The following is a 56,345-nucleotide window of genomic DNA, read 5'->3' on the forward strand; positions in this document are numbered from 1 at the left end:
GCCGGAAGGCGGGGCGGCGGGGCGGCGGCGGTCGCCCGGGGCGAGGTCGAGGAGGGCGGCGAGCGTCTCCGCGCCCGAGACGCCGTCGATGGCCGCGTGGTGCACCTTCGTGTACACCGCGACCAGCCCACCCGCCAGCCCGTGGATGAGATGCATCTCCCACAGCGGGTGCGCCCGGTCGAGCCGCCGGGCGTGGATGCGCGCCACCTCGTCGGCGAGCTGCCGCTGGTCGCCCGGATCCGGCAGCGCGGTCTCGAACAGGTGGTTGCCGAGGTCGAACCCGGGATCCGCCGCCCAGTACGGATGGTCGAGGCCGAACGGCACCGGCGCGATCCGGAGGCTGAGGGCGGGGGACAGGTGGACGCGTTCGAGGAGCAGCTCGGCCAGGGCGTCGCGGTTGACCGCGCCGTCCGCCGGATCGAGGATGGCCAGCCCCGCCACGTGCGCGGCGGTGGTCGCGGACTCGACATTGAGGAACTGGGCGTCGAGTGCGGTCAACTGGCGCATCTTGGCTCCTTATGGTCTCGTGTGGTAAGCGTCACACGGACCGATTTCGGATGGGTTTCCGCGCGAGTCTTTCAGATGAATTCACCGTACCCAGGCAGACCATTCGGGAATGCGCAGCTCAGCATGGATCGGTGACATTTTCCTATCCGCTGACAACATGAATCGGGTGTTGCACGACGGCGTCGAAGTGATAGCCGAAGGGGTGACGCGGAGTGACCAGCGGCTGTGTCGCGCCGGTCTCGTCGGTGGCGCGCGCCATGAGGACGTGCCGCCCGGGGGTACGGGGCGCCCACTGGACGTGCCACGGCAGCCAGGCGCTGACCAGGCGGCGGCCGTGATGCTGGGCCGGACTCCAGCTGGCGCCCCCGTCGAGGCTCACCTCCACGCGGGTGATCCGGCCGCGCCCCGACCATGACCGGCCGTGCAGGGTGTGGGGGACGCCGAGGGGGAGCACGGCGTCCCAGGGGAGTTCGAAAGCGCTCTTGACCGGCTGCGTGGTGATATCGCGGTAGAACAGGGTGTTCCAGGGGGTGAGGATCTCCTCGGTGGCGACCTCCAGATCGCCGAGCCATTTGATGGACGCAATTCCCGCCCATCCCGGGACCACCAGCCGCGCCGGAAATCCGTGATCGGGCGGAAGCGGTTCGCCGTTCATTTCGTAGGCGACTATCACGTCGTCCATGGCCTTGCCGGCGGGCAGCGGCCTGCGTACCCGGCCGTGGTCCTCGAACGGCGCGTCCAGCCCCCGCGCCACCACGTCCACGGCCTCGGGCCGCAGGCCGGCCTCCCGCAGGAGGTACGACAGGGGCACGCCGCGCCAGCGCGCCACCCCGATCGCGCCGAGCCCCCACTGCGCCCCGGGGGCCGGCTCGCGCTGCTGGGTGTCATAGAGGCTGCGGCCGTTCCCGGCGCACTCGATCGCGGTGTCGATGGTCCGCGAGGGCATGGCGAGCAGTTGCGGATAGGTGTACGAGCCGGGACATCGCACGCCGGGGCCGTGCAGGCGCAGCCGCCACGTGGAGGCGTCGATCAGCGGGGTGACGGTGTGGTTGCGCACGAAGAACCGGTCGGTCGGCGTGTGGTAGCCCGCACCGGCCATGGCTTCCCAGCGCATCTCCGCGTTGCCGTCGTGCAGCCGGAACAGGTGGTCCGGCAAGGGCTTGACGATCGTTGTCACGGCCTGCTTCACGGGGCCACCACCTCCGTTAATCTTTATTTCCTACTGGAAAACCATGTAATCATATCGACCGGTTCCGATCCACTGGCCGCCCCGTAACGGCTCGGCCGTGGCGAGGGCCGTCAGCAGGCCCTCGTCGGCGGGTCCTCCGTCAGGGATATACCCGTCATGGCGAGGGACAGCAGGCGCCGCGCCAGCTCCGGCCGCCCCGGCGACTGCTCGCCCGCCCACGCCATGCCGGCCGCGATCGCCAGCAGCTCCTCCGTGGTGACGTCGTGCCGTACGCCGCCCCGCGCCTGGGCGCGTTCCAGCAGCTGGGAGCCGGCCGCGCGCATCGCCGCGCACGAGGCGTGCAGCTCCGACTCCTCGTCGCGCAACGCCGCCATGACCGACTCCGGCAGGCCCCGGTACGTCGCCGATCCGGCCGCCACCTCAGCGAGCCAGGTGGCCAGGGCCTCGCGCGGCGACGGCTCGGCGAGCAGGTCGGCGGCCCGCCGGGCCAGACCGTCGAAGCGGTCGCGCATGAGCGCCTGGAGCAGCGCCTCGCGCGTCGGGAAGTGCCGGTAGAGGGTGCCGATCCCCACGCCGGCGCGCCGGGCGATGTCGCGCAGCGACGCCTCCGTGCCGTGCTCGGCGAAGGCCGCGCGGGCGGCGGTCAGGAGCTGGTCGTGGTTGTGGCGGGCGTCCGCGCGAAGCGCCTCGGGCACGGCGGGGGTCTCCTTCGGTGTTGACAGCCGGAGCAGTGCTCCGTATGTTCCGGAGCATCGCTCCGCATAATCTACCAAGGAGACACCATGACCGGACGGACCGTGCTCGTCACCGGCGCGACGGGCCAGCAGGGCGGCGCCACCGCACGTGCCCTGCTGGCGAAGGGCTGGCACGTCAGAGCGCTGGTACGCGACCCGGGCGCCCCGGCGGCCCGGCTGCTGGCGAAGGCCGGCGCCGAGCTCGTGCCCGGCGACATGGGCGACCGCGGGTCGCTGGCGGAGGCGGTCCGCGGCGCCTACGGGGTGTTCAGCGTGCAACCGGCCGCCGGCCCGCCGCACGGCGTCGCCGAGGAGGTACGGCTCGGCGTCAACGTGGCCGACGCCGCGCACGAGGCCGGTGTGCGGCACCTCGTCTACACCTCCGTCGGCAGCGCCGACCGGGACACCGGCATCGCCACCTGGAACACCAAGTGGGAGATCGAGCGGCACATCAGGGCACTCGGCCTGCCGGCCACGATCCTGCGCCCCGTCATGTTCATGGAGAACCACACCCGGCCGGGCTTCGGCGTGACCGGTGAGACCGCGCTCATGCGGATCATCCCGCCCAAGGCGAGGGTCCAGCTCATCGCCGTCGCCGACATCGGCGCGTTCGCCGCGCTGGCCTTCACCGACCCGGACCGCTACCTGGGTGAGGCGCTGGAGCTGGCCGGCGACGAGCTGACCCGCGACGACCTGGCGGCCGCCATCACCCGCGCCACCGGCCATCCCGTCAACACCGACCCCATCCCCGAGGAACGGCGCGCGGCACTCGGGCTCGGGGCGTCCCACCTGGAGACGGAGTCGTTCGGGGGCTGGGCCGCGGACATCCCGGCGCTGCGGGCCCTGCACCCGGGGCTGATGAGCTTCGAGACGTGGCTGGACCGCGAGGGCAAGGCGCTGTTCGCCGCCCTGCTCGCCGGCTCCTGACCCTCGTACGGCCCGGACCGGGCTTCCCGCCGGGAGCAGGCGGGACGGCGGCGGCCGAGGGCGGCGACGGGTGCCGGGCCGTGCCCCCTCGATGGGCTACGACGGGTGGCCGAGGGCGCGGCGGGCGGCGCGGGTCAGGGCGGGCACGGTCGGGCCGGTGAGGACGGCGGCGATGTGGGCGTCCGGACGGATGAGCCACGCCTCGCCCGGCCTCGCCCCCAGCGCCTCACGCACGTCGCCGCCCGGGTCGATCTCGTCCAGGGCCAGCACCGTGACCGGCGCCCGGACCGCGCGGGCCACCGCCGTGCCGAGCGCCTCGCGGTCGAGCCCCTCGGCGAGCAGCACGAGCAACCCGTCACGGCACACCTGCCGCAACCTGGTCACCTCCGGCCGTCCCTGGACGGACACGGGCGCGTCGGGCACGATCACGCCGGGGACCGGCGAGGGGGACTCGCCCCTCGCCGGCCGTCCGGTGAACGTCCGCCCGGGAGCGGGCGTCGTCAGCGGCGAGTCGAGATACCAGAACGGCTCCGCGAACCGTCCCGAGTCCACCGCCGAGACCCTCTCCTGGGAGCGGGCCGAGGCGGCACGGTCGAGGATCTCGCGGCGGCGTGCCCACCCGGCCTCGGTGCGCGGCGCCAGGAAGCGCATCGTCGCCGCCGTCACCTCCAGGTTCTCCAGCGCCGCCGCTCGCCGCTCCGTCTCGTACGTCCCCAGCAGCTCCTCCGGCGCCCACCCGTACCGTACGAAGGCGATCTTCCACGCGGCGTTCTCCGCGTCCGGCACCCCGGAGTTCAGCCCGCGGGCGCCGAACGGCGCCACCAGGTGAGCGCAGTCGCCCGCCAGCAGCACCCGCCCCGCCCGCATCCGGTCCGTCACCCGCGAGTGGAACCGGTACACGGTCCGCCACACCAGCTCGTACGGCCGCTCGCCCACGACCTGCCTGATCCGCCGGTCCAGCCCGCCCGACGCCTCCTCGGCCGCGAGGTCGAATTCCGGCGGCACCTGCCAGTCGATGCGGTACGTCGATCCCGGACACGGATGGACGAGGACCTGGCGGCCGGGGTTCCAGGCGGGGTCGAAGTGGAAGCGGCGCTCCCGCTCCCAGCCGGGCAGCTCGGCGCGGACGTCGCAGATGAGGAACCGCTCGTCGAACGTCTCCCCGTCGAACGACACCCCCAGCGCGGCCCGTACGAGCCCGCCGTGGGCTCCGGCGCAGGCGACCGCGTGCGAGCCCCGCACCTCGGCGCCGTTCGCGCACCGCACGGTCACCCCGTCCGCATCGGGCGGGAAGGCGACCACCTCGTGCCCCCACCGCACGTCGATCAGCGGCGTGGCGGCGATCCGCTCGTCCAGCAGCTCCTCGGTGCGGGCCTGGGAGATGTTCACGAACGGCGGCAGCGGCGAGCGGCCCGGGTCGAAGCTCCAGGCGAACAGCTCCCGGCCCTGGTAGTAGGTGCGCGCGGTGGTCCAGGTCAGCCCCTCGGCGGTGATGGCGCCGCAGCCGGCCGCCTCCCACACGTCGAGCACGTCCCGCTGCTGGCAGATCGACCTCGACCCGGCGGGGTCGCGGCCGGGACGCCGGTCCAGGACGACGACGGGCAGCCCCCAGCGGGCCAGCAGCAGCGCCGCCGTCTGCCCCACCGGCCCCGCCCCGATCACGACCACGGGAAGCGGCCCGGCCGGCGGCGGGGGGCCGGGGAACGGGTCCGGCGGCATCGTCGCTCAGCCCTGGAGGAGGGCCCAGACCTCGCGGTCGCGGGCCGCCGTCCAGACGCGTGGGCGTTCGACGCCGGACAGCTCGTCCCACAGCCGCGACACGTCGAACGGCAGGCAGTGCTCGAAGATCGGCCACCCGCCGAACCGGGGCGCGAGCCGCTCGCGCACCGCCTCGAACGCCTGCCTGAGCGTCCCGCCCGCGTCGCGCACGGCGCCCACCTCGCGGATCATGACTTCCAGGAACATCCGGGTCTGCGCGATGGCCGCGTCCACCGCCTCCCGGCCCCAGGCGACCGCGCCGCGCCCGCCGACCAGTGTCTCGGCGCCCAGCCCGGCGATCCGGTCGAGCGTGCCGGTGGCCCAGTCGCGGTGGAAGGCGTCGCCGGTGTAGAGGGCGGCCTGGGCCTCCACCAGGTCGCCGGCGAACAGGATGCGCCGCCGGGGCAGCCAGGCCACCAGATCGCCCTCGGTGTGGCCGCGCCCGCAGTGCCACAGCACCAGGTCGCCCCGCCCGCCGCCGAGGTCGATCGTGAGCCGGTCGGAGAACGTCAGCGTCGGCCACGTCAGCCCGGGGATGCTGTCAGGCTCCTTGAACAGGCGCGGCATCCGCCCGAGCTCCGACTCCCAGTCCTCCTTGCCGCGCTCGGCGACCAGCTCCCGCGTCTTGTCGTGCGCCACGACGACGTCGGCGCCGAACGCGCTCGCGCCCAGCACCCGCACGGCGTGGTAGTGCGACAGCACGAGGTAGCGCACCGGCTTGTCGGTGTGCTCGCGCAGCCGGGTCAGCCACTCACGCGCCGCCACGGGCGTCGCCAGCGCCTCGAAGCAGACGAGGAAGTCCTCGCCCTCGATCGCGCCGGCGTTGGGGTCGCCCTCGGCGGTGAACGCGTACACGCCGTCCGCCAGCACGTCCAGGGTCTGCCGCTGGTCGGCCAGGTCGGCCGACGAGGCGAACGCCTTCGCCGTCATGAGCCCCCCACACGCCGCGAGGACAGGGTCCTTCCCACCTTACGCCGGGAGCCCCGGGAAACCCGGTAAGGCGTCAGGGCCGCAGGAAGGCCCGGAGCCGCTCCAGTGGCCAGGTGTTGATGACGTCGTCGGTGGTGAGCCAGGCCCGCTGCGCGATGCCGACGCCGAACCGCTGGTGGGCCAGGTGCGGGATGGCGTGGGAGTCGCTGTCGATGGAGAACTTCACCCCGTGGTGCTTGGCCAGCCGTACCAGGTCGGACGGGAGGTCGGAGCGGTCGGGGTAGGAGTCGATCTCCATGGCCGTGCCCGTGCGGGCGGCGGCGCGGAAGATCGCGTCCCAGTCGGCGTCGACCGGGTCACGCTTGCCGATCTTGCGGGTGGTGGGGTGGCCGATGATGTCGACGTACGGGTTCTCGCAGGCGGCGATGAAGCGGCGGGTCATCTCGTCGCGCGGCATGCCGAAATGGGAGTGCACGGAGGCCACGCACACGTCGAACTCCCGCAGCACCTCGGCGGGCCAGTCGACCGAGCCGTCGGGCGCGATGTTGAGCTCGCTGCCGTGCAGCAGCCGCATGCCCGGGTGCCGCTCCTGCAGCTTGGCCAGCCGCTCGCGCTGCTCCAGCGCCTTGTCGAGCGTCATGCGCTGCATGGCCAGGTCGGGCGCGTGGTCGGTGACCGCGTAGTAGGAGTAGCCGCGCGCCTCGGCGGCGGCCACCATGTCCTCCAGCGGGGCGATGCCGTCGGTCAGGTCGGTGTGGGTGTGCAGGTCGCCGCGCAGGTCGGCCAGCCGCACCAGCTCGGGCAGCTCGCCGCGCAGCGCCGCCCGCACCTCGCCGCCGTCCTCACGCATGGGCGGCGGGACGTACTGCATGCCGAGCGCGGCGTAGATGTCCTCCTCCGACTCGGCGGCGATCACCCGCTCGCCCTCGAACAGGCCGTACTCCGACAGCTTCCAGCCCTTCTTGACCGCCATCTCGCGGATCGCGACGTTGTGCTCCTTGGAGCCGGTGAAGTACTGCAGGGCGGCGCCCCACGAGGCCGCGGGCACCACCCGCAGGTCGACCTGCACGCCGGAGGTGGTGCGGATCGACGTCTTCTTGTCGCCGGCCGCGATCACCTCCGCGACGTACGGCTGCGCCCGGAACTCCTCCATGATCGATTCGGGTGCCACGGCGAGGATGTCGATGTCGCCGATCGTGTCCTTCATGCGGCGCAGCGATCCGGCGTAGGCGACGCGCTCGGCGGTCAGGGACGCCATCACCTGCTCGGCCAGCGACATGGCGACGCCGATGTGGACCCGGCGGCCCGCCTGCTCGATCTGCTCGACGCCCTTGGCGAGGTTGGCCAGCGTCTTGGCGCCGAGGCCCTTGACGCCGTCGAGCCGGCCCGCCGCGATCGCCTCGCCCAGCGCGGCGGGGGAGTCGATGCCGAAGTCCTCGAACAGCATGATCGCGGTCTTCGGCCCGAGCGACGGCACCCGCGTCAGCCGCCGGACCCCTTCGGGCACCCGCCCGCGCAGGTCGTCGAGCTGCCGGAAGCTCCCGCGCAGCAGGAACTCCTCCATCTTCTTCGCGATCGCCTCGCCGACGCCGGGGACGCCGCGCACGTCGGTCGCCGAGATGTCCTCGGGGAAGCCGGCGATGGCCTTGGCGGCCTTCTGGTAGCTGCGCACCCGGAAGGCGTCACCGCCGGTCAGCGCGAACAGCTCGGCGTACTCCTGCAGCGCCGCCGCCGCTTCCTCGTTAGCACGTGCCATGGCCAAAGCTTAGAAGCCGCCACCGACACTTCCGGCCCCGCCCGGCCGCTCCCGGCCGCCGCCGGGAGCGGGTGACGACCGTCAGAAGCGGACCACGCGCGGCCGGTACGGCTCGGTGAGGAAGGCGAGCTCCTCCTCCGTCAGCCGGACGTCCACCGCGGCGACCGCGTCGTCCACGTGCCGCTCCTTGGTGGCGCCCACGATCGGGGCCGTCACCGCCGGCTGCTGGAGCACCCAGGCGAGCGCGACCTGCGCGGGAGGCAGGTCCCGCTCCTTGGCGATCCGCGCCACCCGGTCGATGACGATCTGGTCGTCGTCCGGCTCGTACAGGGAGCCGATGCGCGGGTCGGAGCCCGCCCGCGCGGTCGCGGCGTCCTGGCCGGCGCGGGCGAGCACGCCGCGCGCCAGCGGGCTCCACGGGATGACGCCCACACCCTGGTCGGCGCAGAGCGGCAGCATCTCGCGCTCCTCCTCGCGGTAGAGGAGGTTGTAGTGCGGCTGCATCGACACGAACCGGGTCCACCCGTTGACCTCGGCGACGTGCTGCGCCTTGGCGAACTGCCACGCCCACATCGTGGAGGCGCCGATGTAGCGGGCCTTGCCGGCCTTGACCACGTCGTGCAGCGCCTCCATCGTCTCCTCGATGGGCGTCTCGTCGTCCCAGCGGTGGATCTGGTAGAGGTCCACGTGATCGGTGCCGAGCCGCCGCAGGGAGTCGTCGATCGAGGCGTGGATGTGCTTGCGCGACAGGCCGCGGTCGTTGTGCCCCTCGCCCATGGGGAAGTAGACCTTGGTCGCCAGCACGTAGTCCTCCCGCCGGGGGAAGATCTTGCGCAGCAGGTTGCCGGTGACGACCTCGCTCTCGCCGGCGCTGTAGACGTCCGCCGTGTCGAAGAACGTCACACCGGCGTCGGCCGCGCGCCGCACCAGCGGCTCCGCCTGCTCCTCGGTGAGGGTCCACTCCATCTTGGCGGGGTCGCCGTAGCTCATCATGCCCAGGCAGATACGGGAGACTTTCAGGCCAGTGGTGCCGAGTCGCGTGTATTCCATGGGGTCAACCCTATGACTGGCATGTTTGCCCCGGCTTACGGACTGAAGGTGTCCGAACCAGGCCATCCGCTTTACAGGCGTCGGCCGATCGGGTCGATTAGAGGGAGGCGTGGACCGGGCGGCAGGCGGGGGGCGGGTGTACTGCACGGGGAACGGGTTCGCGGCCCGCTTGCGCTCGGTGGTCGTCACCCCCATGTCCCCGTTGTGGCTGGGCCGGGTCGCCGTGACGGCCGGACTGGCGGCTCTCACGGTCCCCGTCCAGGCCGCTCTGACGGTCCCCGTCGGGTCCGCTCCGGCGGTGCCCGTCGGGGCGGTGGTGCTGATGGCGCTGCTGGCCGTGCACGCGCGGTTCGTCCTGGGGGTGCTGGCGCGCCGGGAGGGCGGGTGGTGGCTGGTCGGCGCGCAGGCGTGGCTGACGTACCTGCCGATGCCGTGGTTCGGGGCGGCGTGGACGCCGGTGTGCGGGCTGCTGTCGGGCGCGCTGCTCGTGACCGCGTACCGCGTCCGGTCGGCGGTGCTGGTGGCCCTCGCCGCGGCCTGCGGCCCGGTGCTGCTGTGGGCGCCGCCGGGCGCGCTGGCCCACACGGGCTGGGCGGTGGGCGCGCCGGCGCTGGGCCTGGCGGAGTACGCCGTGGTGACGCTCGCGGGGCGGGCGCACTGGCTGGCGGCCGCCCGTAACGACGTCATCGGCCGGGCCGTCGCCCTGGAGCGCCGGCGCTTCACCCGCGACCTGCACGACCTGGTGGGGCACCGGCTGACCGCCCTGGTGCTGAAGGCGCAGCTCGTCGAGCGGCTGGTCCGCGAGGGCGACTCCAAGGCGGAGGTCGAGGTGGGGGAGACCCTGGTGCTGCTGCGCGCCCTCGCCTCCGACGTGCGCTCCGTCGCCCACGGCGGGGACCACGCGTCGCTGGAGAGCGAGGTGGCGTCGGCGCGCGCCCTGCTGGAGTCGGTGGGGGTGCGCTGCGACGTACGGGTGTCGTGCCGTGACCTGCCGGGGGAGGTGGCCGAGGCGCTGGTCCACGTCCTGCGTGAGGGCGTGACGAACATCCTGCGGCACGCCGCCGCGCGGAGGTGCGTGATCCGGCTGGACGAGCAGGACCGGCTGATAACCCTGTCGATCAGGAACGACGGCGCCCGCCCGGTGCGGCGTCACGGGAGCGGGCACCACCTCGGGCCGCACGGGGGCGGTCCTCACGGTGAAGGTCCTCACACCGGCGGGTCTCACAGCGGCGGTCCTCACACCGGCGGGTCTCACAGCGGCGGTCCTCACACCGGCGGGTCTCACAACGGTGGGTCTCACAACGGTGGGTCTCACAACGGTGGGTCTCACAGCGGCGGGCACGGGCTCGGGAACATGACGGAGCGGCTCGCGGGGCTCGGCGGCTGGCTGGAGACGGACGCTCGCGGGGGCGAATTCGCCTTCTCGGCCTTCATTCCCCGGGCCAATGGTGACCGTATAACCGGCCAATGATGAAAAACACACAAATGCAATTATATTTGTACCAATTTAGCGGTGCCCTGTGTTACTAGCCGCAAACCCACCCGGAACGTCAGTCTTACTCCAGACCGCACCGGGAGGGAGCGCCGGATGGACCAGTACGAGCTGTACTGCCTGGCGGACAGCCGCTTCTACGACACCCTCGGCCACACCGACGCCGAGGAGGCCGGCTTCTCCCTGCTGCGCAGGCCGCTCCCCGAGGGCTGGGTCCACACGGTCACCGGAACCTGGTGCTACTACGCCGCCACCGGTCAGCCCCCGCTGCCCCGGCAGGGCTGGAAGATCCACGTCTCCGCCCGCCTCGACGACGCCGAGCGCGCCATCGCCGCCGTATGGGATTACTGCGTTCCCCGCGGAATGGCGTTCAAATTCCTGCGCGGCCCGGCCGTGCACGTGATGGTCAATTCCAAGGCCGCCTCCCGCGCCTCCAGCGGGAAACTCGTGACCATCTACCCGCGCGACGAGGCGCAACTCGAACTCGCCCTCAAGGAGCTGCACGAACTGCTGCGCGGCGTCCAGGGCCCGTACGTCCTCAGCGACCTCAGGTACGGCGAGGGCCCGCTCTACGTGCGCCACGGCGGGTTCGCCGAGCGGCACTGCCTGTCCGGCGCCGGCGAGCGGGTGCCGGCGGTCGAGGACGGCGACGGCCGGCTCGTGCCGGACGTGCGCGGGGCCACGTTCACCGTGCCGCCGTGGGCGACCCTGCCCGCCTTCCTGGAGCCCCACCTGGCCGCCCGCAACGCGGTCACCACGACCGGCCTGCCGTACGAGATCGAGCAGGTCCTGCACTTCTCCAACGGCGGCGGCGTCTACCTGGCGCGCCACCGCCCCACCGGCGAGCGGCTGGTGCTGAAGGAGGCGCGCCCGCACGCCGGCCTCGACGCCGCCGGGCGCGACGCCGTCACCAGGCTCGCGCACGAGCGCGACATGCTCGAACGGCTGTCCGGCCTCGACGCGGCGCCCGCGCTGCGCGACCACTTCACGCTCGGCGAGCACCACTTCATCGCGATGGAGTTCGTCGACGGCACGCCGCTCCAGCGCCGCCTCGTCCACCGCTACCCGCTCACCCGCGCCACCTGCCGGGCCGAGGACCTCGCCGAGTACACCCGCTGGGCGCTCGCCACGCTGGACCGGGTCGAGGCCGCCATCGAGGCGCTGCACGCCCGCGGCGTCGTCTTCGGAGACCTGCACCCGGACAACGTGCTGCTCACGGAGGACGGGCGCGTGGTGCTGATCGACTACGAGGTCGCCACGCTCGCCGACGACGGCGCGCGGGCCGCGCTGGCCCACCCCGCGTTCGCCGCGCCGCCGGACCGGCAGGGCGTGGACGTCGACAGGTACGCGATGGCGTGCCTCAGGTTCGCCCTGTTCGCCCCGCAGTGCACCATCATGCTGCCGCTGCACCGGCCGAAGATCCTCCAGGTCGCGGAGATGGTCGCGGAGAGCTTCCCGGGAACGGCGGACATGGTCCGCGCCGCCGCGGCCACCATCCTCGGCGACACCCTGCCCGTCCCCCGCGACGCCGCGCCCGCCGGTCCGGGGCCGGACCGCACGCCCATGCCGGGACGCGCGCCCTGGCCCGAGCTGCGCGACGCGATGTGCCGGGCCATCACCGCCTCCGCCACCCCGGAGAGGGACGACCGGCTGTTCCCCGGCGACGTGGCCCAGTTCCGCCCCGGCGGCGGCCTCAACCTCGCCCACGGCGCCGCCGGCGTCCTGTACGCGCTCGCGGCGACCGGCGCCGGCCGGTACCCCGCCTACGAGGAGTGGCTGCGCGAGCGCGCGCTGCGGCCCGCCCAGGGGTCGGGGCTCGGCCTGTACGACGGCCTGCACGGCATCGCGTACGCCCTCGACCGGCTCGGCCGCCGCCAGGACGCCCTCGACCTGGCCGACGTCTGCTTACGCGAGAAGTGGGACGACCTCGAATCCGCCCTCTCCTCCGGCCTTTCCGGTATCGGGCTGAACCTCCTCCACCTCGGACGCCGCCATGACGAGCCCGAACTCACCCGGGCCGCCCTGCGCGCCGTCGACATCTGCGCCGACCGGCTCGGCGGCCCCGGCGACGTCCCCGAGACCAGCGGCGGCGACCACCCGAGAGCCGGCCTCATGCACGGCTCCAGCGGCCCCGCCCTGCTGTTCCTGCACGCCTACGAGCACACCGGCGACACGGCGCTGCTCGACCTGGCCGACACCGCGCTCCGGCAGGACCTCCGCCGCTGCGCCACCTCCCAGGACGGCTCGCTCCAGGTGAACCAGGGCTGGCGGCTCCTGCCGTACCTCGACGAGGGATCGGCCGGCATCGCCCTCGTACTCGCCCGCCACCTCGGCCACCGCGACGACCCCGGCCTCGCCGACGCGCTGTCCCGCCTGCGGGCCGCCGGCCGCGCCGGCTACTACGTCCAGCCGGGGCTGTTCACCGGCCGGGCCGGGATCATCGCCGCGCTCCCGGACCGCGACCCGTTCGCCGGCCGGCTGGTCGAGGGGCTGCGGTGGCACGCGCTGCCGTTCGCCGGCGGCCTCGCCTTCCCCGGCGACCGGCTGCTGCGGCTCTCGATGGACTTCGCGACGGGCACCGCCGGTGTCCTGTTCGCGCTCGGTTCGGTGCTGGGCGAGCAGCCCGTGCACCTGCCCTTCCTGGAGCCGGCCCCGCAGGGGCGGCCCCGTCACCCCGACCCCTGGAAGGAGGTGTAAACCATGGTTCTCCTCGACCTGCAGGGCCTCGAGTCCCCGGCGAGCAGCGACGTCGCCAGCGGCGGCTCCACGCTCACCGTGCTGGGCTGCCACTCCCACGCGCCCAGCAACCTGAGTGTCGCGGTCTGCCACTGACCCGCGGCATCGGAGATCCCCGCGCCGCCGTCTCGTCGGCGCGGGGATCGGCCCATGTACGACCAGTGAGGCCGCATGGCCAGTGAGCCTGCATGGCCAGTGAGACTGCGTGGCCAGTGAGCCTGCATGGCCAGTGAGACTGCGTGGCCAGTGAGACTGCGTGGCCAGTGAGACTGCGTGGCCAGTGAGACTGCGTGACGTATGAGACGCGGAGGTAGGGGTGCGGGCCGGAGACCGGCTGGTGATGGACGCGGTACGGCGCGGCGGGCCCTGGCCCGTGGTGCTGGCCGTCACGGCCGTCGCCGGAGCGGCCGGCGAGCTGGCCCTGCCGTACGCGGCGGGCAGGACCGTCGACGCCTTCACCGCCTCCCTCACCGACGGCGGCCGGCAGCCGTTCACCTCGGGCGCCGGCGGCTGGCTCGTCGCCTGCGCCGCGCTCGTCGCCTGCGTCATGCTCTGCGAGAGCATCGGCGTGTGGGCCCGCGGCGCGAGCGGCGCCCGCGCCGCGGCCGGGCTCCGCCTCCGGATCCTGCGCCACGTGCTGGGCGCCGGGCCCGTCGCGACCCGCCGCTTCCCGGAAGGGGAGCTGGTCACCCGCGCCGGACTCAACGCCGAGGAGGCGGGCCGCGCCCCCGAGACGATCACCGGCGCGCTCGCGCTGCTCGTGCCGACGGCGGGCGCCCTCGTGGCGCTCACGCTCATCCATCCCGTCCTGACCGCCGCCCTGGCCGCCGGGATCGTCCTCGTCCTGCTGGTGTTACGCGCGTTCCTCCGTACGACCACGGCTCTCGCGGGCGGCTACCAGGAGGCGCAGGGCGAGATCGCCGCCCGGCTCGTCGGCGCGCTGGACGGCGCCCGCACCATCGCGGCGGCCGGCACCGCCGACCGTGAGGCCGCCCGTGTCCTCGCCCCGCTGGAGGCGCTGCGCCGGCACGGCCTGGCCCTGTGGCGCGCCAACGCCTCGGCCGGGGTGCGCGCCGGACTCGTCGTGCCGCTGGCCGAGGTGGCGGTGCTGGCGGCGGGTGGCCTGCTGCTCGCATCGGGAGAGCTGACCGTGGGCGAGCTGTACGCGGCGGCGAGGTACGCGGTGCTGGGCTCGGCGCTGAGCACGGGGCTGGGGCTGATCGGCGCCCTGGCCAGGGCCCGATCGGCGGGCGCCCGCCTGGCCGCCCTGCTCACCGTCCCCCGCCCCGCCCACGGCACCCGCGCGCTTCCCGCCACCGGCCATGGACCCCGCACCCGCCCGCTTCCCGCCGACGGCCTCGGACCCCGCACCCGCGCTCGCCCGCTTCCCGCCGACGGCGTCGGCGCCCCGGAGGGCACGCTGGAGTTCCGTGGCGTGGCCGCGGACGGGCTGACCGTGGGCGACCTCGTCGTGCCCGGCGGCTCCGTGACGGCCGTCGTGGGCCGCTCGGGATCGGGCAAGTCGCTCCTCGCCGCCCTCGCGGCCCGCCTGACCGACCCGGACCGCGGGACGATCCTGCTGGACGGCGTGCCGCTGCCCGAGCTGACCCGCGACGAGCTGCGGCGCGCGATCGGCTGCGCCTTCGACCGCCCCGTCCTGGTCGGCGACACGATGGGGGACGCGATCGCCCTCGGCCTCCCCGCCGCCTCCCGGGAACGCCCCGCGTCGGGCGCCGTCGTCGCGGCGGCCGTGGCGGCCAGGGCCGACGGCTTCGTCAGGCGGCTGCCCCAGGGGTACGCCACCCCGCTCCCCGAGGCGCCCCTGTCCGGCGGCGAGCGGCAGCGGATCGGCCTGGCCCGCGCCTTCGCCCAGGCCGGCCGCGTGCTCGTCCTGGACGACGCCACCAGCAGCCTCGACACCGTCACCGAGCGCCAGGTCGGCCGGGCCCTCACCGGCGACCCCGCCGGCCGTACCCGGCTCGTCGCCGCCCACCGGCTCTCCACCGCCGCCGGCGCCGACCAGGTCGTCTGGCTGGAGGGCGGCGCCGTGCGCGCCGTGGGGACCCACGCCGGCCTCTGGCAGGACCCCGCCTACCGCGCAGTCTTCCGGGAGGCCGCCCCATGACCCCGCGCACGGCCGGCCGCGAGGGGACGGCGGGGTGGCTGCTCCGGCGGGCGCTGCGGCGGGAGCCGTACCAGCTGGCGCGCATCGGCGGCTGGTCGGTGCTGGAGGCCGCGCCCGCGTTCCTCATCGGGCACGCCGTCGCCCGCGCCATCGAGGACGGCTTCGCGGCGGGCCGCCCCGGCACCGGTTTCCTGTGGCTCGCCGCGCTCGGGGTGGCGTGGCTGGTCGCCGCCGTGGCCGCGCGCCAGATCGTGCTGGCCGTCGCCGCCGTCGCCGAGCCGTTCCGCGACGACCTGCTGGCCCGCGTCGTCCACGGCGCGGTACGGCGGGCCGCCGCCACCGCGGGCGCGCGCCGGGACAGCGCCGCGGTCACCCGGGCCGGACTCCAGGTGGAGCTGGCCAGGGACGCGTTCGCCGCGGTGGTGACGACCGTGCGGGGGTTCGCGTTCACTGTGCTCAGCGTCGTGCTCGGGCTGCTCACGCTGGCGCCGGGCGCGGCGGCGCTGGTGCTGCCGCCGTTCGGGGCGGGGCTGGGGCTGTTCCTGGTGTCGTTGCCGGCGCTGGCCCGCAGGCAGCGGGCGTTCCTGGTCGCCGACGAGCGGCTGGCCGAGGCGATGACGGCGACGATGGGCGGGCTGCGCGACATCACCGCCTGCGGAGCGGAGGAGCGGGAGGGCGACCGGCTGGCGGTGCGCGTCGCGGAGCAGGCCGGTGCCGCCCGCGCCCTGGCCCGCGTCACCGCCGTCCGCACGGCCGCGCTGGCGGTCGGCGGCTGGCTGCCCGTCCTGCTGGTCCTCGCCGGCACGCCCTGGCTGCTGCGCGACGGGGCCGGCGCGGGCGTCGTCGTGGGGGCGCTGGCGTACGTGACCCAGTCGCTCGCGCCCGCCCTCGGCGGGCTGGTGCAGGGCCTCGGCGTGAGCGGCGTGCGGCTGGCGGCGACGCTGGAGCGCATCGCCGGCGCCGCCCCGGCCGAGCGGCCCGCCGCCCCGCTCCTGCGGCCCGCGGGTGCCGAGGTCCGGCTGCGCGGCGTCACCTTCGCGTACGGCCCGCACTCGGCGCCCGTCGTGGCCGGCCTCGACCTGCGCGTGCCGGAGGGGGAGCACCTGGCGGTCGTCGGGCCCAGCGGGGCGGGCAAGTCCACGCTGGCGGCCCTGATCAGCGGCCTGCTGCGGCCGGACGCGGGGGAGGCCCTGGTCGGCGGGGTGCCGGCCACCTCCTTGGACCCGTCCGCCCGGGTCCTGATCCCCCAGGAGGCGTACATCTTCCGCGGCACCCTGCGCGAGAACCTCACGTACCTCCGTCCCGGCGCCGCAGCGGGCGGGCTGGACGAGGCCGTGGCGGCGCTCGGGGCGGAGGACCTCGTCCGGGCGGCCGGCGGGTACGACGCGCCGCTCGACCCCGCGGCCCTGTCCGCCGGCGGGCGCCAGCTCGTCGCCCTGGTACGCGCCTATCTGTCGCCCGCCCGCCTCGTCGTCCTGGACGAGGCCACGGCGCACCTGGACCCCGCCGCCGAGGCGCGGGTGGAGCGGGCGTTCGCCCGGCGCGGCGGCACGCTCGTCGTCGTCGCGCACCGCATCACCTCCGCGCGGCGCGCCGGCCGCGTCCTGCTCATGGACGGGCCGGACGTGCGCTCCGGCTCCCACGACGAGCTCGTCCGCACCGCCCCCCTGTACGCCGACCTGGTCGGCCACTGGCAACCGGAGCCCGTGTCATGAAATACCCGCAAGCACGGCGTCTGTCCCTCGTCGACCACCTCCACGGCCACCCCGTCCCCGACCCGTACCGCTGGCTGGAGGACCCCGCCGCCCCCGAGACCCGCGCGTGGCAGCAGGCCCAGGACCGGCTGTGGCGCGAGCACGCCGCCACGCTGCCGCTGCGCGACCGGTTCGAGGCGCGCCTGGTGGAGCTGAGCGCCGTCGGCATGGTGACGCCGCCGCTGTGGCGCGGCGAGCGCCGCTTCCACCTGTCGCAGTCCGCCGGCCAGGAGCACCCGGTGCTCCACCTCGACGACAGGCCGGTGCTCGACCCCGCCCGCCTGGACCCCTCCGGGCTCACCACGCTCGACGGCTGGCAGCCGGACCACGACGGCCGCCTGGTGGCGTACCAGCTCTCGCGGCGCGGCGACGAGCGCGCGGAGCTGTACGTCCTCGACCTGGCCACCGGCGAGCCGGTGGACGGGCCGATCGGCGGCTGCCGCTACTCGCCCGTCGCCTGGCTCCCCGGCGGCGCCGGCTTCTACTACGTCCGCTTCCGGCAGGGCGTCTACCTGCACCGCCTCGGCGACCCGGCCGACGTGGAGGTGTTCAGCCGCGGCCCCGTCGCGTACGGCCTGCAGACCAGCGGCGATGGCCGGTGGCTGACGATCACCGCGGGCACCCGGGCCGGCAACGGCGCCTGGCTGGCCGACCTGTCCGCCGGCGACCCGGCGCGGCTCGGCCCGCGCGCCGTCCACGTGGAAGGCCGAGAACGGGACGCCCGCACGGAGGCGGCCGTCGGCCCCGACGGCCGCCTGTACGTCCTCACCGACCAGGACGCCCCGCGCCGCAGGCTGTGCGTCGCCGGCACGGAGGAGCCGTCCGCCTGGAAGGAGCTCGTCCCGGAGGACGGCGGGGCGGTCCTCGGCGCGTTCACCGTCCTGGACGGCGGCCGGCTGCTCGTCGCGCGCACCCGCCACGCCGTCGGCGAGATCGGCGTCCACGACGCCGCCACGGGGGAGTGGCTGGCGGAGGTGCCCCTGCCGGGCAGCGGCACGGTCACGGCGTTGACGTCCCGGCCGGACGGCGGGCACGAGGCGTGGTTCGGCTACACCGACGCCGTCACGCCCGGCGAGGTCTGGCGCTACGACGCCCGCGTCGGCGCGGTGGCCCGCTGGGCGACCGCGCCGGGGCACGTGCCGTTCACGGAGGTGGAGAGCCACCACGTCGAGTACGCCTCCGCCGACGGCACGCGCGTGCGCATGGTCGTCTCCGCCCTGCCCGGACGTGCCGGGCCACGGCCGGCGATCCTGACGGGGTACGGGGGGTTCGGCGTGCCGCTGACGCCCGCGTACGCCGCCGACTCGCGCGCCTGGGTGGAGGCGGGCGGGGTCCTCGCCGTCGCGCACCTGCGCGGCGGCGGCGAGGAGGGGGAGTCCTGGCACCGCGACGGGATGCTCGACCGCAAGCCGAACGTCTTCGCCGACTTCGAGGCCGCCGCCGGCAAGCTCGTCGCCGACGGCTGGACGGAGCCGGGCCGCCTGGCGGCCTGGGGCGAGTCGAACGGCGGCCTGCTCGTCGGCGCGGTCCTGACGCGCCGCCCCGATCTGTTCGCCGCCGTGGTGTGCTCGGCTGGCCTGCTCGACATGGTCCGCTACGAACGCTCCGGCCTGGGGCCCTCCTGGGCGCCGGAGTACGGCTCGGCCGCCGACCCGGAGCAGCTCGCCTGGCTGCTCGGCTACTCGCCCTACCACCACGTACGCGAAGGGACGGCGTACCCCGCGACGCTGTTCACCGTCTCGGGCGGCGACTCGCGGGTGGACCCGATGCACGCCCGCAAGATGTGCGCCGCGCTGCAGGGGGCGACCTCGGCGGAGGGGCCGGTGCTGCTGCGCCACGAGCCGGACGTCGGCCACGGCGCCCGCGCGGTGAGCCGCTCCATCACCCTGGCCGCGGACGTCCTCGCCTTCGCCGCCGCCCACACCGGCCTGACGGGACCCTGATCCCCGGCCGCCGGGGGAGCGGACCGCCGGGAGGCGAGAGCCGCTCGCGGCTGCGTCGAGCTGGACGCGCTAGAAGCGGTTGAGCCGCCAGATCCTGGGCGCGATCGCCGAGTTCACCTGGAACAGGACGATCAGCACGATGCTCACGTACGTATTGATCACCGACAGCACCGCGGCCACCGCGTACAGCCCCTGGTAGATGACGATCCGGCGCCGGTGCGCCAGCCGCATGTCGTGGTCGACGTCCGCCTTCAGCAGGCCGGCCCGGTGCCCGTATGTGACGCTGGCCAGCAGCATCGCACCGAGCAGCAGCAGGTTCACCCAGTAGACGGCCACGGCGAGCCGGAAGCCGATGTACTCGCCGAGCACCGCCGTGGAGAACGGCATGAGCGAGACCGAGGCCAGGAACGCCAGGTGGATCCACGTCAGATGGCGGTTTGCCCGCTCGAACTGGTTGAGCTGCGTCTGCTGCCCCACCCAGAAGATGCCGAGCGTCAGGAAGCTCATGACGTAGGTGAGCAGCTTCGGCGCGAGCAGCACCAGCGCGTGCCACAGCCCCTGCTCGGAGTCGAGGGCGCCGCTCTCCCAGAGGGGGCGCTGGTGGTGCACGGCCTCCAGCACCGGCGCGTGCAGCTCCAGGACCAGCAGGGTCATGGCGATGGCGAACACGCCGTCGCTCAGTGCGGCGAGCCTGCCGATGTTGCTGCCGGAGAAGCGGGAGTAGAGGGCGAGCATCAGGTGGGCTGGCCGGTCGGGCGGACGACGACCGTGTTCACGTCCACGCCCGCGGGCTGGGCCAGCGCCCAGGCGATGGCGTCGGCGATGTTCTGCGCGCTGAGCAGCGGCCCGGCGGGGCGGCCGTCCGGCCAGAACGCGGTGTCCACGCGGCCGGGCGCGATCAGCGTCACGCCGACGCCGTCGCCGGTCACGAGCATGCGGGTGTTCTCGGCGAGCGCGGTCACCGCCCACTTCGTCACCGAGTACATGTTGCCCGGCGAGTGGATGAACCCGGCCACGCTGCCGACCAGCACGATCCGGCCGCGGGTCTCGCGCAGCGCGGGCAACGCGGCCTTCACCAGCAGGGCGGGGCCGAGCACGTTGGTGAGGACCATGTCGCGCAGCCGGTCCGGTTCGGTCTCGGTGAGCGGGCCGTGGGTGGAGAATCCGGCGTTGGCGACGACGTGGTCGAGTCTGCCGTACTCCTTGACGGTCGCCGCCACGGCGTCCTGTACGGCGTCGTAGTCGGTGGCGTCCCCGGGCAGGCGTAACACGCCGGGCACCTGGGCGAGCTTCGTCTCGTCCCGGCCGGTGACGGCGACCGCCTGCCCGTCGGCGACCAGCCGCTTCGCGAGCGCGAGCCCGATGCCGCCGGCTCCGCCTGTGATCAACGTTGTCTTCACGGGGTCACACAGTACGGGTGCGGCTCATCAGCGACCAATAGATTGGTCTATGGCTGGTCATACGGAAGCTGATCAGTAACCGGGCCGCTCAGCCGATGGGGGTCGCCTTCTCGGCCGTCCTGCGGAACTTCGTGCCGTTCCACGTGTAGGCCTGGCTGACGATCAGATCGGGGCAGCAGTTGGGGGCCCGGCCGCTGACCACCTTGCCGCGCAGCTGCACCCGCCCGTCGTGGATCGTGACCTTCAGGGACTTGAAGGAGCGGTTCGCGCCGAGCCTCGCGAGGAGGTGGGGGGCCGCCGGGCGCTTGGAGGCCCCGTCGTAGACGAAGGCGAACAGGGGGTTGCTCGACGTCGGGCTCGGGCACGACGACACGACGACGGTCTCGCGCTTCCCGTCGCGGGTGAGGTCGCCGACGGCCGCGACGCGGGCGCGTATGACGTACCAGGTGGCATTCGGCTCCGGCTGGAGGCAGTGCAGCGCCGGCTCCACCACGGCAGCCCAGTCCACCCGGTCGGCGGCCTGGCCGCCGTTCCGCCCGGTGGCCGCCTCGGCGGCGCCCGCGTCCAGGATCGTCGCCAGTGCGGCGGCGAGGGCGGCGGTGCCCATCCAGACGCGGAATCGGCGGGGCCTCGGGCCGCTCGTGTGCTCGGTACGTGCGTTCATGAGCGATTGGACGCGCCGTGGCCCGGATATGTTGCGAGATCGCGGGGCGGCTTCAGGTGCCGGGCAGGCCTAACAGGTCAAGGAGGCGGCGCATGTGGTCCGGCGTGTTGACCAGGCGGGCGCGGCCGTCGCGGCACAGGCCGGTCAGCAGGCGTGTCCCGCCGACGTCGGCGAAGCCGAGTTTCTCGACGTCGATGAGCAGCAGGCCGGCGTCGCGGCCGGCGCGGCGCAGCGTCTCGATCACGACGGAGGTGTTGACCGCGTCGAGTTCACCGATCAGGCGGACGACGGCGGGGCCCGGGTGGGAGCTGCGGACGACGCGGAGCTGACCGTCGAGGTACAGCACGGCATCGACGCCGGCGGCGGGCCCAGGGGAGGCCGTGCCGACGGAGGTGGGTTCGTGGCCGGTCACGGCGCGCGCCTGCATGATGGGCGTCGTCACGCGCGGTGACGGGCGGTGCGCCGCTGTCGCGCACGAGGCCGGCCGGGGCTCTGGTACCGAGGACGGATGGTGAGCATGTGCCCCCCTTGACGCGGCATTGCCGTACATAGTGGATATAGACGCTATAGGAGAATCTACTTACCCGAAAGATGATTCGTCTATCATGGGGCGGTGCTTCTGTGTCCAACCCGCGACCACCGGGCCCGGAGCCGGGCCCGAGAGATGCGAAGTGCCTCGTGAGCAGTTCCGATGAGCGTTCGTCGTGGACCTTCCTGACCCATCACGCCCGGGTCCTGCTGGAGATCGCCCGCGATCCCCGCGTACGGCTGCGCGACATCGCCGCCAGCATCGGCATCACCGAACGCGCCGTCCAGGGCATCGTCTCCGACCTGCACCAGGCCGGCTATGTGACCCGCGACAGGATAGGCCGCCGCAACCAGTACGCGATCGACCCCCAGAGGCACTTCCGGTATCCGACCGAGGCCGACCTGCCCATCGGCCTGCTGATCGACATGTTCACCCGGCACGACCTGCCGCGCGCCGAGGCCAGCCTTGAGCAGCCGCCGCCGGCGTTCGGGGAGCCGCGGACGCCCGCGGGCGCGCCGGATGCTCCCGCCGCCGACCAGGGCACGCTGTCCATGGCCTGAGGCCGTCGTCCGGCCGGCGGTCAGATCCAGCCGGACTCGCGGGCGATGCGGATGGCGTCGATGCGGCTGCGGGCGCCCAGCTTGGCGGTGGTGCGGTGCAGGTAGTTGCGGACCGTTCCCTCCGAGAGGAACAGCGACGCGGCGATCTCCGCCACCGGCGCACCCTCGGCCGCCGCGCCGATGACGTCGAGCTCCCGGGGCGTCAGCGGCGCGTCGGGAGGGGACATGGCGGCGATGGCGATCTCCGAGTCGATGACCCGCTCGCCGGCGGCGACCCGGCGGATGGCGTCGGCGAGCTGGTGGGGCGGCGCGTCCTTGGCCATGAAACCGCGCACGTGCACGTCCAGCGCCCGCCGCAGCAGGCCGGGCGTGCCGACGCCGGTGAGGATGAGGACGCCGCAGTGCGGCAGCTCCTCGTGCAGCTCCCCGGCCGCCTCCAGGCCGTCCTTGCCGGGCAGCGAGACGTCGATGACGGCCACGTCGGCCTCGGAGGCGCGGGCGGCTTTGACGATCCGGTCTCCCCGGTCCACCTCGGCGACGATCTCGATGTCCTCCTCGTAGGCCAGCAAGGCCACGATCGCGCCGCGTACCAGATGCATGTCCTCAGCCAGCAACGTTCGGATCACTGTTGTCCTCGCGGTCGGCCAGCAAGACCTTTCCGGTTCTGAAGGCAGCCATGACTGCTCCCGGGGGGGAGGGGCCAGAGCGCCGTCACCGGGAGTCTCTGCCCAGTCACGGCGGAAGCATGCTAGAGGGTCGCAAATTACGGGAATCTGGCTTCCGTGGTGGGCGGGGAGAGGGCCCGCGCCGAGAGGGGCTCCTCCCCGGGGCGTCCGTGAGCGATGCTGGCGGTCATGGAACCTCGCGTGCGCCCCCTCCCGCCCGAGCAGTGGGACGACTTCCAGCGGGACAACCCTCAGAACGTCTTCACCACGCTCGGCCGCCACCCCGAGCTCTACCGGGCATGGCTCCGGTTCGGCAGCGCCCTGCTGTACGGCACGCTGCCCGCCCGCGACCGCGAGCTGGCCATCCTGCGCACCGCCCACCACCACGGCAGCGCCTACGAGTGGGCCCACCACACGCGCATCGGCCGCGAAGCCGGTCTGACGGCCGAGGAGATCGACGCCGTACGGCGGGACGGCCCCGCCGAGCCCGCGGACTGGGCGCCCACGGACCTGCTGGTGCTGCGCGCGGCGGACGAGCTCCACGCGGACGGCGACCTCAGTGACGCCACGTGGGCCGCCCTGTGCGAGCGCTACGACGAGGCCCGGCGGATCGAGCTGGTGATGCTCGTCACCCACTACGGCATGCTGGCCGTCGTGCTCAGGACGCTGCGGGTTCCCCTGGAGGACGGCTGACCTCCCGGACGGTCGTCAGCTCCCCGGGAGGATCATCGTCACGCCCGGCACTGACCCGATCGAGGCCAGCGCCTTGCCCGCGTCGGCGAGCCCGATGGTGCGGGTGACGAGCTGATCCGGGTGCAGGATCCCGGCCCTGATCATCTCCAGCATGGGCGGGTAGGCGTGCGCCGCCATGCCGTGGCTGCCCAGCAGCCGCAGCTCCTGCCCGACGACCCGGCTCATCGGCACCGGCGTCGTCTCGTCCGGCAGCAGGCCCACCTGCACGTGCCGGCCGCGGCGACGCAGGCTCTCGATCGAGGCGGCGCAGGTGCGCGGGCTGCCCAGCGCGTCGATCGACACGTGCGCGCCGCCCCGCGTCAGCTCCCGCACCTGGGCGCCCGCGTCGCCGGCCGACCCGTCGACGAAGTGGGTCGCGCCCGCCCGCTCGGCCAGGTGCAGGGCGTCGGAGCTGATGTCGACGGCCACCACCCGCGCCCCCGCCGCCGAGGCGATCATGACCGCGGACAGTCCCACGCCGCCGCAGCCGTGGACGGCCACCCACTCGCCCGGCCGCACCTCGCCCACCTGCGCGACGGCCCGGAACGCGGTGGCGAAGCGGCAGCCGAGCCCGGCGGCCGTCGTGTAGGCCATCTCCTCGGGCAGCGCGATGAGGTTGACGTCGGCGTGGTCGATGGCGACGTACTCGGCGAACGACCCCCAGTGGGTGAAGCCCGGCTGCGTCTGCCGCTCGCACACCTGCTGCTCGCCGGCCGCGCAGGCGGCGCAGGTGCCGCAGGCGCACACGAACGGGACGGTGACCCGCGCCCCCGGCAGCCACCCGCGCACGTCGGAGCCGACCGCCTCGACCACGCCCGCCAGCTCGTGGCCGGGCACGTGCGGCAGCGCGCGGATGTCGGGGTCGTGCCCCTGCCAGCCGTGCCAGTCGCTGCGGCACAGGCCGGTGGCCCGTACCCGGATCACCGCCCCGTGCGGCGCGGGGGTGGGGTCGGGCAGGTCGCGGAGGTCGAGGTCTCCGCCGAACAGGTCAAACGCAACGGCTCGCATCTCATGAGCTTAGGACGAGGCGCCGGAGCTCGCGCATGGCCCGGTGGGAGGGGGAGCCGGGCTCGGTGGTGTAGATGACCAGGCGCAGGTCGTCGCGGTCGGGCACGGGCAGCACCTGGCAGGTCATGTGGATGTCGCCCACGACCGGATGGTGGATGACCTTGCGCTGGTCCCTGCGGACCTCGACCTCGTGCCGGTCCCACAGCTCGGCGAACTCCGGGCTGAGCGCGAGCATCTCGGCGACCAGCGCCTGGATGCCCGGATCGCCGGGATAGCGGCCCGCGGCGGCGCGCAGGTCGGCGACCGCGGCTCGGGCGAAGCGGCTCGTCTCCTGGTCGCCGAGGCGCTCGGCGATGTCGGGGGAGCTGAACACCCACCGGATGGCGTTCTGCTCCTGCGGCGACTGCTCGTCGAGGTTCTGCAGGACGACGCCGGCCAGCGGGTTCCAGGCGAGGACGTCGTACTTGGCGTCGAGCACGTACGCCGGCACCTCCTCCAGGGACGCGACGAGGTGCAGGATGCCCTCCGGCACGTCGCCCCTGCGCCGGCCCGTGCCGCCCGGCTGCTCCAGCGCCTGCCCTGCCAGGTGGAACAGGTGCGCCCGCTCGTCCTGGCTCAGCATCAGCGCCCGGGACAGCGCGTTCAGCACCTGGCGCGACGGGTGCGGGCCGCGGGCCTGCTCCAGCCGGATGTAGTAGTCGACCGACATGCCGGCGAGCTGCGCGACCTCCTGCCGCCGCAGGCCCGGCGTGCGCCGCCGCTCGCCGGAGGGCAGGCCGGCCTCGCGCGGGGTGAGGCGGGCGCGGCGGGAGCGGAGGAAGTCGGCGAGCAGGTCGCGGTTCATCCCCCCATCATCCTCGATGTGCGGTTCGCGTGGGTGGTACCGCCGATCCCAGCCTCGGGAGGTCTCTCCCGCCTCGTCCCTCGGCCCGCGACCGTGGAGGCATGACGACGACAGCCCTCATCACGGGTGCCAACAAGGGAATCGGTTTCGAGATCGCGCGCCTGCTCGCCGAGCGCGGCGTCACCGCCGTCATCGGAGCGCGCGACGAGGAGCGCGGGCGGGCCGCCGCCGAGCGGCTCGGCCAGCCGTACGTGCGGCTCGACGTGACGGACGAGGAGAGCGTCCAGGCCGCCGCCAAGTGGATCGAGACGGAGTACGGCCGGCTGGACGTCCTCGTGAACAACGCCGCGATCGCCGGCGGGGCGGCCGAGCCCAGCAGCACACCGGCGGCGGAGCTGCGCGAGGTGTACGAGACCAACGTCTTCGGCGTGGTCACGGTGACCAACGCGATGCTGCCGCTGCTGCGCAGGTCGCAGGCGGGCCGGATCGTGAACATGTCGAGCGAGCTGGGCTCGCTCAGCATGGCGCTCGACCCCGGCAGCCCGTTCTGGGAGACCAACCTGCTGGCCTACAACTCCTCCAAGACCGCGCTCAACATGGTGACCGTCGCGTACGCCAAGGAGCTGCGCGACACCCCGATCAAGGTCAACGCCGTCACCCCCGGCTACTGCGCGACCGACCTCAACGGCCACAGCGGCTACCGCACGCCCGAGCAGGGCGCGGTGATCGCGGTGCGCCTCGCCCTGGCCGGCGCCGACGGCCCGACCGGTGCGTATCAGGACGAGAACGGCCCTATCCCCTGGTAGGTGTGGGCGTGCCCTGCCCGGACAGTAAGGGGGGCATGGGACAGGATCTGGACAAGGAGCGCTTCACCGAGGAGGAGTACGTCCGCTTCGGTGAGCGGCTCCAGGAGCAGCTGGGCACGTTGCGAGGGCTGCTGGACACGCCGGGATTCGGCCAGGGCCCCACGACCATCGGCGCGGAGCTGGAGCTGGTCCTGGTCGACGAGGCGGGCCGGCCGCTGCCGCGCAACGAGGAGACGCTGCGCACGCTCGGCGACCCGCGCGTGGTGATGGAGCTCGGCCGGTACAACCTGGAGGTCAACCTCTCGCCGGTGCCGCTGGAGGGCCGGCCGTTCGAGCGGCTCGGCGGGGAGGTCCAGGAGGCGCTGGGCAAGGTGGACGCGGCGGTGGGCGCCACGGCGCCCGGTGCGGGGGCGGTGCCCATCGGCATCCTGCCCACGCTCGGCACGGAGGACTTCACCCGGGAGGCGATGAGCGACCAGAAGCGGTACCGCGCCATGAGCAGCGGCTTTCGCCGGCTGCGGCTCGAACCGTTCATCGTGAAGATCGACGATCTGGAGCTGGCCGTCGCCGACGTGCTCCTGGAGGCGGCCAACACCTCCTGGCAGGTGCACGTCCGCACCCCGCCCGAGCGGTTCGCCCGGGTGTTCAACGCCGCCCAGCTCGCGATCGGGCCGGTCCTGGCGGCGTGCGGCAACTCGCCGTCGTTCCTGGGCAGGCAGCTGTGGGAGGAGACGCGCATCCCGCTCATGGAGGAGGCGGTCGACGACCGCGACATCGAGCGCCGCGAACGCAGGGACGGCCGGGTCACGTTCGGGTCGGACTGGGTGCGTGAGGGCGCGTACGAGCTGTTCGAGAGGTACGTCCGCGACTACGCGCCCATCATGCCCGAGCTGCGCGACTCCGACGATCCGCTGGACGTGCCCGAGCTGCGGCTGCACCAGGGCACGGTCTGGCAGTGGAACCGCCCCGTCTACGACCCGGCCGGCGGCGGCCACCTGCGGGTCGAGATGCGCGCCCTGCCCGCCGGCCCGTCGTGCGCGGACATGACGGCCAACGCGGCGTTCCTGATCGGGCTCACGCTGGCGCAGGCCGAGCACGACCTCACCGGTTACCGCTTCGCCGAGACGTACCAGAACTTCTACCGCGCGGCCATGCGCGGCCTGGACGCGAAGCTGTCGTGGCCGGGCAGGGACGGCGAGCTGGACGCGGCCGACCTGGTGCTGAGCCTGCTGCCCGAGGCCCGCGCGGCGCTGCTGGCCGCCGGGGTGGTGCCGGACGACGTGGACGGGGCGCTCGGCGTCATCGAGCAGCGGACCCGGCTGCGTCGTACCGGCTCGGCCTGGCAGCGGGAGGCGCTGGCCCGGCTCGGCGGCGACCGGGAACGGCTCGTCCAGGAGTACCGCCGCAACGCCCTGTCGGGGCTTCCCGTGCATCTGTGGCGATGAGGCTTCTGCGGCGATGCGGCTTCTGCGGCGATAAGGCTTCTGTGGCGATAAGCGCAACAATCAGAGCTCTCCACCCGTCAGACTGATCACACGGACGGAATGGGGAGAGGGCGACATGGCGGGCACGGGGATGGTTCCGGCGGACGCGGCGCCGTACACGTTACGACGGGTGACCGGCACGCTGGCGGAGGCGGCCGGGAAGCTGGCGGGGGAGATCGGCGCGGTCACGGTGGCGACCGTGCTCGCCCGAGCCAACCGCACGGCGACCCGCAGGGGAGCGACGGCGGCCATGGGCACGATGCAGCCCAGGCCGGCCGACTGGTACGCCTTCGACGCCAAGGACCAGGACACGCCCGACTGGTACCCGCAGGGCCTGACCTGCGGCGAGGACTCCGGCTCGGCCGGCGCGTCCGTGCTGGTCGCGAGCTGGTACTTCAAGCCGGAGCCGCCGGTCCCCGAGCGCGGGATCCGGCTCACCTTCCTCAGCCCGCAGACGCTCAAGTACCAGCACGCGCTGCTGGTCGAGCCCCGGACCGACGGCTCGTACGTCCCGATCGACATCCACGCGGGCGGGGTGGCCTGGCACGGCGGCCTGATGTACGTGGCCGACACCGTCCGGGGCCTGCGCGTCTTCGACACGCGCAACGTGCTGGACCTGCGCACCGCGCAGAGCGACCTCGGCGACCCCACGAAGGTGGGCCGGCGCGACGGGAGGTTCCACGCGTTCGGCTACCGCTACGTGATCCCGCAGACCGACTTCTGGCGCGTCGCCCAGTCCGGGCCGCTCTTCTCGTTCGTGTCGGTGGACCGCAGCACCACCCCGCACACGCTGATCAGCGGCGAGTACGACGAGGACGGGCCCGGTGGGCGGATGGTCCGCTGGAGCCTCGACCCGGATCTGGCCGACGGCACGCCGCGCGACGCCTTCGTCATGGGCCACGCCAAGATCCAGGGGGCGGTGTCCCGCGGCGGGGCCTGGTACCTGAGCCAGGCGGCCGACGGGCGCACCAACGGCAAGCTGCTCGTGTACCGCGACGGCAAGCTGACGGTCCGGCCCTTCCCGATCGGCCCGGAGGACCTCACCGTGCGGGACGGGCGGCTGTGGAGCATCACCGAGTTCAGGAACAAGCGGGTGATCTTCGGCGTCCCCCTCTGACAGGTGCCCGGCTGACAGGTGCCCGGCGTCAGCCGGTGAGGTGCCGCTGCAGCACCTCCCGGTAGCGGCGGTCGAAGGCGTCGTAGCGGGCGCGCAGCTCGCCGCCCGGCCACCCGGCGGGCAGCAGCTCCGCGGGCAGGAGCGGGTCGGCCAGCAGGTGACGCAGCACGGCCGCCGACACGAGGAACCCCTCCGCCAGCCCCTCGGCCCGCTCCAGGCGCCGCTCCAGCTCGCGCGCCTCGGTGGCCCAGCCGTCGAGGTCCCACAGCAGCGGCGTGGGGTCGGTGTGCGGCCGGCCGTCGATGAGCGTGCACTGCTCGGTGACGGTCGCGGGCCAGGCGCGCAGCAGGTTGGCCGGGCGCATCCAGGTGCCCTCGCGCAGCTCGGCCATCCGCAGCGCCGTCATCGCGTGGCGCAGCGCGGCCCGGTCGGCGGGCGCGCGCCGCTCGGCGGTGACGACGGCGATCTCCCACGTCCCGTCCCATGGCCGGGGGTGGGGGTCGCGGCTCTCGTCCTGGCGGGCCTGCCGCTCGACCAGCCGCTCCGACAGCCGGTAGCGGCCCTCCTCCTGGAGGAGGTCGCCGGCGGCGACCATGCGCGACAACGCCACCCGGACGGCCCCTTCGGCGATGCCGAACAGCGCGCCGACCTTCACCAGGTGGCGGGCGGGCAGGCTCGGCGGGTGGCTGCCGAGCAGCGCGCTCAGCAGGGCGGACCGCGCGCTCAGGCCATTACGCTCTTCCATCGCGTGTCGAGTATATGTAACACTCGCGGGCATGGGGCGCTATCTCATCGAACCGTTCGACAGCAGCGACCGCTACGCGACCGAGCGCTACCAGGGCGCCGCCGGCCGCAACTGGTGGACCTGCGACCCGACGCTGCGGCTGCTCGTGCGGCGGTACCTCGGCGACGGCCTGGCCTGGGCCGAGCCGCACCTGGACCGGCTGGGCGCGCTCATGGGCGGCCCCGTCGCGGCGTGGGCGGAGGAGACCGACCGCAACCCGCCCCGGCTGGAGAAGTACGACAAGTGGGGCAGGGACGTCAGCCAGGTCGTCATGCCGCCGTCCTTCCACGCCGCCCGGGACGCCCTCATGGCGGACAACTTCACCTCCCCGGCCTTCGCGGCCGAGGCCCGCGCCCACGGCGCCGACCCGGCGGCGCTCGCCGCCGTCTGGACGTACCTGCTCGATCAGGCCGACATCGGCATGGGCTGCGCCCTCGGCACCGGCGGCGACATGGTCGTCTCCCTGGCCGAGCGGCACGCGCCCCCCGACGTGCGTGACCGCGTGCGGGCCGTCTTCGCCAACGGCTTCTACTCCGGCGAGGCCGCCCAGATGCTCACGGAGCGGACCGGCGGCTCGGACCTGGCCGCGCTGGAGGCCACGGCCGTGCCCGACGGCGACGCGTGGCGGCTGACGGGCCTGAAGTGGTTCGCCTCGAACGCCAACGGGTCGGCGTTCGTCGTCCTCGCCCGGGCCGCGCGGCTGGCAGGGGCGGAGGGGGACGCCATCGCGCCGTTCCTCGTGCTCTGGGAGCGGCGGGACGGCTCCCGCAACGGGGTACGGATCAGGCGGCTCAAGGACAAGCTGGGCACCCGGTCGGTGGCGTCGGCGGAGGTCGAGTTCACGGACGCCGAGGCGTTCCTGCTCGCGCCCCGGAGCGGGACGGGCCAGAGGCCCGGCTCCGGGCTCGGCACGATGATGAAGCTCACCAACGCCTCGCGGCTCGGCGTGGCGATGATGGGCGTCGGCGTGGCCCGCCGCGCGCTCGTCGAGTCGCTCTGTTACGCCCGCGCCCGCGAGGCGTTCGGCCGCCCGCTCATCGACCAGCCGCTCATGCGCCGCAAGCTGGCCGAGCTGATCGTCGAGGTCGAGGCCGCGCAGGCGCTCGTCTTCGACGGCCATCTCGGCCCCCGACTGCGCCTGGCGCCGGCCCTGGTCAAGCTGCGTGCCACGCGCCTCGGACTGACGGCGGCCAGCGACGCCGTGGAGATCCACGGCGGCAACGGCTACATCGAGCAGTGGCCTGTCGCCCGCCTTCTGCGCGACGCCCAGGTCAACCCGATCTGGGAGGGCGGCGACAACATCCTCTGCCTGGACGTCCGGCGCGCCATCGTCCGCGAGAACGCCCACGAGCCGTTCCTTGAGCGTCTGGAGGCCGCCGTCTCGTCGGTCGAAGGCCCCACCGCCGATCTCGTCCGCACGCGGATCGACGACGTCGCCAAGGCGATCACCTTGTGGTCGTCGCTCGCCCCCGAGGTGGCCGAGGCCAGACTCTTCCCGCTGGCCCAGCTCATGGCCGACGTCTATGCGGCGGCCCTGCTGCTGGAGCAGGCGGCCTGGGAGGAGCGCAACGGGCACGGCGACCGGAAGGCTCTGGTGGCGCGGCTCTACGCCGACGCCCACCTCGAGGACCACGGTCCGCTGCGCGGGATCGACCGTCCGGCGGAGGGCCTGGAGCGCTTCGACGATCTCGTGTCGGGCGCGCTGGCGCTCTGACCGGGGTCACGGATTCCGGGGCTTGTCCCGCCCTTGTTCGATCGTGGCGGGGCGGGCGGGCTCTCCGAGTTCGGCGGTCGGCACGCGGTAGGTCTCGCGGGCGGTGGCGACGGCGATCGCGCTGATCGCGCAGAGGATCGCGGTGAAGACGGCCACCCCGGTCCAGCCCTGCAGGCCCAGCCAGCCTTCGGGGGTGACGATGCCGGCGGCGGAGGCGACGGCGAATCCGGCGATGGCGAAGCCGATCTGGGTCCCGATGGCCATGCCCGACAGCCGGACGCGGGTGCTGAACATCTCGCCGTAGAGGGAGGGCCAGATGCCGTTGGAGGCGCTGTAGACGACGCCGAGGGTGAGGATGCCGGTCAGGAAGATCAGCGGGTAGCTCTTGGCGTTGATGGCCGCGAGGTAGAGGAAGATCATGATCGGGCTGCCGACGGCGCCGATGAGGAAGACGGGCTTGCGGCCGATCCGGTCCGACAGGTGCGCCCACAGCGGGAGGGCGACGAGGGCGACGGCGTTGGCGGCGATGCTGACCCACAGCATGGTCGCCTTGTCGAGGCCGACGGCGTCGCTGGTGGCGTAGTTGAGCGCCCAGACGGTGAAGATGGTCGAAACGGTGGCGATGAGGGCGGCGCAGACGACACGGAGCACGCCGGCCCAGTGCTCGCGGAACAGGACGGCGAGCGGCATGCGGGGGACGGTGCCCCGGGCGACCTCGGCCTCGAACGCGGGGGTCTCGTCGAGCCTGCGGCGGATGATCCAGCCGGCCACCGCGACCGCGACGCTGAGCCAGAAGGGCACCCGCCAGCCCCAGGTGAGCAGGTGCTCCTCGGGCAGCGCCGCGACCGGGATGAAGACGAAGGTGGCCAGGATCTGGCCGAACTGCGTGCCGTTCAGGGTGAAGCTGGTGTAGAAGCCGCGGCGGTCCTGCGGGGCGTGTTCGAGGGTCATGGAGTTGGCGCTGGCCTGCTCTCCGGCGGCCGACAGGCCCTGCAGGATCCGCATGAGCACCAGCAGCACGGGAGCCAGGCCGCCGACCTGGTCGCGGGTGGGCAGGCAGCCGATGAGGAAGGTGGACAGGCCCATCAGGATGAGCGTGAAGACCATGATCCGCTTGCGGCCGAACCGGTCGCCGACGTGGCCGAGCAAGAAGGCGCCGACCGGGCGGGCGGCGTAGGCGACGCCGAAGCTGGCCAGCGACTGCAACGTGGCCGTGGCGGGGTCGGAGGCGTCGAAGAAGACCTTGGAGAAGATGAGCGCGGCGGCGCTGCCGTAGATGAAGAAGTCGTAGTACTCCAGGGCGCTGCCGATCCAGGCGGCGACGGCGGCCTTGCGCGGGGTTCCCCGGTGGGTGGCTGGCGGAGAGTCGGTCACGGTGGCTCCTTGCGGCAGAGGCCGGCCACCCCCAGGCCGGGACCATGTTACGTACCAGATAGTTAATTAACGTGGCTGCAATGGTGCGGGTGGCCTGAGTCACATGTCAAGGCCTCTTCACGGACGGCGGGCGATGGCGTACAACTAACTCACCGGTTCGTACATTTAAGATGAGATCATGGAATGGCGCCTGCTGGAGGTGAAGGGCCGATGAAGTCGTCCTGGCTGATCGGGTTGATCGGTTCCGGTATCACCACGTCGCTGAGCCCCGCCCTGCACGAGAGCGAAGCCCTCCACCATGGGCTCCCGTACGTGTATCGGCTGCTGGACACCGACGTACTGGGCGAGGATGTGGGCACGCTGGTCGCGACGGCCCGCGCCATGGGCTACGACGGGCTGAACATCACCCATCCCTGCAAGCAGGCCGTCATCGCGCACCTTGACGAGCTGTCGCACGACGCCGCCAGGCTCGGGGCGGTCAACACCGTGGTCTTCGAAGGCGCGCGGGCCGTCGGCCACAACACCGACTGGACCGGCTTCGCCGAGTCCTTCGCCCGCGGCCTGCCCGGCGCGCCGGTGCGCCGGGTGGTGCAGCTCGGCGCGGGCGGCGCCGGCGCGGCGATCGCCCACGCGCTGCTCACCCTGGGAGCCGATCGGCTGACCGTGGTCGACGTCGAGCCGGAGCGGGCCGCGGCGCTCGCCGACGAGCTGGCCGTTCGATTCGGCGCGGAGCGGGCTCACCGCGGCACCCGGGAAGACCTTCCCGGGCTCCTCGCGGAGGCCGACGGCCTGGCCAACGCGACGCCCGTCGGCATGGCCCACCATCCCGGCATGCCGCTGGCGGCCGAGCTGCTCCGCCCGGAGCTGTGGGTGGCCGACATCGTCTACCGCCCGCTGGAGACCGAGCTGCTCCGGCAGGCGCGGGCACGCGGCTGCCGGACCCTCGACGGCGGAGGCATGGCCGTCTTCCAGGCCGCGCACGCCTTCCGCCTGTTCACCGGCCGTACCCCCGACGCTGAGCGCATGCTCAAGCACCTGAAGGAGCTGGCCCATGCGTAGATCCATCGCCACCGTGTCGGTGAGCGGCACCCTGACCGAGAAACTGGACGCCATCGCCGCCGCCGGCTTCGACGGGGTCGAGATCTTCGAGAACGACCTGCTGGCGTGCCCTCTCCGGCCGGAGGAGGTACGGCGGCGCACAGCCGGCCTCGGCCTGACGATCGACCTCTACCAGCCCTTCCGCGACTTCGAGGCCATGCCGGAGCCCGACCTGCGCCGGGCCGAGCGGAAGTTCCGGCTCATGGAGCGGCTCGGCGCCGACCTCCTGCTGGTCTGCTCCAACGTCTCGCCGCACGCGATCGACGACGACGAACTCGCCGCCGAGCAGCTGCGCCTCCTGGCCCAGCGGGCAGCCGAGCACGGCATCCGCATCGCCTACGAGGCACTGGCCTGGGGCCGCCACGTCAACGAGTATCTGCACGCGTGGCGCATCGTGCGCATGGCCGACCACCCGAACCTGGGCGTCTGCCTGGACAGCTTCCACATCATGTCGCGCGGCTCCGACCCCATCGGCATCGAGGCGATCCCCGGCGAGAAGATCTTCTTCCTCCAGCTCGCCGACGCCCCGCTCCTGGCCATGGACGTGCTGCAGTGGAGCCGCCACTACCGCTGCTTCCCCGGCCAGGGCAGCTTCGACATGCCCGGATTCCTGACCCACGTCCGTAACGCGGGCTACGCCGGCCCGCTGTCCCTGGAAGTCTTCAACGACCACTTCCGCCAGGCCGACACGCACCGGACCGCCGTGGACGCGATGCGGTCCCTCATCGCGCTGGAAGCCCTCGCTCCGCAGGCCCGCACCCCCACCGGGTTCGCGTTCGCCGAGCTGATCGCCGGCGACCTCGAAGGCCCGCGCGCCGTGCTCACCGCTCTCGGGTTCGCCCGGTCGGGGCTCCACCCGACCAAACCCGTGGAGCTGTGGGAGCAGGGCCGCGCCCGGATCCTGCTCAACCGCTCCGCCGAAGGACCGGCGCTGGGCGCGATCGGCCTGGAGAGCCCCGACCCCGCCGCCGCCGTCGAACGAGCGGAGTCGCTGCTCGCCCCCGTGTTGCCGCGTGAGCGGGCGGAAGGGGAGGCGTCCCTGGCGGCCATCGCCGCGCCCGACGGCACGCAGCTGTTCTTCTGCCGTACGGCGGAGCCGTGCAGCTGGAGAGCGGACTTCACCCGGAGCGAGCCCGCGGGAGGAGCGATCACCCACATCGACCACATCGCGCTCACCCAGCCCTGGCACTACTTCGACGAGGCCGAGCTGTTCTACCGCAGCGTGCTGGGCTTGACCCCGCAGGAGAGCCTGGAGTTCCCCGACCCCTACGGCCTGCTCCGCAGCAAGGCGATGACCTCGTCGGACGGCGGCCTGCGCATGGTGCTCAACATCGCCCCCGAGCAGGTGCCCGCCCTCCAGCACATCGCCCTGGCCTGCGACGATCTGCTCGCCTCGGCGCGCCGGCTGCGCGCCCGGCATCCGGAGCTGCTGCTGCCGATCCCGGCCAACTACTACGACGACCTGGAGGCCCGTCACGAGATCGACCCCGAGCTGCGCGAGCTCGGCGTCCTCCACGACCGGGACGAGAACGGCGCGTTCCTGCACCTGTACACGATCACCGTGGGGCGGGTCTTCTTCGAGCTGGTCCAGCGCGTGGACGGTTACCAGGGGTACGGCGCCGTCAACGCCCCCATCCGGCGCGCCGTGCAGCACTCGCGCGCTCACTAAGATGGGCGGATGACCGCCCAGCCCGCCGCAGAACGCCGGCGCGACGCCGAGCGCACCAAGGCGGAGATCCTCGAGGTCGCCCAGCGCGAGTTCGCCCGGCGCGGCTACACCGGGGCGCGGGTGGACGAGATCGCCGAGCTGATGCGCACCACCAAACGCATGATCTACTACTACTACGGCAGCAAGGAGCAGCTCTACATCGCGGTCCTGGAGAAGGCCTACACCGAGGTGCGCTCCGTGGAGCGCATGGTGGACGTGGCGCACCTGGCCCCCGTCGATGCCATCCGCACGCTCGCCGAGCTGACCTTCGACCACCACGACGCCCACCGCGAGTTCATCAAGCTGGTCGCGATCGAGAACATCCACCACGCGGAGCACATCAGGAAGTCAGTGGTCCTCGCCAACCTCGGCACTCCGGCGCTCGACCTCATCGAGCGCATCCTGGACGCCGGGCTGGCCAGCGGCGACTTCGTCACCGAGGCCGACGCCATCGACGTCCACATGATGATCAGCTCGTTCTGCGTCTTCCGCGTGGCCAACCAGCACACCTTCGGCGCGCTGTTCGGGCGCGACATGACGGCCCCCGAGCATCGCGCGAGACTGCGCCGGATGGTGGGCGAGATGGTGGTCGCCTATCTTCGCGGCGCCGGCTCTCCGGCCTGAGGCTCCGGCGACCCGGCCACGGCAGGATCGCGGACCCGCGCAAGGTGATCACCATCCGATCCGGCCTTGGGTTTCGTGGTGGGCCGGTTGCCTCCCCCCTCGGGGAACGGGGATGCTGGGGCTCCCGGCGCCCCGGCGCCGCGTTCGCGGAGGTGGACATGACCGTACGGATCGAACGCGACGGGCCCGTCACGACCGTCGTGCTCAGCCGTCCCGAGGCGCGCAACGCGGTCGACCGCAAGACCGCCGCCGCGCTCGCCGACGCGTTCCGGGAGTTCGACGTGTCCGACGCCTCCGTCGCCGTGCTGTGGGGCGAGGGCGGGACGTTCTGCGCCGGCGCCGACCTGAAGGCGCTGGACAACCACGTCGGCGAGGACGGCGACGGACCCATGGGCCCGACCCGGATGCGCCTGTCCAAGCCGGTCGTAGCCGCCGTCGCCGGGCACGCCGTGGCGGGCGGGCTGGAGCTCGCGCTCTGGTGCGACCTGCGGGTGGCCGAGGAGGACGCCGTGTTCGGGGTGTTCTGCCGCCGCTGGGGCGTGCCGCTCGTCGACGGCGGCACCGTGCGGCTGCCGCGCCTCGTCGGCACCTCCCGCGCCATGGACATGATCCTCACCGGCCGGCCCGTCGGCGCGGGGGAGGCGTACGAGATGGGACTGGCCAACCGGGTCGTGCCCACCGGGACCGCCCGGCGGCACGCCGAGGCGCTGGCCCGCGAGCTGGCCGCGTTCCCGCAGGCGTGCCTGCGCGGCGACCGCATGTCGCTGCTGGAGCAGGAGGGCCTGACGGAGGCGGAGGCGATCACGAACGAGCTGCGCCACGGCCTGCTGTCGCTGCCGGACGCGGCGGCCGGCGCGGCCCGCTTCGCCTCCGGAGAGGGCCGCCACGGACGTTTCTGAGGGTGCGCCCGAGGCGCCGGCGTGATGGGCGGGGCGGCGCGACACGGTCCGACCGCCCCGGCTGCTACCGAGCCCGGCGGGCGAGGGCGAGATCGGTGGTGAGCGTCATGTCCACGCCGTCGCCCAGCAGGCCGGCGACCTCCCGCAACAGGGCGTCGCGGGTGCCGGGGGCCAGGATGGCGTAGGAGGAGATGGAGCGGACCAGGTTCAGGTAGCGGTCGGTTTCGTACCAGCCGGTGCGCGTGTAGTGGCGCTCGTCCAGGTCGGTGAAGCGCGGGTCGTCCGCGAGCTGGTGCGCGCTCGCCCCGGCCGAGACCGGGCTGTTCTGGTTCAGGGTCGAGCCGGTGAGCCCGTAGCGGTCGTCCACCGCGGCCAGGGCGGCCCGCAGGCCGGGGTCGGTGACGGCGTAGCGGTTCCAGAAGACCGCCACCGCTCCCGAAGGCGCCACGGCCGCGTGGGCCAGGTCCCAGCGTCTCTCCCTGTCGACCCAGTGCCAGGCCTGGGCGCAGTAGAGCAGGGCGAACGCCCTGTCGGGGACGTAGTCCTCGAAGACCCCGATCTCGACCCGGGCATCCGGGCACTTCGCCGTCAGCGCGGCCGCCATCCGGGGGTCGGGCTCGACGCAGGTCAGCTCCACTCCGCGGGCGGCGAAACCCGCGGTGGCCTTGCCCGTTCCGGCGCCCACCTCCAGCGCCGGACCGGGAGGCGCGTAGTCCAGCACGTCGGTGATGAGCTCGGCGGGGTAGTCCGCTCTGGCCGCCTCGTACTGCTCCACCGTCTCCCCGAACACCACACTCCGCGCGCGGTCCACCGTCATCGCTTCCTCCTGACGCTCGGGCGAACGCCCTTCTGCCGGATCTTCGAGCCAGATGGATCGACTTTATAAGGGGTCTGTGCGGCCGTGGCCTCGCGCACGAACGGCGACATCGCCGTTCCACGGACCGGCGAAACGGTGGTCCCTTCGCCGGCTGACCCGTGGTCCGCTGCTCCGGGGGATTGTCGGGGGTGTTGCGTAGGGTTGGCCCATGCCCGACATCGAGGTCGCGGGGCGGCGGGTCACCGTCACGAGCCCCGACAAGGTGATCTTCCCGAAGAGCGGCCACACGAAGCTCGACCTGGTGCGCTACTACCAGGCCGTGGCCGAGGGGGCGCTGCGCGGGGTGGCCGGTCGCCCCATGATCCTCAAGCGGTTCGTGCACGGCATCGAGGAGGAGGCGTTCTTCCAGAAGCGGGCTCCCGCCAAGCGGCCTCCCTGGATCGAGGTGGCCGAGCTGCGCTACCGGTCCGGGCTGAGCGCCGAGGAGGTCGTGGTCGGCGACCTGGCCCAGCTCCTCTGGGTGGTCAATCTCGGCTGCGTCGACCTCAACCCGCACCCCGTCCGCGCGGACGACCTCGCCCACCCCGACGAGCTGCGCATCGACCTCGACCCCGTGCCCGGGGTCCCATGGGACGACGTGCTGGCCACCGCCCAGGTCGCCCGGGAGGTGCTGGCCGACCACGGCCTGACCGCCTGGCCCAAGACGTCCGGCTCGCGCGGCTTCCACGTCTACACCCGCATCGAGCCGCGGTGGACGTTCGCCGAGGTGCGCCGGGCGGCCGAGGCCGTGGCCCGCGAGGTCGAGCGGCGGGCTCCCGACGTGGCCACGAGCCGCTGGTGGAAGGAGGAGCGGCACGGCGTCTTCGTCGACTTCAACCAGAACGCCTACGACCGCACCGTCGCCTCCGCCTACTCCGTTCGCGCCGTACAGGACGCCCGCGTGTCCACGCCGCTGACCTGGGACGAGGTGCCGGGGTGCCGTCCGGAGCTGTTCACCGTCGAGACCGTGCCGCGACGGCTGGCCGAGCAGGGCGATCCGTGGGCCGGCATGGACCTCCACCCGGGCTCGCTCGACGGGCTGCTGGAGCTGGCCGAGTCGCTCGGTCCCGCTCCCAAGCCCCCCAAGGGCACGGGCCGCAGGCGCCAGGTCGTCCCGGTCATCGAGATCGCCAAGGCCCAGCACAAGGACGAGGCCCTGGCGGGGTTCGAGCGGTGGAAGTCCCGTCACCCGGAGGCGGCGGCCCGGCTGGAGCCCGCCGACATCCTGGTCGACGGCATGCGGGGGCGCAGCAGCGTGTGGTATCGCGTCCGGGTCAACCTCCAGCACGTCCCGGAGCCGGAGCGGCCACCCCAGGAGCCCTTGGAGGTCGACTACGACCCGTGGCACTGACCTGACCGGAATGGCCGGACCGCGCCGGAACGAGGTTATCGGGCCGCCCGGAAAGCGGCCGGCCGTAGGAAACCGCAGGTAGGGGGCCGCCCGACATTCCCTGGCATTTGCGCGGGTTGCGGAAAAGGGCCGGGCACAAAAGATGATGTTGATGTCCTTGACGCAGTGATCATGTCAGGCTTACGCTCACTGAAACGTTGGTGTCATGCACTTCTGCGGGCAGTGAAGAATGCTCACTCAGCGGCACACGGGGATGTTCGTGCGGCGTGACCGCACATAAAAAGTAACCAGGGAAGTCTACTTGTCGTGCCATTTACCTGCCTATCTTGAGCAAGCCGGCGGCTCTCCATGAGCCGCCCCGTCGTCGCCATCACCGGCGGAGCCGGATTTCTCGGGTCCCACTTATGCGAACGGTTTCTCGGCGAGGGCTACCACGTCATCTGCGTGGACAATTTCCTGACCGGGTCGGTGGGCAACATCGAGCACCTCATGGCAGAGGACCGCTTCCGGCTGGTCAGGACCGACGTGTCGGAGCACCTCATCATCCCCGGGGCGGTGGACGCCGTGCTGCACTTCGCCTCGCCGGCCTCACCGGTGGATTACCTCCGGCTGCCGATCGACACGCTCCGGGTCGGCTCCAACGGGACCTTCAACGCGCTGGAGCTGGCTCAGGACAAAGGGGCGCGGTTCGTTCTCGCCTCGACTTCCGAGACCTACGGCGATCCGCTGGTCCACCCGCAGCCGGAAAGCTACTGGGGCAATGTGAACGCGGTCGGCCCCCGCGGCGTGTATGACGAGGCGAAACGCTTCGCCGAGGCCACCACCACGGCCTACCGGCGGGCCCGCGGCGTCAATGCCGCGATTCTGCGGATCTTCAACACCTTCGGCCCCAGAATGCGGCCGTTCGACGGGCGGGCCATTCCCACGTTCATCAGGCAGGCGCTGCTGGGCGAGCCGATCACGGTGTCCGGCGACGGCCGCCAGACCAGATCCGTCTGCTACGTGGACGACCTGGTCGAAGGCATCGTCCGGTTGTTCAACTCGGATCTGGACGGCCCGGTCAACATCGGCAACCCGCATGAGCTGTCCATGCTCGCGCTCGCCGAGTGGATCAAGGTGCTGACCGGTTCGGCGTCGGAGATCACGTTCGTACCCCGGCCGCAGGACGACCCGTCGGTGCGCCGTCCTGACATAACGCTCGCCAGGAACCGGCTCGGCTGGGAGCCGCAGGTTCCCGTCGAGGAAGGGCTGCGGCGGACCATCGCCTGGTTCCAGGAGCATCCGCACCTGTGGAACCGGATGAAGGCGGTCCGGCTGTGATGCGGTCCCGCAGCGCGGGGCCGGGGCGGCCCGGTGACCATCTCACACAGGGGACGGAGCGATGGACTTCGCACAGGCACTCGCCGGCCATCTGAAGGCGATCGGCACACGCGACCTCGACGGGTTCCTGGCGACCGTCCATCCGGACGCGTCGGTGATCCTGCCGAACGGCACCCTGCTCGACGGCAAGCAGGCCATCGCCGACTTCCACGCCGCTTGGTTCGACGACTCCGACTGGTCGATCAGGACCGAGACCGTCAGGACCGAGACCATGGGTGACGCCGCGTTCGCCGTGCTGTCGGTGCTCTACGACGACCTCGACCCCGAGGGGACGCCGTACCAGAAGAAGTACTACCTGACGTTGTACTTCACCCGCCGCGACGAGCACTGGCTGCTCGTTCACGACCAGAACACCTTCGTCTGAGATGACGACGGGGGGAGCCTTGTGAGCCGGTTGCGATCCACGATCAACCTGGCGCCGGTCGCCTATCACCTGGCCGCCGTCCGGCGGCGCGAGCGCCTGAGCCACGCCGAGCAGCGCGACATCCAGTCCCGGCTGCTCCGCGCCCTCGTACGGCACGCCTACCAGGACGTCCCCCACTACCGGCGCGTCTTCGACGCCTCGCTGGTCGAGGGCCTGCGGAGCGCCGAGGACCTGTCCGCGTTCCCCGTGCTCAGGCGCGAGGACCTGCGTGAGCTGCCGCCGGGCGAGCTGCTCGCGGCCGGTTTCACCCCGGAGAACACCCGCGCGGCCACCACCAGCGGCTCCTCCGGAATCCCGATCACCATCCGCAACTCGGAGCGGGACCTCGGCTACCTCCGCGCCACCTATCTGCAGGACATGCTCGGCGGCGGAGTACGCCTGACCGACCGCGTCGCCTACTTCCGGGTTCGCCCGTTCCTGCGGCATCCCCTGGAACGCTTCGGGTTGCTGCGCAACTTCCACGTTCCGACCGACCGGACGCTGGACGAGCAGGTGACGGCCTTCCTGGCGGCCCGGCCGACGTTCCTGATCGGCTTCCCCAATGTCATCGGCAGCGTCGTCGAGGAGCTGCGGCGGCGTGGCGTCCGGTACGACGGCGTGCGGACGGTGCTGTTCGGCGGCGAGCGGCTGACCCCGACCGCGCAGGCGCAGATCCTCGATCATCTCGGAGCGGCCCACCAGGAGGTGTACGCCTCGGTCGAGGTCTTCACGATCGCCCGCACCTGCCCGGAGGGGCGGTTGCACCTGCGGTCGGCCGACCTGGTCGTGGAGGTGGAGCACGCGGACGGGACCGTCTCGGTCGAGGACGGGGAGGGCGAGATCCTCGTCACCCGATTGCACAGCGAGGCCATGCCGCTGATCAGGTACCGGCTGGGCGACCGGGTGCGGATCACCCCGAACGACTGCTCGTGCGGCGTGGCTCGCACGCCGATCGTGCGGGAGGTGATCGGCCGCAGCGAGGACCGGCTCGTGGACGCCGACGGCCGGCGCTTCTACGGCGACTTCATCACCTTCGCGGTTCAGGACTTCCCCGAGGTGAGCCGGTTGCAGGTGGTCCAGACCCGGCCGGGGGCGATCGAGATCCGGACGGTGCTGGCCCCCGGCGCCCGCGCCGACGTGACCGCCGACATCGCGGCCGCGGTCCGGCGCGTGCTGCCCGACCAGACGGTCACCGTACGGCAGACGCCGTACATCGCCCCGGAGCCCAACGGGAAAATCAAGATCGTCAAGGTGCTCGACCCCGCCCGTGAAGACGCGACAGAGAAGGGTCGTGCGGCAGATGTCTGACTCCGCGCCGAACACCCGGTCCGGCATCACCGCGATGGTCCCGTGCTACAACGAGATCGCCTGCATCGAACGCGCCTACCGGGAGATCCGGGCCGAGCTGCGGCGCTACGACGACGTCGAGCTGCTCTTCGTCGACGACGGGAGCACCGACGGCACCCTGGACGCCATCAAACGGTTCGCGGCCGAAGACCCCGCGGTGAAGTACATCTCCTTCGCCCGCAACTTCGGGCTCGAGGCGGCGTTCTCGGCCGGGTTCACGTACGCCTCCAAGCGGTGGACCGTTCAGTTCGACGCCGACCTGCAGTCCCCTCCGAAGGAGATGCACCGCCTGCTGGAGAAGGCGCTCGAAGGGTACGACGCGGTCTTCGCGGTCCGCGAGAACCGGCAGGATCCCTGGTACCGGCGGTTCGGCACCTGGGCCCATCAGACGATCGCCCGCAGGTGGCTCGGCATCGAGCTGCCGCCCGGCGCGTCCGTGTTCCGTGTCGTCCGGACCAGCGTCGCGCGCAAGGTCGTGGACAGCCGTCTGTCCACGCCGTACTTCATGGCCACCGCTCCGCTGCTCGGCGCCCGCTACACCACGCTGCCCACCGCGCATCAACCGCGCCTGGAGGGGCGCGGCAAGTGGAACCTGCGCAAGCTCTTCGCGCACGCCATCGAGCTCTTCGTCGGGTTCTCGTACCGGCCGCTGACCTGGCTGATGGGGCTGTCCCTCGTGGGGCTCGCGGGCGGGGCGACGGTCCTGTCCCTGGCGTTGACGGATCACCTCGGCTACTTCGACCTCGCCGAGGCCAGCCTGGTCGTCGCGATGGTCGCGCTCGCCATGCTCGCGCTGATCGCCCGATATCTCGTGCGGATGATGCGGGTGCAGGCGATCAGCATGCCTCGCTACCAGATCCGCGAGGCCAACATCTCCATCCGGGCGGACGAGGCCCTCTACGGCTACGAGACGCCCTTCGCCGTCGCCGACATCTGGGAGAACGCCAGTTGAGAAACCTCATCGTGCTCGGCGGTGGCGAGGACCAGATCCCCGCCTACCGGGAGGGGCGCCGACTCGGCTACCGGGTGATCGGCGTGGACCAGCGCCCGGACGCGCTCGGCGCCGCGGAGGCCGACCAGTTCCTCTGCATGACCAGCAGGGACCCGGAGGGCATCGCTCGGGTCCTGGGCCCGATCGACGTCGCGGCCGTCATCTCCCCGGCCAGCGACGCGGCCCAGGAGGCGGTCGCCGAGCTGAGCCGGATCTACCGGACGGCCCATCAGCCCGCGCCCGGCGCGCTGCGCTGCTCGGTGGACAAGGGGTTCTTCAGGGAGGTCATCGACCGGCTCGGGCTGCCCGCGTACCGCCACGTCCAGCACGACAGCCCGGAGCGGCTCACCGAGGCCGCCGCGGGCATCGGCTATCCCCTGATCGTCAAGCCCGCCGACTCCTCGGGCAGCAAGGGGATCACCGTGCTCGACGGACCCGGCAGGCTGCCGGAGGCGATCGAGTACGCCCGGAAGCACTCCTTCACCGGGCACGTGATCATCGAGGAGCTGGTGGCCGGTCGGCACTACGCGGTGGAGTCGTTCTTCGCCGACGGCCGGTTGGCCTTCATGGCGGTGACCGACCGCACCATCACCGGGCCACCGGCGATGATCAGTCTCTCCCATGTGGTCCCCGCCGACCTCGACGAGTCCGTGCACACCCGGCTCGGCCAGGCCGTCACGGCGATCTGCGCCGAGATCGGCCACACGCGCGGTCCCGTCAACTTCGACTTCGTGCTGACGCCCGGCGGCGACATCTGCTTCATCGAGATGGGCGCCAGGCTCGGCGGCAACGGCATGCCGCTGCTGGTCCAGCACGCGTTCGGGCTGAACACCGTCGAGGCCGCCATCCGGCTGGCCCTGGGAGAGCCCCTGGACATCGCCACCGTCTCGCAGCGCAGGATCGCGGCGTTACGCATCCTGGCCGCGGAGGTCGACGGAGTGCTCACCGCGATCGAGGGGCTGGACGCGCTCAAGCGGATGCCCGAGGTCGTGGACGTGCAGGTGTTCAAGGAAGTGGGCGGCCATGTCCGTGCCTACACGCAGGCCGGTCACAAGCTCGGCTACCTGATCATGGTCGCCGATACGCGCATGCGGCTCGAATCCGCTCTCGACGAGGCCCTGCGGACCCTCCGTTTCGTGATCGAGCCCGACTCGAAAGGTTCTGAATGATTCCCCGAAAGCCCCTCGGCTTCCTGATCTTCGCGGCGCTCGCCGTGGCGGCGGCCGCCTTCGTCTGGTTCGGGCTGCCGCACGACCGGGAAGTGAAGTCGCTGGGCATCTTCCTGCTGAAGCTGCTGCCCTTCGTCTTCGCCGCCGAGGCCCTCGCGCGGCTCGACGTGGAGTGGGCCAAGCGGATCCGGCTGGTGCTGTGGCTGGTCCCGATCACGTTCCTGGTGTACTTCCTGTACTTCGTCCCCAAGATCTTCTACTTCGGCGGCGTGGTCAACGGGAGCAGGGAGGCCTACTACGGCCTGTATTACCACGTCCTGACGGTCACACCGCTGATCATCATCTCCCTGGTGCTGGCCTACCGGCTGGGCGGCGGCACGCCGGCTGTCGTGCGCAGGCTCGCGTACGGCATGCTGCTGCTGATGCTGTCGGGCCTGGAGGACCTGGCCTTCCTCACGGTCAACGATCACACGGATCCGCAGTGGGCGACCATCCCCGCGGTGTGGGACTGGGCCTCGCACATGACCGTGTTCATCGGGCACCCGCCCACCAAGTACGAGGCGTACGCGTTCATCGCCGTCCACGTGCTGCTGGCGCTGGCGGTGTTCTTCAGCCCGCAGCGCTGGTGGGACGGCCTGCGCGCGCGCTCGATGGCGCGTTTCGGCAAGCCGGCCGGCGTCGGTTCGGAGAGCGTGTAGGCGATGCTCATCCGCGAAGCGTGCTACGTCCCGCTCAGCATCGCCCGGCAGTACGGCGATGCCGAGAGGCTGCGCCGGCACCAGCTCCGCTGGATCAACCGGCTGCTGGGCCTGGCCCGTACGCGGGTGCCGTACTACCGGGACGATCCGCGCTACGCGCGCGGCCCCCTGAGCAGCCTCGCCGAGCTGGCCGAGCTGCCCGTGGTGGACAAGCAGGTGCTCCGCGAGCAACCGCTGGAGCGCCTGCTGGCCGAGGACGTGGACCCGGACCGCTGCCTGTCCTTCCAGACCAGCGGCAGCACGGGCCGCCGGGTCCGCGTCCTGCACGACCAGGACAGTCACGACTACCACATGGCCGCCTGCGTGCGCCGTTTCCTGGCCACGGGCCGCTACCTGCCCACGGACCGGCTCAGTCACATCCGCCCGTTCGCGCCCCCTGGCCGGATGTTCGAGAAGCTCAACCTGTTCCGCCGCCACGTGATCCTCTCGCATCGCCCGATGCGTGAGATCAAGGCCGAGCTCCTGGCCAACCGCCCCAAGGTGCTCATCGGCTATCCCGTTCACCTGCGGGCCCTGCTCCGCGAGCTCACCCCCGCGGAGCTGGCACGACTGAAGCGGACGCTCCGCCTCGTCATGACCGAATCGGAGTTGCTGCTCCCGGAACACCGGACGATGTTCGAGGAGCGCTTCGGCGCCCCCGTCTTCGACGAGTACTCGGCCTTCGAGGTGCTCAACATCGCCTACGACTGCCGATACGGCCGTGCCCACCTGGGTGAGGACCGCGTCTACTGCGAGATCGTCGACGACCAGGGCCGGCCGCTGCCCGACGGTGAGCCGGGGCAGGTGGTGGTCACCGCCTTCATGGAGCGCGCCATGCCCCTCCTGCGCTACAGCCTCGGGGACATCGGCATGATCGAACCCGGCCGGTGCCGCTGCGGCCGGAGATTCCGCACGCTCAGGCTCACCGCCGGGCGCAGCAACGACTACGTCACGCTCCCGTCGGGGGAACGCCTCTACCCCGACGCCTTCCTGCACCTGGCCGCCGTCCACCCGGGCATCAGCGAGTGCTTCGTCCATCAGGACGCGGACGGACTGGTGCGCCTGCACATCGTCCCCAGCGGCGGCGACGGGCAGGAGGTGTTCGAGACGGCCCGGGCGCAGCTTTTCGGCCTGGCCGGAGGAGACTTCCCGCTGGAGGTGGTCGCCGCCGAGTCCGTCCGGATCAGCGCGGGCGGCAAAGGCAGATTCGTCACCTCCGACTACGCCGCGCCGCCCGCATGAGGAACCCGGCCTGCGTCGTGCCGTTCCACCCGCATGGCCCGCGCGCGAGCGGGCCGACATCATCAGCGCGCCGGCCCTGGTCTGCCGGTGGGAAGGAGTCTGCGTCATGACGTACACGTCACTGGTGACCGGGGGCGCCGGTTTCATCGGCTCCCACGTCGCCGCCGCCCTGCTGCGGGCCGGTCATCGCGTCGTGGTGCTGGACGACCTGTCGGGAGGCGACGCGGCGAACGTGCCCGAGGGCGCCCACTTCCACCACGGCAGCGTCTGCGACGCCGGGGCGGTGGACGCGCTCTTCGCCGAGTGGCGTTTCGACTACGTGTTCCATCTGGCCGCCTACGCCGCCGAAGGGCTGAGCCACTTCATCAAGCGCTACAACTACACCAACAACGTGATCGGCAGCGTCAACCTCATCAACGCGTCGGTCAACGCGCAGACGGTGCGGTGCTTCGTGTTCACCTCCTCCATCGCCGTGTACGGCCACGCCGAACCGCCGATGACCGAGGACATGCCGCCCGCCCCCGTGGACCCCTACGGGATCGCCAAGTACGCGGTCGAGCAGGAGCTGAAGGTCACGCACGAGATGTTCGGCCTGCCGTATGTGATCTTCCGCCCGCACAACGTGTACGGCGAGCGGCAGAACATCGGTGACCGCTACCGCAACGTCATCGGCATCTTCATGAACCAGATCCTGCGCGGCGAGCCGTGCACCGTCTTCGGCGACGGCGAGCAGACCAGGGCGTTCAGCCACATCGACGACGTGGCCATCCCGATCGCCCGCTCGATCGAGAACCCGGACGCGTACGGGGAGACGTTCAACATCGGCGGCGACACGCCCTATTCGGTGAACGAGCTGGCCGCGGCCGTGGCGACGGCCATGGACGCGCCCCTGCGGGTCCAGCACCTGCCGGCGCGGCACGAGGTGGTCCACGCCTACTCCTCCCATCAGAAGGCGCGGGACGTGCTCGGGGTCGGGTCCGGCTCCGTGCCGCTCGCCGACGGGCTGGCCCAGATGGCCGCCTGGGCGAAGAAGCACGGGCCGCAGGAGCCGTCGGTGTTCTCGGGGATCGAGGTGAGCCGGAACATGCCGCCGTCATGGCAGGCGCTCGTCGTACCGTCCTGATGGTTGTGCCATGAAAGCGATCACGTGCGCCTGGAACTCCTCGACCCCCGCCACGACCCCGAGCCGCCCGGCTGGGAGAAGCTGCGCCGTGCCGCGGGCCAGTACGTGACCTGGCGTTACGACCTGCTGCGGGCCTACGCGTGGGCCGCGCAGGCGCCGGTGCTCCTCGCCGTGCTCAGCGAAGGGGGCGTCGCGGTCGGCGCCGTGTCGGCGTCCTTGCGCGGCGTCCGCCCGCGCCGCGGCTCATACGCCTCCGGCCGCGACGTCGCGGGCGTCGTGGACGTGCACGCGCCCGGCAACCGCTCCCTGAAGGGCTGGTGGTTCACCGGCGTCCCTGAGCCGGAGCGTCGCCGCGAGCTCCTGCGCGCCTACGTGCGCGGCGTCCGGCAGGCGCTGGGCCCCGGCTGGCGCGGCGTCCTGTGGCGCGAGGTGTCGCCCGGCGAGGCCGCCCAGCTGCCCGGCGTGGTCAAGGCCCGGCTGCCGACCGCACCTCTGGCCCGGCTCGCCACCCCGTCCGGCATCGACGAGTGGTACGCCCGGCTGCACGGGACCCGCGGGGCCTCGCTCAGGAGCTGGGCGCGGCGCCTCGCCGCCGACCCGCGTCTGTCGATCCGCGTCGGCCCGGCCCGCGACCTGGTGACGGGAGCGGAGGCCTGCGCCCTGCGCGCGCGGAACGACCTGAAGTACCGCAACAGGCTCTTCCCGCTCGCGCCGCTGCCGCTGCCGTACTTCGACGGACTGGTCGGCAGCGACGAGGTCGTGGCGGTCGCCTACCGCGACGGCGGGCGGCTGGTCGGGCTCTGCCTGACACTGGACCACCGCGCCTGGCCCATCTGCCTCAGCTGGGGAGGGCTGCCGCCGGGAGACGGCGGGCGCAAGCACCTGTACTTCGACTTCTACGTCCGGATGGTCGAATGGGCCGTCGAGACGGGCAAGGCCGGGCTGGTCCTCGGCAAGGGGAAGGCGGACATCAAGCGCTCCCTCGGCGCGGACCTGGTTCCCTCATCGGCGATCGCCGTACCCTTCTGACCCGTGGACGCCCCCATGACCTGCGTGCAGTGCGGCCACCCGGACCCCCTGCCGATCACCAGACGCCCGCGCCGGACCCGCTACTCCTGCCGGTCCTGCGGCGCCCTCTTCTCGGAGGCCCTCTTCCCGCAAGGTCTCTTGAAAGACGCGATCGTCGATCGAGAACCGCTCGCGCCGGCCGGCGCGGACCCCCTGTCGGCGTTCATGCCCGAGCGCATGGTTCGCTGGGTGCGCGAGCGCGATCCCGCCACCGACGCGCCGGACCGGGTCACGCTCGCCCGCTGGTACAAGGACTTCGACGCCCTCGTCGCGGCGGCCAGGAGCTCTCCGCAGGCCCGGGCCACCGTCGAACGGGTCAGCGAGATCCCCCTCGACCGGCTGCCCGCCAGGATCCCCGCGTTCTCCCAGGTGTGCGGCGCGTTACGCGCCACGTGCTACGACGCCGGGCTCGCCGCCGCCAGGCTGGGCGGCACGGACTTCGTCCTCGAACGGGTGGACCACGTGCGGCGCTGGCTCGCCACGGCGGGCAGGCCCACCACCTGGCTGGCAGCGCCCCCCGCCCCGCCCCCGGCCCGCGAGGAGGTCGAGGCCCTCCTCGCGTCGCGGGACTGGCACACCACGGACCAGGTCAAGACCCTCTTCCGCGCCCTGTTCGGGGTGGACAAGGGGCCATCCGTGACAGGCGTCCGCGAGCGGTTCGGCGACGAACGCGTCCGCCAGGCGCTGCTCGCCTGTCTGGAGACCGGCACCCGCCCGCTGCGCGAGGCCGTGGCGGCCGATCTGGACGCGGCGTGACCGGCCGGTCCACCGCGGCCGCGGCGCACCGCATCGGCCCGCGCCGCCTCCTCACGCTGCTGACCGGTCGCGCCGCCTTCCGCCTCCTGATGTACGGCTCCGCCGGCGTGCTGGTCGCGGCGTGGAGCCGGGAGGACTTCAACCGGTACGCGGCCGCCGTGGGCGCGGCGGGATGGCTGGGCATGCTGGCCCAGTCGGGCCCGGAGAAGGCGGCGCTCACGCTCCTCCCGAGGGCCGGCCGCACCCGCGGGCACCTCGTCGGCATGCTGCGCGCGGTCGTCGCGTACGTCCCGCTGCCTTTCACCGTGGCCGCCGCCGTCGCCCTCCTGCTCGCCCCCGGCTCCCAGCCCGCGGTCTACCTGACGGCCGCCGCCTACTACGTCGCCCTGGGCTGCGGGATGCTCGGCGTGGCCGTCCACCGCGCCCTCGGCAGGTACACCAGGGACACGGTGAACTCCGCACTGCTGGGCCTCGGGATGATCGGCATGGCCTGGCTGGCGTTCGCCGTGCCGCTGCCGCCCGCCGGTTACCTGGCGGGGCTGCTCGCCCTGGTCATCACCCTGAACCTGGCGCTGGTGCGCGGCCTGCCGCGCGGGAGCGGAGCGCCACGCCCGGTCCTGCGCGTCATCCTGGCCCGTACGGCGGCGCTCATGGGGGCGGCCGACGTGATGGCCAGCGCGATGATCGGCACACTCTTCGTGGAGCTGTCCCTCACCCCGTACGCGAGCCAGAGCGGCGACCTCTACCTGATGACCATCGGGTGGGGGTTCGTCACCTCCGTGGTCTACACGCTGCAGCGGATCTACCAACCTCGGCTGGTGGTGCACCTGGGCCCGGACGGACGATCCGACGACGCCGCCAGGGTACGAGAACTCGTCCGGCGCGTCGCGCGGGCGTCGGTCTGGGTGAGCGGCCTCTGGCTGGTGCTCGCGGGTGCGGCGCTGGCGGGCGGGCTGGCCGGGACCCGATCGCTGGTCGCGCTGGGCGTCCTGCTGGCATCGCTGCTGCCCGCCAACGCGCTGGCGAGCGTGGGGATGTTCGTGCTGGAGAACACCGGGGAGGCCGGACTGCGCGACAGCGCGAAGGCCGTGGTGCTCACCTGGGCCGCGATGACCGCGCTGGGCGCGGTGGTGATCCCTTTCGCGGGAGCCGCCGGAGCGGTGTACACCCTCGGAGCGCAGGGGTTCGTTCTGGGACTCGTCCTGAGAAGGCGCATGTGACGGGCCGACGTCAGGGGCAGCGAGTGACTGACCCGTCGACGGCGGCGGCGCGGGTCATCCGGAGGGCGAGGCCAGGCCGGCCTCGTAGGCGAGGATGACGAGCTGGACCCGGTCCCGGGCGGCCAGCTTGGACAGCAGGCGCGTCACGTACGCCTTGACGGTCGCGACGCTGATGACCAGCTCGGCGGCGATCTCGGTGTTGGACAGGCCGCGCGCGACCAGGGTCAGCACCTCGCGCTCCCGGTCGGTGATGCCCTCCAGGGAGCGCGGCGCCGGGGCGGGCTCGGGCCGGTCGGCGAACGCCTCGATCAGGCGGCGGGTCACGCTGGGCGCGATCAGCGCGTCCCCCGCGGCGACGACGCGGACGGCCGCGAGGATGTCGTCCAGGGCCATGTCCTTGACGAGGAACCCGGAGGCGCCGGCGCGCAGTGCGCCGTAGACGTAGTCGTCGTCGTCGAAGGTGGTCAGCACGACGACCCGCGCCCCGCTGGTGCCGGCCGTGATCAGCCGGGTGGCCTGGATGCCGTCCATGCCCGGCATGCGGATGTCCATCACCACCACCTCGGGGCGCAGGTCCTCGGCCAGCCGGACCGCCTCGGCGCCGGTCCCGGCCTCTCCGGCGACGTCGAGGCCGGGGGCGTCGGCGATGACCATCCGCAGGGCGGCGCGGATCAGCGGCTGGTCGTCGGCCAGGACGACGCGGACGGTCATCGCACTCCTGCCGGGATCGGGAGGCGGGCCGCCACCCGGAACCCGCCTTCGGGACGCGGCCCGGCGGAGAGCTCCCCGTTCAGCATGCCGACCCGCTCGCGCATCCCGGCCAGCCCGTAGCCGCCCCCTCCCATGCGGCCCCTTGCCGCGTGGCCTTCTCGTGCCCAGCCCTCTCCCGCCCGGTTCTGATCCGCGCGGCCATCTCCGGTGCGGTCTGCTTCCGTGCGGCCGTCTCCTGTGCGGTCTTCTTCCGTGTGGTTCTCTTCTGACGAGCTCTTCCCCTCGGGCCGCCGTCTCTCCCGGTCCTGTCCCGGGCCGGAGTCGAGGACCTCGATCGACAGCTCGGCCGGCCGGTACTCGACGGACACCTGGCACGAGGGGACGCCCGCGTGGCGGACCACGTTGGTGACCGCCTCCTGGACGATGCGGTAGGCGGAGGCGTCGAGGTCGGCGGGCAACGATCGCCGTTCGCCCAGCCAGCGCACCTCGACGCGGACCCCGGCGTCCGACGTCGTCGCGGCAAGCCGTTCGAGATCCGCCAGACCCGGCCTCGGCCGGTTCGCCGGCTGAACCGCGGCGTGAGAGGCGTGTGGCGCCGTCCGGCCGGTGGCGTGCGGGGTGTCCGGTCCTGGCTCGGCCCGGGTGCGCGGATCGTTCGCCGTCGCACGGGCCGGGGCGCGGGGTGTCGGCTGGTCGGTGGGGGGCGGGGTGTGGGGGGATGGCCGTGGCGGGTCGTCCGGTTGGGGGCGGCGGAGAGTGCCGACCATGCGGCGCAGCCCCGACAGCGTCTCCCGGCCGACATTCTCGATCTCGCCCAGCGCCTGCCGGGCCCGCTCGGGCTGCGTGTCGATGACCCGCCGCGCCGCCCCCGCCTGGAGGGCGATGACGCCGATGCTGTGCGCGACCATGTCGTGCAGCTCACGGGAGATGCGCAGCCGCTCGTCGGTGACCGCGCGGGCCGCCGCCTGGGCGGTGAGTGCCGCGGCGTGCTCGCGGGCCTGGTGCGTCGAGCGGCCGATCAGCCAGGCGATGACGGCCGTCATGGCCACGGCCAGCTCCGCCGACGTGCCCACGGCCCAGCCGAGCAGCAGCCGGGTGGCCAGGTAGCCGGCGAGCAGGCCGAGGGCTGCGGCGAGAGCGGCGGCCCCGGTGCGGCGCGGCCGGGTGGCGGCGATGACGTACAGCGCCACGTCCACCGCGAGGTACTGGGCCAACGGGATCTCACCCACGCCCAGCGGGACGCAGGCGAGGACGGGCGCGGCCAGCAGCAGCGTGAGGGCCGCCAGCGGACGGCGGCCCAGCAGGCCGCCGCCGGACAGCGCGAGGGCGGTGGCGACCGCCAGGAACATCAGACCGTCCCACCGGTAGATCAGGCTGCCGGGGCTCACGGCGGGTGACCACTCGCCGGGCAGCCGGACCCGTACGAGGAACGTGAACACCATGCCCGCGCACCAGGCCAGGGCCGTCCACACCCCCGGAGGAACCCGCTTGAGCAGCGGCGGCGTCGTGATCTGCATGCGCAGATCGTAACGGCGGGCCAGGGGGCCGGTCATCGGACCAGGGTCGTACGACCTGGGTCTACCGGCGCGGGTGCGAATGCCACCGGTGGTCCGATGTGGCGCGGGCGCCCCCTGCGACACCGTCGGTCACATGATCCACATTGACGCCCCCCGCGCGCGCCGGGCCCTGCTCGCCGCTCTCGTCGCCGCCTCGGTGGCGGTGCCCGTCTCCGGAGCGGCACGCCCGGGAGCCGTTCCCGCGCCCGTCCCCGTCCCCCTGCCCGCGCTGCGGGCCGCTCCGGAGGCCCTGGCCGGTCGATACGCGGCAGCTCGGAGTGGCATCCTGGCGGCCGAGCGGGCGGCCGACCGGCACGGCGACCGGTGGCGGGCCGCGATGCTGCGCGCCATGGCCGACCCCGCGCGGCGGTTCCTGTCGTTCGACGGCCGCGACGGCGGCCGCGCCGTCGAGGTCTTCGGCGACCTGCCGTCGGCCGGGCGGATCGCCGTGGTCGTCCCCGGCTCCGACACGAACCTCGACAAGTACGGGCTCCTGCGCGGCGGCTCCCTGCGGCTGCTCGGGGAGCTCGGCGACAGGTCGGCCGTCATCGCCTGGCTCGGCTACCGGACGCCCGCGACCGTGAGCCTGTCGGCGCTGACCTCCGGCCTCGCCGAGCGGGGCGCCCGTGACCTGCGCGCGTTCGTACGGGAGCTGCGCGCGGCCCGGCCCGGCGCCCGGATCTCCCTGCTGTGCCACTCGTACGGCGGCGCGGTCTGCGGCCTGGCCGCGCCCGGCATGGACGTCTCCGCGGTCGTGCTGGTGGGAAGCCCGGGCGTGACCGTGGACCATGCCGCCGAGTTGCGCACCCGGGCGACGGTCTGGGCCGGGCGCGGCGCCGGCGACTCGATCGCCCGCGTGCCGCACGTCCGGATCGGCCTGCCCTCCGGCGTCCTCGGGTTCGGCGCCGACCCGGTCTCCCCGGGGTTCGGCGCCCGCGTCTTCCCGGCGGGCGGCGGCGGGCACAGCGACTACCTGAGAGCCGGCTCCCTGCCGCTGCGGAACATCGCCCGCATCGTCTCGGGCCTGCCCCCCGTCCGGGCGGTGGACGGTGCGTGACCTCGTCCGGCGTGTCGCCGTGGGGACGCCCTCCGGACGCGACCGCGGGATCGACGGGCTGCGGGCCCTGGCCATCCTGGGCGTGGTGCTCGGTCATTGGCTGGTGACGGCTCCGGTGGTCGACAGCGGCACCATTCGCGTCACCAGCCCGCTGCGGCACATGCCGTGGCTCGCCCCGGCCTCCTGGATCTTCCAGACCATGGCGGTCTTCTTCCTCGTGGGCGGGTGGACGGCCGCGGGGAGCCACGCGTCCGCCCTCGCCCGCGGCCGCTCGTACGGGGAGTGGCTCGGTGGCCGTATGGCGCGCCTGTTCAGGCCGGTCGTCACCGTGGTGGTGGTCTGGGGCGTGGCGGCGGTCGCGATGCTCGCCGCCGGGGCCGACGCCGGGACGGTGCGGGCGCTGGCCAAGCTGGTGTGGTCACCGCTGTGGTTCCTGCTGGTCTTCGCCGGGCTGACGGCGGCCACCCCGCTGGCGGTCAGGCTGCGTCCGGGATGGCCGCTGGCGGTCGTCGCGCTCGCCGACCTGGGCCGGTTCGCCCTGGGCGGGCCCTCCTGGATCGGCTGGATCAACGTGGCCGCCGGGTGGCTGGTGCCGTACTGCCTGGGCGCGTCGTGGGCGCGCGGCGGCGGGGAGCCGACGTGGGGCCGCCGGGCCGGATGGGGGTTGGCGGCCGGCGGTGCCGCCGCCACCGCCGCGCTCGTCCTGTGGGCCGGTTACCCGGCCTCCATGGTCGGGGTGCCCGGCGCCCCCGTCTCCAACCAGTCCCCGCCTACCCTCGCGGCCGTGACGTTCGGGCTCGCCCAGTGCGGGGCGGCCCTGCTGCTGCTCGGGCCGTTGCGGCGGGCACTGCGCCGCCCCGCCGTCTGGGCGGTCGTGGCGCTCGCCAACCTCTCCGCGATGACCGTGTTCCTCTGGCACCAGACCGCCATGATCGCGGTCACCGGGCTCGGCACGCTCGCGGGCAGGCCTCTGACGGGCCTGCACACCGTGCCCCTCGGCCCCGCCTGGCTGGTCGCCCGGCTGGCCTGGCTGCCGGCGTTCGGGCTGGTCCTGCTGGCGTGCCTGGCGGCGTTCCGGTCGGCCGAAGACCGGCTGAGCGACGGCCGGTCGGCCGAAGGCCGGCTGAGCGACGGCCGGTCAGCCGAAGACCGTGTCGCGGGCCAGGTCGAGGGCTGTCAGGACGGCGCCCTGGAGCACCGCGTTGCCTGCCACGGTGCTCGGCCGCACCTCCACCGGGGCGGGTGAGAGCGCTCTCGCACGCTCGGACACCAGGGCGGCCAGCGCGTCGCCGCCCGCGCGACCCGTCTTGCCGCCCAGCACCACCAGACCCGGGTCCAGGATCGAGACGAGCGCGGCCGCCCCCTTGGCCACCCGCTCGGCCAGCACCTCGGGGGCGAGGCCGTCCGCCGTCCCGGCGGCCACCTGGTCGCAGTACGGCCTGCCGTCCACCTCCAGGAAGCCGATCTCGCCCGCGCCGCCCGAGACGCCCCGGCGCAGCCGGCCGCCCAGCACCGTCGCCGCGCCGATCCCGTCGTCCAGCCACAGCAGCACGAAGTCCTCACGGCCCGTCGCCGAGCCGGTCCGCCACTCGGCGACGGCGGCGAGGTTCACCTCGTTCTCCAGGGTCACCGGGACTCCGAGGCGCCGGCGCACCGCCTCCGAGAGGCCCGGCCGCCAGCCGGGCACGTCGTTCGGCGCGACCAGGTCGCCGCTGCGCGGGTCCACCAGGCCGGGCGCCCCGATGACGACGGTCTCCAGAGCCCGCCCCGCCGCCGCCTCCACGACCGCCTCCGCGACCAGGCCGGGCAGGTCGGAGGGCAGGTCGCCAGGGCCGGGGGCCGGCGCGCCGGGTGCTTCCGGCGTCGAGGCCGGAACGATCTGGCGGGTGGACGAGCCGACGACGCGCCCCGTGATGTCCACGACCGTGACGTGCAGGGCCGAGCGGCGGACGTCCACGCCCGCCACGTGGGCCCGCTCCGCCACGAGCCCGTACAGGCGGGCGTTGGGGCCGCGCCGGTCCTCGCCGTACTCGCCCGTGACCTGGATGAGGCCGCTCTCCATGAGCCGCTCGATCAGGTCCGACACCGTCGGCCGTGACAGCCCGGTGAGGTCGCGGAGCTGGGGAGCGGTCAGCGGCCCGTGCTGGAGGAGCAGGTCGAGGGCCAGTCGGTCGTTGATGGCCCGGGCCAGGGACGGGGTGGCGCTCTTCACGGCCTCGATATTAGTCAGGGTTCCTGCCTGATGGGTATTTCCATCAGGGAGCCTGCCTGATAATTTCCCGGACATGAGCCATCACCGCTCCATCGCCGGAGTGTTCGCCGTGCACGGCGCCGTCGCCGGCAGCCTGGCCACCCGCCTGCCCTGGATCCAGGACCACCTCCACCTCGATCCCCGCACCCTCGGGCTCGCCCTGCTGTGCCCGCCGATCGGCGCGGTCGTCGGCATGCCGCTGGCCGGCCGCCTGGC

The 56,345-nt window shown here is 73.1% G+C and carries 52 protein-coding genes (1 of these 52 running past the window's edge); 32 read left to right on the plus strand and 20 right to left on the minus strand.

Annotated elements, in window-relative coordinates:
• The 3 genes from ABZS51_RS20095 to ABZS51_RS20105 all read right to left on the minus strand — a co-directional run.
• The coding region (locus tag ABZS51_RS20095) for a wax ester/triacylglycerol synthase domain-containing protein (protein ID WP_355442938.1) at positions 1–507 on the minus strand (507 nt) is incomplete at its 3' end.
• A 142-nt stretch (positions 508–649) separates the two neighbouring features.
• On the minus strand, positions 650–1,684 hold the full coding sequence (locus tag ABZS51_RS20100; protein ID WP_355442941.1) for a sulfite oxidase: 1,035 nt from the start codon (positions 1,682–1,684) through the stop codon (positions 650–652).
• Between the two features lie 122 nt (positions 1,685–1,806).
• The gene (locus tag ABZS51_RS20105) at positions 1,807–2,391 is read right to left on the minus strand and encodes a helix-turn-helix domain-containing protein (protein WP_355442943.1); all 585 of its coding nucleotides are present in this window, start codon (positions 2,389–2,391) and stop codon (positions 1,807–1,809) included.
• Between the two features lie 87 nt (positions 2,392–2,478).
• Between ABZS51_RS20105 and ABZS51_RS20110 the strand changes: the two genes are divergently transcribed.
• Entirely contained in the window at positions 2,479–3,357 is an 879-nt protein-coding gene (locus tag ABZS51_RS20110) for an NmrA/HSCARG family protein (protein ID WP_355442946.1), read from the plus strand.
• A gap of 96 nt (positions 3,358–3,453) precedes the next feature.
• Here the strand turns inward: ABZS51_RS20110 and ABZS51_RS20115 are convergent, their stop codons facing one another.
• The 4 genes from ABZS51_RS20115 to ABZS51_RS20130 form a co-directional block, all read right to left on the minus strand.
• Positions 3,454–5,076 carry an FAD-dependent monooxygenase gene (locus tag ABZS51_RS20115; RefSeq protein WP_355442948.1) on the minus strand — a complete coding sequence of 541 codons (1,623 nt, stop codon included), beginning with the start codon at positions 5,074–5,076 and terminating at the stop codon, positions 3,454–3,456.
• Positions 5,077–5,082: 6 nt separating this feature from the next.
• A complete protein-coding gene (locus tag ABZS51_RS20120) occupies positions 5,083–6,045 on the minus strand; it encodes an MBL fold metallo-hydrolase (protein WP_355442951.1) in 963 nt (320 codons plus the stop codon).
• Positions 6,046–6,118: 73 nt separating this feature from the next.
• Positions 6,119–7,801, minus strand: a complete 1,683-nt coding sequence (gene polX, locus ABZS51_RS20125) for a DNA polymerase/3'-5' exonuclease PolX (RefSeq protein ID WP_355442954.1) — start codon at positions 7,799–7,801, stop codon at positions 6,119–6,121.
• An 81-nt stretch (positions 7,802–7,882) separates the two neighbouring features.
• The gene (locus ABZS51_RS20130) at positions 7,883–8,851 is read right to left on the minus strand and encodes an aldo/keto reductase (RefSeq protein ID WP_355442957.1); all 969 of its coding nucleotides are present in this window, start codon (positions 8,849–8,851) and stop codon (positions 7,883–7,885) included.
• 109 nt (positions 8,852–8,960) lie between these two features.
• Here ABZS51_RS20130 and ABZS51_RS20135 point away from each other — a divergent pair, with 109 nt between their 5' ends.
• The 6 genes from ABZS51_RS20135 (at position 8,961) to ABZS51_RS20160 (ending at position 18,901) form a co-directional block, all read left to right on the plus strand.
• On the plus strand, positions 8,961–10,322 hold the full coding sequence (locus tag ABZS51_RS20135; protein WP_355442960.1) for a histidine kinase: 1,362 nt from the start codon (positions 8,961–8,963) through the stop codon (positions 10,320–10,322).
• Between the two features lie 117 nt (positions 10,323–10,439).
• The gene (gene lanKC, locus ABZS51_RS20140; protein WP_355442963.1) at positions 10,440–13,040 is read left to right on the plus strand and encodes a class III lanthionine synthetase LanKC; all 2,601 of its coding nucleotides are present in this window, start codon (positions 10,440–10,442) and stop codon (positions 13,038–13,040) included.
• A gap of 3 nt (positions 13,041–13,043) precedes the next feature.
• A complete protein-coding gene (locus tag ABZS51_RS20145) occupies positions 13,044–13,175 on the plus strand; it encodes a SapB/AmfS family lanthipeptide (RefSeq protein WP_355442966.1) in 132 nt (43 codons plus the stop codon).
• A gap of 220 nt (positions 13,176–13,395) precedes the next feature.
• Entirely contained in the window at positions 13,396–15,204 is a 1,809-nt protein-coding gene (locus ABZS51_RS20150) for an ABC transporter ATP-binding protein (RefSeq protein ID WP_355442969.1), read from the plus strand.
• Positions 15,201–16,919 carry an ABC transporter ATP-binding protein gene (locus ABZS51_RS20155; protein WP_355442972.1) on the plus strand — a complete coding sequence of 573 codons (1,719 nt, stop codon included), beginning with the start codon at positions 15,201–15,203 and terminating at the stop codon, positions 16,917–16,919. The genes ABZS51_RS20150 and ABZS51_RS20155 overlap by 4 nt, the downstream gene beginning before the upstream one ends.
• Complete coding sequence (locus ABZS51_RS20160; protein WP_355442975.1) at positions 16,916–18,901, plus strand: prolyl oligopeptidase family serine peptidase; 1,986 nt, start codon at positions 16,916–16,918, stop codon at positions 18,899–18,901. Before ABZS51_RS20155 ends, ABZS51_RS20160 begins: the two co-directional genes overlap by 4 nt.
• 69 nt (positions 18,902–18,970) lie before the next feature.
• Here the strand turns inward: ABZS51_RS20160 and ABZS51_RS20165 are convergent, their stop codons facing one another.
• The 4 genes from ABZS51_RS20165 to ABZS51_RS20180 all read right to left on the minus strand — a co-directional run bounded on the left by ABZS51_RS20165 (position 18,971) and on the right by ABZS51_RS20180 (position 21,407).
• A complete protein-coding gene (locus ABZS51_RS20165) occupies positions 18,971–19,636 on the minus strand; it encodes a TMEM175 family protein (protein ID WP_355442979.1) in 666 nt (221 codons plus the stop codon).
• Complete coding sequence (locus ABZS51_RS20170; RefSeq protein WP_310711132.1) at positions 19,636–20,301, minus strand: SDR family NAD(P)-dependent oxidoreductase; 666 nt, start codon at positions 20,299–20,301, stop codon at positions 19,636–19,638. The genes ABZS51_RS20165 and ABZS51_RS20170 overlap by 1 nt, the downstream gene beginning before the upstream one ends.
• An 88-nt stretch (positions 20,302–20,389) precedes the next feature.
• Positions 20,390–20,965 (minus strand): hypothetical protein, encoded by a 576-nt coding sequence (locus tag ABZS51_RS20175; RefSeq protein ID WP_355442983.1) that lies wholly within the window; start codon positions 20,963–20,965, stop codon positions 20,390–20,392.
• A gap of 52 nt (positions 20,966–21,017) precedes the next feature.
• A complete protein-coding gene (locus tag ABZS51_RS20180; RefSeq protein ID WP_355442986.1) occupies positions 21,018–21,407 on the minus strand; it encodes an STAS domain-containing protein in 390 nt (129 codons plus the stop codon).
• Positions 21,408–21,643: 236 nt separating this feature from the next.
• Between ABZS51_RS20180 and ABZS51_RS20185 the strand changes: the two genes are divergently transcribed.
• Positions 21,644–22,054, plus strand: a complete 411-nt coding sequence (locus tag ABZS51_RS20185; RefSeq protein ID WP_355442989.1) for a helix-turn-helix domain-containing protein — start codon at positions 21,644–21,646, stop codon at positions 22,052–22,054.
• A 20-nt stretch (positions 22,055–22,074) separates the two neighbouring features.
• On the opposite strand, the gene ABZS51_RS20190 is transcribed toward ABZS51_RS20185, so the two are convergent.
• Entirely contained in the window at positions 22,075–22,680 is a 606-nt protein-coding gene (locus ABZS51_RS20190) for a response regulator transcription factor (RefSeq protein ID WP_310711127.1), read from the minus strand.
• 228 nt (positions 22,681–22,908) lie between these two features.
• Here ABZS51_RS20190 and ABZS51_RS20195 point away from each other — a divergent pair, with 228 nt between their 5' ends.
• On the plus strand, positions 22,909–23,412 hold the full coding sequence (locus ABZS51_RS20195) for a carboxymuconolactone decarboxylase family protein (RefSeq protein ID WP_355442993.1): 504 nt from the start codon (positions 22,909–22,911) through the stop codon (positions 23,410–23,412).
• A gap of 15 nt (positions 23,413–23,427) precedes the next feature.
• Here the strand turns inward: ABZS51_RS20195 and ABZS51_RS20200 are convergent, their stop codons facing one another.
• Both ABZS51_RS20200 and ABZS51_RS20205 read right to left on the minus strand, forming a co-directional pair.
• Complete coding sequence (locus ABZS51_RS20200; RefSeq protein WP_355442996.1) at positions 23,428–24,459, minus strand: zinc-dependent alcohol dehydrogenase family protein; 1,032 nt, start codon at positions 24,457–24,459, stop codon at positions 23,428–23,430.
• A gap of 1 nt (position 24,460) precedes the next feature.
• Positions 24,461–25,303, minus strand: coding sequence for a helix-turn-helix transcriptional regulator (locus tag ABZS51_RS20205; RefSeq protein WP_355442999.1), 843 nt, complete (start codon positions 25,301–25,303; stop codon positions 24,461–24,463).
• Positions 25,304–25,404: 101 nt separating this feature from the next.
• Between ABZS51_RS20205 and ABZS51_RS20210 the strand changes: the two genes are divergently transcribed.
• The 3 genes from ABZS51_RS20210 to ABZS51_RS20220 all read left to right on the plus strand — a co-directional run bounded on the left by ABZS51_RS20210 (position 25,405) and on the right by ABZS51_RS20220 (position 28,710).
• Entirely contained in the window at positions 25,405–26,109 is a 705-nt protein-coding gene (locus tag ABZS51_RS20210) for an SDR family oxidoreductase (protein ID WP_355443002.1), read from the plus strand.
• A 35-nt stretch (positions 26,110–26,144) separates the two neighbouring features.
• The gene (locus ABZS51_RS20215) at positions 26,145–27,554 is read left to right on the plus strand and encodes a glutamate--cysteine ligase (RefSeq protein ID WP_355443004.1); all 1,410 of its coding nucleotides are present in this window, start codon (positions 26,145–26,147) and stop codon (positions 27,552–27,554) included.
• A gap of 115 nt (positions 27,555–27,669) precedes the next feature.
• The gene (locus ABZS51_RS20220; protein WP_355443007.1) at positions 27,670–28,710 is read left to right on the plus strand and encodes a hypothetical protein; all 1,041 of its coding nucleotides are present in this window, start codon (positions 27,670–27,672) and stop codon (positions 28,708–28,710) included.
• Positions 28,711–28,738: 28 nt separating this feature from the next.
• Here ABZS51_RS20220 and ABZS51_RS20225 read toward each other — a convergent pair whose 3' ends face one another.
• Complete coding sequence (locus ABZS51_RS20225) at positions 28,739–29,455, minus strand: PaaX family transcriptional regulator C-terminal domain-containing protein (protein WP_355443010.1); 717 nt, start codon at positions 29,453–29,455, stop codon at positions 28,739–28,741.
• Positions 29,456–29,486: 31 nt separating this feature from the next.
• On the opposite strand from ABZS51_RS20225, the gene ABZS51_RS20230 reads away from it, so the two are divergent.
• Positions 29,487–31,208 carry an acyl-CoA dehydrogenase family protein gene (locus ABZS51_RS20230; protein WP_355443013.1) on the plus strand — a complete coding sequence of 574 codons (1,722 nt, stop codon included), beginning with the start codon at positions 29,487–29,489 and terminating at the stop codon, positions 31,206–31,208.
• 6 nt (positions 31,209–31,214) lie between these two features.
• Here the strand turns inward: ABZS51_RS20230 and ABZS51_RS20235 are convergent, their stop codons facing one another.
• Positions 31,215–32,582 (minus strand): MFS transporter, encoded by a 1,368-nt coding sequence (locus ABZS51_RS20235; RefSeq protein WP_355443016.1) that lies wholly within the window; start codon positions 32,580–32,582, stop codon positions 31,215–31,217.
• A gap of 210 nt (positions 32,583–32,792) precedes the next feature.
• On the opposite strand from ABZS51_RS20235, the gene ABZS51_RS20240 reads away from it, so the two are divergent.
• From ABZS51_RS20240 to ABZS51_RS20255, 4 genes are all read left to right on the plus strand, one after another.
• On the plus strand, positions 32,793–33,641 hold the full coding sequence (locus ABZS51_RS20240; protein WP_355443019.1) for a shikimate dehydrogenase: 849 nt from the start codon (positions 32,793–32,795) through the stop codon (positions 33,639–33,641).
• Complete coding sequence (locus ABZS51_RS20245) at positions 33,634–35,349, plus strand: TIM barrel protein (protein WP_355443022.1); 1,716 nt, start codon at positions 33,634–33,636, stop codon at positions 35,347–35,349. Before ABZS51_RS20240 ends, ABZS51_RS20245 begins: the two co-directional genes overlap by 8 nt.
• A 9-nt stretch (positions 35,350–35,358) precedes the next feature.
• Complete coding sequence (locus ABZS51_RS20250; RefSeq protein ID WP_355443025.1) at positions 35,359–36,012, plus strand: TetR family transcriptional regulator; 654 nt, start codon at positions 35,359–35,361, stop codon at positions 36,010–36,012.
• A 158-nt stretch (positions 36,013–36,170) separates the two neighbouring features.
• Positions 36,171–36,911 (plus strand): crotonase/enoyl-CoA hydratase family protein, encoded by a 741-nt coding sequence (locus ABZS51_RS20255; RefSeq protein WP_355443028.1) that lies wholly within the window; start codon positions 36,171–36,173, stop codon positions 36,909–36,911.
• Between the two features lie 64 nt (positions 36,912–36,975).
• On the opposite strand, the gene ABZS51_RS20260 is transcribed toward ABZS51_RS20255, so the two are convergent.
• Positions 36,976–37,728 carry a class I SAM-dependent methyltransferase gene (locus ABZS51_RS20260; RefSeq protein WP_355443032.1) on the minus strand — a complete coding sequence of 251 codons (753 nt, stop codon included), beginning with the start codon at positions 37,726–37,728 and terminating at the stop codon, positions 36,976–36,978.
• Between the two features lie 208 nt (positions 37,729–37,936).
• Here ABZS51_RS20260 and ligD point away from each other — a divergent pair, with 208 nt between their 5' ends.
• The 12 genes from ligD to ABZS51_RS20320 all read left to right on the plus strand — a co-directional run bounded on the left by ligD (position 37,937) and on the right by ABZS51_RS20320 (position 50,554).
• A complete protein-coding gene (ligD, locus tag ABZS51_RS20265) occupies positions 37,937–39,118 on the plus strand; it encodes a non-homologous end-joining DNA ligase (protein WP_310711110.1) in 1,182 nt (393 codons plus the stop codon).
• Positions 39,119–39,466: 348 nt separating this feature from the next.
• Entirely contained in the window at positions 39,467–40,438 is a 972-nt protein-coding gene (locus ABZS51_RS20270) for a UDP-glucuronic acid decarboxylase family protein (RefSeq protein ID WP_355443035.1), read from the plus strand.
• 61 nt (positions 40,439–40,499) lie between these two features.
• The gene (locus tag ABZS51_RS20275) at positions 40,500–40,862 is read left to right on the plus strand and encodes a nuclear transport factor 2 family protein (RefSeq protein WP_355443038.1); all 363 of its coding nucleotides are present in this window, start codon (positions 40,500–40,502) and stop codon (positions 40,860–40,862) included.
• Positions 40,863–40,883: 21 nt separating this feature from the next.
• Positions 40,884–42,209, plus strand: coding sequence for a hypothetical protein (locus ABZS51_RS20280; protein ID WP_355443041.1), 1,326 nt, complete (start codon positions 40,884–40,886; stop codon positions 42,207–42,209).
• Positions 42,202–43,200 (plus strand): glycosyltransferase family 2 protein, encoded by a 999-nt coding sequence (locus ABZS51_RS20285; protein ID WP_355443044.1) that lies wholly within the window; start codon positions 42,202–42,204, stop codon positions 43,198–43,200. The genes ABZS51_RS20280 and ABZS51_RS20285 overlap by 8 nt, the downstream gene beginning before the upstream one ends.
• On the plus strand, positions 43,197–44,408 hold the full coding sequence (locus tag ABZS51_RS20290) for an ATP-grasp domain-containing protein (RefSeq protein WP_355443047.1): 1,212 nt from the start codon (positions 43,197–43,199) through the stop codon (positions 44,406–44,408). Before ABZS51_RS20285 ends, ABZS51_RS20290 begins: the two co-directional genes overlap by 4 nt.
• Positions 44,405–45,106 carry a hypothetical protein gene (locus ABZS51_RS20295; protein WP_355443050.1) on the plus strand — a complete coding sequence of 234 codons (702 nt, stop codon included), beginning with the start codon at positions 44,405–44,407 and terminating at the stop codon, positions 45,104–45,106. The genes ABZS51_RS20290 and ABZS51_RS20295 overlap by 4 nt, the downstream gene beginning before the upstream one ends.
• A 3-nt stretch (positions 45,107–45,109) precedes the next feature.
• Complete coding sequence (locus ABZS51_RS20300) at positions 45,110–46,387, plus strand: AMP-binding protein (RefSeq protein WP_355443053.1); 1,278 nt, start codon at positions 45,110–45,112, stop codon at positions 46,385–46,387.
• Positions 46,388–46,493: 106 nt separating this feature from the next.
• On the plus strand, positions 46,494–47,510 hold the full coding sequence (locus ABZS51_RS20305; protein WP_355443056.1) for an NAD-dependent epimerase/dehydratase family protein: 1,017 nt from the start codon (positions 46,494–46,496) through the stop codon (positions 47,508–47,510).
• Between the two features lie 24 nt (positions 47,511–47,534).
• Positions 47,535–48,539, plus strand: a complete 1,005-nt coding sequence (locus tag ABZS51_RS20310) for a hypothetical protein (protein WP_355443059.1) — start codon at positions 47,535–47,537, stop codon at positions 48,537–48,539.
• 3 nt (positions 48,540–48,542) lie between these two features.
• On the plus strand, positions 48,543–49,334 hold the full coding sequence (locus tag ABZS51_RS20315; RefSeq protein ID WP_355443062.1) for a hypothetical protein: 792 nt from the start codon (positions 48,543–48,545) through the stop codon (positions 49,332–49,334).
• Positions 49,331–50,554 carry a hypothetical protein gene (locus ABZS51_RS20320; protein ID WP_355443065.1) on the plus strand — a complete coding sequence of 408 codons (1,224 nt, stop codon included), beginning with the start codon at positions 49,331–49,333 and terminating at the stop codon, positions 50,552–50,554. The genes ABZS51_RS20315 and ABZS51_RS20320 overlap by 4 nt, the downstream gene beginning before the upstream one ends.
• Positions 50,555–50,608: 54 nt before the next feature.
• On the opposite strand, the gene ABZS51_RS20325 is transcribed toward ABZS51_RS20320, so the two are convergent.
• Together ABZS51_RS20325 and ABZS51_RS20330 are read right to left on the minus strand one after the other, a co-directional pair.
• The gene (locus ABZS51_RS20325; RefSeq protein WP_355443068.1) at positions 50,609–51,265 is read right to left on the minus strand and encodes a response regulator transcription factor; all 657 of its coding nucleotides are present in this window, start codon (positions 51,263–51,265) and stop codon (positions 50,609–50,611) included.
• Positions 51,262–52,818, minus strand: coding sequence for a histidine kinase (locus ABZS51_RS20330; RefSeq protein WP_355443071.1), 1,557 nt, complete (start codon positions 52,816–52,818; stop codon positions 51,262–51,264). Before ABZS51_RS20330 ends, ABZS51_RS20325 begins: the two co-directional genes overlap by 4 nt.
• Positions 52,819–52,915: 97 nt before the next feature.
• On the opposite strand from ABZS51_RS20330, the gene ABZS51_RS20335 reads away from it, so the two are divergent.
• Positions 52,916–53,878 carry an alpha/beta hydrolase gene (locus tag ABZS51_RS20335; RefSeq protein WP_355443074.1) on the plus strand — a complete coding sequence of 321 codons (963 nt, stop codon included), beginning with the start codon at positions 52,916–52,918 and terminating at the stop codon, positions 53,876–53,878.
• A complete protein-coding gene (locus ABZS51_RS20340) occupies positions 53,871–55,124 on the plus strand; it encodes an acyltransferase (protein WP_355443078.1) in 1,254 nt (417 codons plus the stop codon). The genes ABZS51_RS20335 and ABZS51_RS20340 overlap by 8 nt, the downstream gene beginning before the upstream one ends.
• On the opposite strand, the gene ABZS51_RS20345 is transcribed toward ABZS51_RS20340, so the two are convergent.
• Positions 55,017–56,090: an ROK family transcriptional regulator gene (locus tag ABZS51_RS20345; protein WP_355443081.1), complete on the minus strand. Its 1,074-nt coding sequence runs from the start codon at positions 56,088–56,090 to the stop codon at positions 55,017–55,019. The genes ABZS51_RS20340 and ABZS51_RS20345 overlap by 108 nt on opposite strands.
• A gap of 73 nt (positions 56,091–56,163) precedes the next feature.
• Here ABZS51_RS20345 and ABZS51_RS20350 point away from each other — a divergent pair, with 73 nt between their 5' ends.
• Positions 56,164–56,345, plus strand: partial view of an MFS transporter gene (locus tag ABZS51_RS20350; RefSeq protein WP_355443083.1) — the beginning only. The gene runs 1,009 nt beyond the window's last position; 182 of the gene's 1,191 nt are visible here — the first part of the coding sequence; it begins with the start codon at positions 56,164–56,166; the stop codon falls past the right edge of the window.

Source organism: Nonomuraea sp. NPDC005501 (assembly GCF_040605905.1).
Lineage (GTDB): Bacteria > Actinomycetota > Actinomycetes > Streptosporangiales > Streptosporangiaceae > Nonomuraea.

Coding starts and splice junctions, on each gene's coding strand:
- ABZS51_RS20110 (WP_355442946.1), top strand. CDS start 2,479: ATGACCGGACGGACCGTGCTCGTCACCGGCGCGACGGGCCAGCAGGGC.
- ABZS51_RS20115 (WP_355442948.1), bottom strand. CDS start 5,076: ATGCCGCCGGACCCGTTCCCCGGCCCCCCGCCGCCGGCCGGGCCGCTT.
- ABZS51_RS20120 (WP_355442951.1), bottom strand. CDS start 6,045: ATGACGGCGAAGGCGTTCGCCTCGTCGGCCGACCTGGCCGACCAGCGG.
- polX (WP_355442954.1), bottom strand. CDS start 7,801: ATGGCACGTGCTAACGAGGAAGCGGCGGCGGCGCTGCAGGAGTACGCC.
- ABZS51_RS20130 (WP_355442957.1), bottom strand. CDS start 8,851: ATGGAATACACGCGACTCGGCACCACTGGCCTGAAAGTCTCCCGTATC.
- lanKC (WP_355442963.1), top strand. CDS start 10,440: ATGGACCAGTACGAGCTGTACTGCCTGGCGGACAGCCGCTTCTACGAC.
- ABZS51_RS20145 (WP_355442966.1), top strand. CDS start 13,044: ATGGTTCTCCTCGACCTGCAGGGCCTCGAGTCCCCGGCGAGCAGCGAC.
- ABZS51_RS20155 (WP_355442972.1), top strand. CDS start 15,201: ATGACCCCGCGCACGGCCGGCCGCGAGGGGACGGCGGGGTGGCTGCTC.
- ABZS51_RS20160 (WP_355442975.1), top strand. CDS start 16,916: ATGAAATACCCGCAAGCACGGCGTCTGTCCCTCGTCGACCACCTCCAC.
- ABZS51_RS20165 (WP_355442979.1), bottom strand. CDS start 19,636: ATGCTCGCCCTCTACTCCCGCTTCTCCGGCAGCAACATCGGCAGGCTC.
- ABZS51_RS20175 (WP_355442983.1), bottom strand. CDS start 20,965: ATGAACGCACGTACCGAGCACACGAGCGGCCCGAGGCCCCGCCGATTC.
- ABZS51_RS20195 (WP_355442993.1), top strand. CDS start 22,909: ATGGAACCTCGCGTGCGCCCCCTCCCGCCCGAGCAGTGGGACGACTTC.
- ABZS51_RS20200 (WP_355442996.1), bottom strand. CDS start 24,459: ATGCGAGCCGTTGCGTTTGACCTGTTCGGCGGAGACCTCGACCTCCGC.
- ABZS51_RS20205 (WP_355442999.1), bottom strand. CDS start 25,303: ATGAACCGCGACCTGCTCGCCGACTTCCTCCGCTCCCGCCGCGCCCGC.
- ABZS51_RS20210 (WP_355443002.1), top strand. CDS start 25,405: ATGACGACGACAGCCCTCATCACGGGTGCCAACAAGGGAATCGGTTTC.
- ABZS51_RS20215 (WP_355443004.1), top strand. CDS start 26,145: ATGGGACAGGATCTGGACAAGGAGCGCTTCACCGAGGAGGAGTACGTC.
- ABZS51_RS20220 (WP_355443007.1), top strand. CDS start 27,670: ATGGCGGGCACGGGGATGGTTCCGGCGGACGCGGCGCCGTACACGTTA.
- ABZS51_RS20225 (WP_355443010.1), bottom strand. CDS start 29,455: ATGGAAGAGCGTAATGGCCTGAGCGCGCGGTCCGCCCTGCTGAGCGCG.
- ABZS51_RS20230 (WP_355443013.1), top strand. CDS start 29,487: ATGGGGCGCTATCTCATCGAACCGTTCGACAGCAGCGACCGCTACGCG.
- ABZS51_RS20240 (WP_355443019.1), top strand. CDS start 32,793: ATGAAGTCGTCCTGGCTGATCGGGTTGATCGGTTCCGGTATCACCACG.
- ABZS51_RS20245 (WP_355443022.1), top strand. CDS start 33,634: ATGCGTAGATCCATCGCCACCGTGTCGGTGAGCGGCACCCTGACCGAG.
- ABZS51_RS20250 (WP_355443025.1), top strand. CDS start 35,359: ATGACCGCCCAGCCCGCCGCAGAACGCCGGCGCGACGCCGAGCGCACC.
- ABZS51_RS20255 (WP_355443028.1), top strand. CDS start 36,171: ATGACCGTACGGATCGAACGCGACGGGCCCGTCACGACCGTCGTGCTC.
- ABZS51_RS20260 (WP_355443032.1), bottom strand. CDS start 37,728: ATGACGGTGGACCGCGCGCGGAGTGTGGTGTTCGGGGAGACGGTGGAG.
- ligD (WP_310711110.1), top strand. CDS start 37,937: ATGCCCGACATCGAGGTCGCGGGGCGGCGGGTCACCGTCACGAGCCCC.
- ABZS51_RS20270 (WP_355443035.1), top strand. CDS start 39,467: ATGAGCCGCCCCGTCGTCGCCATCACCGGCGGAGCCGGATTTCTCGGG.
- ABZS51_RS20275 (WP_355443038.1), top strand. CDS start 40,500: ATGGACTTCGCACAGGCACTCGCCGGCCATCTGAAGGCGATCGGCACA.
- ABZS51_RS20285 (WP_355443044.1), top strand. CDS start 42,202: ATGTCTGACTCCGCGCCGAACACCCGGTCCGGCATCACCGCGATGGTC.
- ABZS51_RS20295 (WP_355443050.1), top strand. CDS start 44,405: ATGATTCCCCGAAAGCCCCTCGGCTTCCTGATCTTCGCGGCGCTCGCC.
- ABZS51_RS20300 (WP_355443053.1), top strand. CDS start 45,110: ATGCTCATCCGCGAAGCGTGCTACGTCCCGCTCAGCATCGCCCGGCAG.
- ABZS51_RS20305 (WP_355443056.1), top strand. CDS start 46,494: ATGACGTACACGTCACTGGTGACCGGGGGCGCCGGTTTCATCGGCTCC.
- ABZS51_RS20325 (WP_355443068.1), bottom strand. CDS start 51,265: ATGACCGTCCGCGTCGTCCTGGCCGACGACCAGCCGCTGATCCGCGCC.
- ABZS51_RS20330 (WP_355443071.1), bottom strand. CDS start 52,818: ATGACCGGCCCCCTGGCCCGCCGTTACGATCTGCGCATGCAGATCACG.
- ABZS51_RS20335 (WP_355443074.1), top strand. CDS start 52,916: ATGATCCACATTGACGCCCCCCGCGCGCGCCGGGCCCTGCTCGCCGCT.